Origin of the sequence: Paenibacillus sp. FSL W7-1279 (assembly GCF_037969845.1) — a bacterium.
In the GTDB taxonomy this organism is placed as follows: Bacteria; Bacillota; Bacilli; order Paenibacillales; family Paenibacillaceae; genus Paenibacillus_AQ.
Window position 1 is genome coordinate 6506922 of record NZ_CP150215.1, and the last position, 57671, is coordinate 6564592.

A 57671-nucleotide genomic window follows, 5' to 3' on the forward strand; every position below is an offset into this window, starting at 1 on the left:
AGACTGAACCCTTTATCGACCATGACGGTCGGAAGCCACAGGAACATGCCGTAATATGAAAATACGACCGTAAACCACAGCACCCAGAGCATAATGCTCGTACGCCGGTGTTCCACCGACCAGACCGAAGCCACTCGCTGCCCGAAGGTCAGCTTACGGGTAACCTTGGCTTTCTGCTCGATATACCTTGGCGAATCCTCGATGGCACGCCGTAGATAGAGCGCATAAAAAGCAGGCAGAGCTCCAATAACAAAGGCTGTCCGCCAGCCGTAATCCGGGATGACGAAGTAAGCAATGAGTGCGGATAGTATCCAGCCTGCCGCCCAGAAGCTTTCCAGCAGCACAACCGCTCTTCCCCGTTCATGAACCGGCATGCTTTCCGATACCAGCGTGGATGCAACCGGAAGCTCTCCTCCGAGTCCGAAGCCGGCAATAAAGCGCATCAGACACAGCATGATAAAACCGGTAGCCAACGCGGATAGACCACTCGCTATCGAGAATATGAGCAGCGTCCACAGCAGAACATTTTTCCGTCCATATTTATCGGCAAGGAATCCTGCCATAGCTGCGCCGAATACCATTCCGATCGATGTGGTGCTTGTCAGAATACCTACCTGCTGTGAGCTCAACGACCATTCCGCTGCCAGTGCCGCAACAACAAACGAAATCATGCCGACATCCATCGCATCGAACATCCAGCTGGCACCCGCACTGAACAGCAGCTTGCGCCGCTTCGGTTCTTTTAACAATTGCATATTGCCCATATTAGCCGCCCCCTCTCCTATATCTTTCTATAATGTAGAGCGAACCATACGTCTGGTCAAGCTAGATTATGCTGAGCGGCAGGATAACCTTTATGGTCGTTCCCTCCTGAAGCTTGCTGGACACGTGAACCTGCCCCTTGTGGTCCTCGATCATTTTTTTGCTGATCATGAATCCCAGGCCATTCCCTTTCTCCTTCGTCGTGAAGAACGGTTCCCCTAGACGGGAGAGGATCGCTTCCGGAATCCCGCAGCCATTATCCATGAAGTAGATGGCCACGGTGTGGTCATCGCCTCTCTCCAGCCGAATGGTCAATTCCCCGCCACCCGGCATGGATTCCACCGCGTTTTTGATAAAATTGATGAACACCTGCTTCAGATGATTCACATCACCCTCCACATTGGCCTCTCGCTCTCCGAAATCCGTTATAATCTCGACGTTATGTATGATGGCCTGCGTATTTAGTAGCGTAATCACTTGGTCCAGGAGCTGCCGGATATCGGCACGCTCGAATTTCACGCTTTGCGGTTTCGCCAAAAACAGAAGCTCACTGACGATCAGCTCGATCCGTTCGATCTCCGAGGAGATAATATCGAAATATTCATCCTTCCGGCCAGCGCCGGAGCGAATGAGCTGCACGAACCCTTTAATGGAAGTCATAGGGTTACGAATTTCATGGGCGATCCCTGCCGCAAGTTGACCGGCCATGGACAGCTTATCGGACTGGATCAGCCGCTCCTCTTCTTGATGGGCCGCCTTTTTCATGTCGGTAATATCCGTAAAATGCGCCACATAGCCGAGTGTAGTTCCTTCCCTGCTGCGAGCTGTGCTTAGCATACAAGATACCCACCTGATATCGCCTTGTTTATGTATCAGTCTCTTCTCCAATTGCAAAGAAGCGGTCTTACCCGACTTTAGCTTCTCCATTCTATCTTTGTCCTTATTCACATCCTCCGGATAAATCCAATTGTAATAGGGATGATGCAGACACTCTTCCGCCTCATACCCCAGCATGACGCAGGCAGCGGGATTAATTTTGAAAATGCTCCCCTCTGAATCGATGAATACCGTTCCAATCGGCGCTACTTCAATCGCTTGGACCATAAAATCATAGCTGAGACTTTCACTATTCATCATCGTTTGGAGATCCTCCTGTCTTTCATTGTTCCATCGTTTTACCTATTTCGAGATATCGGATTGCTTCTCCTTTCCTATCGCCTATTGAAAAATATAAATAAAGCAAACCAAAGGATAATTTGGACATGAAGCGAATATATTGTTATGAGGTTTCTAATTTTTGGTGGCAATCCCAGCGCTATTCTAGTGAAATTGAGAGAAAATGGTTTTTTTTGACTTGAACGCTATGGCTTTTTCGTTTATTGTGAAAGAAAGCAAGTCATTTACAATTGCTAGTCGTTAGGACCGTTAACAAAGGAGTTTGCGAGTATGTACACGGAACAAGATATTTGGATTGTGCTTACAGGCACGGGCACCTGGTTCAGCAGAATGATCCAATATTTCACGAAGGCCCCACTCAACCATGCATCCATCGCGTTTGATTCCGAATTACGCGAAGTGTACAGCTTTGGGCGAAAGAAGGCGAACAATCCGTTTGACGGCGGTTTAGTTCGCGAAAATCTGCGCGACCCCTTCTTCTACACTTCGGAATGCGCGGTTTATCACTTCCGCGTTAGTAAGGAAGACTATCAACGCATGCACAACCTTGTCAAAGAGATGATGCGTGATCAGGACCGCTACAAATATAATCTGCTAGGGCTGCTGGGTATATTGTTTCGGATTCATATTGATCGTGACGATGCTTTCTTCTGCTCCCACTTTGTTGCTACGGTGCTGGAGCAAGCAGGCCTGCGGCCTGTAAACAAGCCTTGTCATCTCGTAACGCCGGAGGATTTCTCCCATTCACCGCAGTTGAATGAAGTCTACCGTGGACCTCTCCACGGGTATCTTGCTCAAGACATGACATCCCCGCTATCCCCATCACCGACGTTTACTCCTGTGACAACGAAAGGCCGAGGCAAGTTCTTCAGATTCGGAAAAACGGGTTAATACCGAAATATTTAGCTATTATATAAATATGTTTCTCTGATACCTTGGAAAAAAGCAGCCGGGCTCTCACCCGGCTGCTTTTTTATATGATTCTCGCGGGAGGGTAGCCCCCACGTCAATGTTCAGCGTTAAGCCGATGGAGTCTGGTCCGACGTTTGCTCCAGTACCGTCTTTTCGACCACAACAGAACTAGGTTCACCAGCAGTTTCAGCGAGCTTTTCCTGCTCCATCTTCTTGCGCTTGCGTTTGCGGTTAAAGTACACACCGATCAACAGAAGCGGAACGGCAATAAGCGCAATATATAACGATACGTCCTTAACCATGCCTTCAGCGGCGTTACCGTACAGGTAAAACAAGGTACCTACAACGTAAAACTTGGTGGCTCTGCCTAAAGCGGCATAAGCCAGAAGTCTCCACAACGGGAAGTTCAAGCACCCCGATAGAATCGTGAACACCTTAAAGGGTACCGGCGTGAAGGAACCAATCAATATCGCGGCCTCGCCGTTTTTCTGAAACATGTTCGTTGCAGCGTCAATCCACTCTTTTTTCAAGATCTTGTATAGTACCGACTTCCCAAGCAGCTTTCCGATTAAATAACCCAGCGGCGTCCCCAGCAAGCACCCGATAAAACCGTACGTTGCGAGCCATAGCGCATCCTGCGGATGCATGATGCTAAGCGAAACCTGCAGAAAAAAAGCGGGAACCGGAAAAATTACAGCATCAGCAAACGAATGAATAAACAATCCCCATGGACCAAAATTTTTCAAAAATTCCAAAATGTCCTGAAACATGTCTCAACCCCTAAACATTTTCTTCCTTCTTCTATCAGACCCTTTATAAATTATAGCACATAATTATACTGGAAAGGACCTAAGCGGCTCTATCCCTGTGTAAAAACCGCGTAAAACGAAGCATGCCTTAGCTCCTATACACTATATGCAGCGAGTTCAACTAACAACAAAAAAACCTTTCTTCTTGGAAGAAAGGTTTTCGTTCACTCCCTGCAAGCCGAATTCGATGCATGAATAAGCTTGCAAAAAAGTGCATTTGGTTTAATTTGCAGATAAACTGCGGTGCGCGGAATGTCTTGTCGGACCTACGAATTCATTCAGCGGGAAGCCATTGGAGATGGCTTGGGTAATGAATGCCTTCGCTTGCTGTACCGACTCGCGGACGGTCAAGCCTTTGGCAAGATTAGCTGTAATGGAAGCGGATGACGTGCAGCCCGCACCATGGGTGTACTTCGTTACAATGGTGTCGGCCTCGAACCATTCAAAGCTGTTTCCGTCATAGAGCAGGTCCATCGCTTTGCCTTCGCGGATCTTGCCTCTGTCTTTAATCAGCACATTCTTCGCGCCGCGCTCGTGAATGATGGCCGCCGCCTCCTGCATTTGATCCAGGGTCGTGATCGGGCCGGACTTCGCCAGCTGGGACGCCTCGAACAGGTTTGGCGTTACCAGATCGGCGCGCGGGAGAAGGAACTCCAGCATCGCTTCCGTATTTTCCGGCTGCAGCACTTCATCCGTGCCTTTGCAGACCATCACCGGATCGATGACGATCCGCTCCAAATTATAGCGGTCGATATACTGGGACACGAGCTCGATGATCTCTACGGATCCGAGCATGCCGGTCTTCATGGCGTCGATGCCAATGCCCTCAAGCACGGTTTTCAACTGGGTTTCTACAATATCAAGCGCCACCGGGAAAACTTGATGATCCCATGTCTTTGGTTCCATGCAGACAATCGTGGTCAGTGCGGTCATACCGTATACGTCAAATTCCTGAAACGTCTTCAGATCAGCCTGGATGCCAGCGCCCCCGCTCGTGTCCGAGCCGGCTACGGTTAGTGCTTTTCGTATCGTCATGTTCCATGTTCCCTTCGCTTGTAAAATGATTACTCTATTATAAGAAAAACTCAGAGTGGCGTCTATTCATTGATCGTGTATTCGCAGATGTCAAATCGTAGTCTATTCAAAAATCTGCATGATAACGCATCACTCCGCATGTGGATTATTCTTCCGATCGCTGTTGCCCCCAGATTTCCTGGGAATCACGATAATCTATCGTTGAAATCCGGGGACAAAGGCGAACGCTTCGCTTCTACAGAACAATTCCGCCTGCTCCGTTGGAGTTTTTCTTGCAAACCCTTAAAGAGACAAATTCAATTAGGCGTTGATTCGCTGATGCCGAAATCTGCATGATAACGCATCACTACGCATGCGGTTTGTTCTTCCGATCGCTGTTGCCCCCAGATTTCCCTTGAATCACGATATATATCGTTGAAATCCGGGGGCAGCTTATGCTTTCGATGCCAGCTTTCCTCAGGAAAGCTTTCAGGCGAACGCTGCGCTTCTCCAGAACAATTCCGCCTGCTCCGTTGGAGCATTTCTTTTAAGCCATGAGCTTTATAGCTTGTACCGTCCGACGGCTCCAATAGGAGCAACGCCCCTACGGAGTCGCATCTTATTGTTCTGTCAAGATCACCGGGCCATCCTTGGTAATGGCAAGCGTATGCTCATACTGCGCGGACCATTTGCCGTCCACCGTTCTTGCGGTCCATCCGTCCGAATCGATCTTGCATTGATACGTGCCAAGATTCAGCATCGGTTCAATGGTAATGACCATGCCTTCTTTAAGACGCGTCCCGCGGTGGGGCGGGCCGTAATGCGGCACTTGGGGCTCCTCATGCATATTTTCGCCGATGGCATGCCCTACGAAGTGGCGGACGACCGATAAATTTTGGGATTCCGCATAGGTTTGAATTGCGTGGGAGATGTCTCCGATTCGATTGCCGATCACCGCTTGCTCAATGCCAAGATACAGGGATTTCTTCGTTACGTCCAGCAAATGCTGCGCTTCCTCGGACACGTTTCCGACCGGATAAGACCACGCGGAATCAGCGAGCCAGCCATCATACTTCACCACCATATCAATGGTAACGATATCCCCGTCCTTCAATGGCTCCTTGCTCGGAAAACCATGGCAAATCACATCATTAACCGACGCGCAAGTGGCATATGGATATCCGTGATACCCCTTCTGCTCCGGTGTAGCGCCGTGCTCTGCCAGAAACCGCTCGACAAATTGATCAATCTCCAATGTCGTCACGCCCGGTTTAATCATCTTGGCAATCTGCCGGTGGCATTCGGCGAGAATGTCCCCTGCCTTATTCATCTTGGCGATTTGTTCTGGTGTTTTAAGGATTATCAATCCTGCTCACTCCTTCTCATATGGCTGTTATCTCCTATTCAAATCAAAAAGCCTTAGCTGACCGAAGATTCTGAAGGACAGGCATCTGCCTCTCCCCACTCCCCGGCCAATAAGGCTGATTCACAATCACAAGGTGTATCTGCTTTCTTCTGGTCTGTATCCAAAAAAAGAAAAGCGAAAAGCGCCCTACCTCATCTTATTCTACTCCTAAGCCAAAGGAACCTCAATCATTTCCATTAGGAATGTCTGCCTTTCGGTTTTACACGCGGGCAGGCGCGGAAATGGAGGCGTATGCTTGTTGCATCCTCGGAGGCAGCTTCAACTCGGCTGTAACCCAGAAAGTCATATGACTCTCAATGACCATGAACAGAATCAGGGCACGCAGCATTTTATCTAACTTCGAACTTCATTTATCCAATGACAATCGTTTCTCCTCAAATCATAGATATAATGTAAGGTTGCGCAGAAACGATAATTTTACACGCGAGATCACAATTCCTTTCTTTTTTCCTATGTTCATTATATCAAACGGGCCGTTTCTGTAGCTTTCCACTTGTTTCCGGCAGCGTCAGCGTAGGGCAACGGCAGCCAAAACCACATCAACTGCAAATGTAATATTGCAAGCTCTACCTTTAATACGAATCCAAAGGCAGAAGGAAACAAAAAAAAACCTTTACCCCGTTTATCGGCGATAAAGGTTCTATCTTATCAGAAATAGCCGAAAGACATGTTCGTGCGACGAAATGACGACTGTGCTGCATCTGCTGCTCCCCCTCACTTGAATTACAAGAGTTCCAGCATAGCTGTTTAGCTGCGCCAATAGACTCGCAGAAATTTTTACATTCCCTATATATTTCTCTTATTCTTCCTCCAAAAATAGAGCCATCCCCCCGCTGCCAGCAGCACTGCTGCCGCTATCCACAAGACGGGCTTCAGTAAGAATGAAGATTGACCTGCACCCTGACCTGCACCTGGAGGGCCACCCTCAGCGAGTTGATCGGGCCCTGATTCACTCTGAGCAGATGTATCTTCTGGAGGATATCCATCTCCAAGCTCAGTTAGCTCTTGGCCTGCGGTGGAGAGGAGCTTCGTGCCATCGCACATCCCTGTTCTCAGCTGACCCGATTCGGCAGACGCGAACACCAGGAATTCGCTTCCTACGGCAAACTGATCATAACCGCAGCTGGCTGATGACACCGCCGTTGTAAGCTGCGTCATTCCAGCTAATTCGCCCTTCCATACTTCCGTTACCTCTAACGTAACATGAACCGGATCTGCGGATGACATCACCAGCTTCGCCTTCGGGCCAACCAGCTTGGTCACTTTGCCTGCAAATACCGCTGCACTCCGTTCCAAGCCCTCCTCAACCGTAGGCGGCCCCGCACAGGAGCAAGCAAATACGTTGGCTGGTTTGACCGTGTACAGGCTCATGAGCAGAAACAAGCAGCTTAGTATGATAGCCATGGATTTTCTCATCAATGAATCACCTCAACCCTTAGACGGCCCCCTCCCCCAAAATGTTCCAGCTGGCTACCATAAATACACCCAATCTGCGATCTACCTCCGCAGATCACGGTGAGTGGCGGCGCTGGACGGCAAGATCTAAAGGGGAGAGGGCATCCAGCAAAGGGCTCCATCGTCATTGGCTATTTACTGGCAATGATCAAATAATGACGCTCCGTAGGATACTCGATGCCTTGCACATGCAGCCCTGCTTGCTCCAACAAAGCCTTCATCACATATGGATCAACCCGGTTCGGACGGGGAACCCGCTTCTCGGCTGGGTCCTCCTGCCACTCCAGACACAAGCATCGTCCTCCTGGCCGCAGCACCCTTGCCATCTGGCGGATGGATTGCTCCAGCTGATCGGTGATATGAAGGATCAGGGAGGCAATGACTCGATCCACAGCTTCATGCTCGAAAGGAAGGTTTTCCAGCATCCCTTCCATCACCTTAATATTCGTAAGTCCCTGTTCCAGTGCACGCCCCCGCATCATGTCCAGCATGGCTGGCTCGGTATCCAGCGCGTAAACCGTCCCTGTCGTTAACGAGGCTGCCGGTATGGAAAAATAACCGGTACCTGCCCCGATGTCAAGGACATCCACCTCGCCGCTCACTTGGAGCTTCTCCAGCAGCGAAGATGCCGGTAACTCCTTCTTCCTTTCCGGACTTTCCAATCGGTCTATGAGTGACGGATCAAAGCTCTCTTTCATGGTATCGCTCTCCTCCTCGCATGATTGCATGTTGCTCATATGTACGTTTATGAACCCTGTGAGGGGAAATATCCCCCTGTCGATCTACCATACCGTTGATAGGAAACGATGTAAACCGGTTTGTCGCCTTACACGGTATTGATACAATTTTAAAGTGGTTTCGGAATCAATATACACAATTAATGATCGTAACCCGTAATAAACACACTCAGATATGAACGACGAAATAAAAAAAGGCAATGCCCACGATCATCATGACCATGAGATTGCCCAGGTTTGGACAAATGTTTATGCCTCCTCCGCTATGGCAGTGCCAGCTTCCCCATAACGGTCGGTCTGTTCGCTCCGGTAGCTGCCGGCAAATTGTTAGGAACGCCTAGCATGAAGTCATTGCCCAGCAGCGCAAAAATCACGGCTTCCTTGGCATCGTCATCGAAGCCCAGCGCCTTGGAGGTCAGGACCTTCTGCTCCGGCAGCAGTTCCCCTATCATCGAAAGCAGCGTCTTGTTATGGGCCCCTCCGCCGGTTACGATCACTTCATCGATTGTGTGTCGTGGAAACACGTATTTCACATAGCTATCCGCAATGGAATATGCCGTAAACGCCGTGGCCGTGGCCATCGTATCCTCATCCGAGAGGTTCCTGAGCCTGGCTTGCTCCAGAAACGAAACCGCATAGTTGTGACCGAACCGTTCCCTGCCCGTTGATTTCGGCGGCTCTGCATGAAAATAGGGATGCGTCATCATCTCCTTTAACAAAGCCTGATCCGGGTTGCCTCGGGCAGCCCATTGTCCGCTGTCGTCATACGAAAGCTGCCCTCCGGACAGCATATGAGCTACGGCATCCATGATCATATTGCCGGGTCCGGTATCAAAGGCCAGCACATCCGAAGGATCCGCCCCTGCGGGCAGCGCCGTGCAATTACCGATCCCGCCGATGTTCTGCAGCAGTCTTCCCCGCTCCGGGTGCCGGAACAGGATCAAATCTCCGTAAGGCGCAAACGGGGCCCCTTGCCCCCCAACCGCCATATCCGCCGGCCGGAAGTCTCCTGCCGTAAGTTTGCCGGTATGCTTGGCGATAACGGAAATATCGCCGATCTGCAGAGTGGAAGCGACAGCATAAGGATCCCCTTCTTCGGGTATAGGCTGATGCCAAATCGTCTGTCCATGAGAGCTTACCAAATCCACCTCATCGATTCGCATGCCGGCATCGGCAACCGCTTCCAGGACTGTCGCTCCAAACTGATACCCCAAGTATGCATTCATACTGCAAACAGCAGCGCTGTTGGAACACTCCTCACTGCACAAATCGCGCAGCCGCTGACGGAGTTCCGGTTCGTAAGGCTTGTTATAGTAATGCAGCAGCTCAACCGATGCTTCGAAACCGCTGCCGTGTATGCGGACGATGGCCGCATCGATGCCGTCAAGCGAAGTGCCCGACATCAAGCCGACCACAACGGTAGGCCTTCCATCCTTCCATGGCGAGAACAGCATGTTTTACGCCTCCCCGTACAGCAGATAAGGAGCCCGCATCGTTCTCCACTGCTCCGCATCCTTGCCCCACTCGGCAATCATGCGCTGAAGTCCAGCTTCTTCGTGGATATGCCGTCGAACTTCCTCGCTGCCCGTCAGCAAATCAATAAAGTACCGATTACGTCCTTCCGGTGGGCTAAGCCACTGGAACTGATCCGGGTACATCCGGCTGACCAGGTGCAGCAGCACAAGTCCTGTGCGCACAGCCTCCACTTCTGCCGGATGAGTGACAAAGAGCATCACCCCGCCGCAGCCTTCGCCCTGATGCTTCGAGAAGGTAGGCGTCATGTACATGGAATGGGCATGAACGCCTGTCAGTCCGTACGCGTTGAACGCCTTCGCCAGCTCTTCGCCATTGACCCATGGAGCGCCGATCCATTCAAACGGCCGGGTCGTCCCCCTGCCTTCCGAAAGATTGGTCCCTTCGAAGAAGCAGGTCCCGCTGTACAGTCGTACCGTATCCATCGTGGGGATGTTCGGCGACGGCAGTACCCACGGCAGGCCCGTGTCGGTATATTCCATACCGCGCGTCCAGCCTTCGAGCCCAATAACATCCAGATCGCAGCCTGTTCCCCGCATGTCATTGGCCATGCACGCGAATTCGCCGATGGTCATCCCGGTGCTAATCGGAATCTGCCATCCGCCCACCATGGATTCATATCCCTGCTTAAGGAAACCTCCTTCAACTCGCTTGCCGCCCAGCGGATTCGGCCGATCCAGGACAAGCAGGCTCTTCCCATGCTCGGCGCAGGCCTCCATGACGTACAGCAGCGTTGTCATATACGTATAAAAACGCACCCCAAGGTCTTGTATATCGAAGATGACCGTATCCACGTCCTTCAGCATGTCGGCGTCCGGTTTACGCCGTGAGCCATACAGGCTGTACACCGGCACGCCGAATACCGGGTCCACTTCATCATCGACGTGCTTGCCTGCCTGCAGCTGGCCGCGCAGCCCATGCTCGCAAGCGAATAAAGCCGTCAATTCCGATTCGGGCAAACCTGCAATCACCTCGATAGATGAACGAAAATCCGACGTGAGCCCCGTCGGATTCGTAATGACGCCAAGGCGACGACCCGTGATTTTCTCATGCTTGATGTCCGGCAGCACATCAATTCCGCTTCGTACGTTACCTCTTGTCATATGCTTACACCTCCTGCTTTCGAGGCTACGACACCGTCCTCCGCCGGTTTGGCCTCTTCCGGATTCAGTACATTATACGTAACCTTATGCTGGTATATGGCCCACATGCCGTTAAACAAAAATCCGAAGCCAACGACCGTAACCATCAGAGGAATCGCAACGCAGAAGGCTTGAAAGCAAGCGCCCAGCGTATATGCCGGAAACTTCAGGAACAGCTTCACGCTGTGGGCCATGGCCTTGAAGATGCCCATCCCTTCCTGAATGACAAGCTGAAAGGTGTAGAATTGGGAGATGAGCGCCATGACAACAAAATAGGTCTGGAACACGCCAATCGCAAGATAGCCGATTCCCTCTTTGCCCCCGTAGTACCACCAGGTGGACCACAAGATGAGCACCATCACCACGAAGAAGAAACCCATGACTACCGCAGGTCCAAATCCCTTAAGCGCACCTTGAAACACATCCTTGAGTCTCGACTTGCCCTGTTCCGTTCTGCGGTGATATGCATAACAAACCCCGTAAAACAACGGCATGTACAGAACCGGCAGCAGCACCAGCGCCGTCCATAGCGGAACGAACATAACCACCGTAACGAGCACCAGCGAGGTAATCATGCTGTATAAGGCCACCGCCGTAATCTCACGGTAAATCTCAACCCCGGTCTTCTTCAACACATCATTCAGCTTGCGCATAGCTTTCCTCTCCTCTTCGTGGTTGTTTACCAATCGATACGCTGCTCCGTCTCAGGATCGAAGAAATGCACTTTATCGAAATTGAAAATGAAGGTTTTGTCCATGCCCGGATACCCCGTCGTTTCCGGGTGAACCTTCGCCGTAACCGTCCGGTTCCCTACGCGGAAGTACACCAGATTCTCCGAACCCAAATGTTCGACGACCTGGACCTTCGTGGAGTACTTGTAATCCAGATTGGTTGTGCCCGGCATATCCTCACCCGTAATATGCTCAGGGCGGATCCCCAGGATAAGGTGCCCGTTATCGTATTTGCTCAGCGCACCCGCCATCGAATCCGGGATGGCAAATGTGCCGCCTTCCATACGGAGCACGTTCCCTTCCTTCTGCACATCGATGAAGTTCATCGGCGGGGAGCCGATAAAGCCAGCTACGAACATGTTTTGCGGATTCGCATACAGCTCGGTAGGAGATGCGATCTGCTGGATAATTCCGTTGTTCATCACGACGATCCGCTCACCGAGCGTCATCGCTTCAACCTGATCATGCGTGACGTATACAATGGTGGCTTCCAGGCGCTTGTGCAGCTCGGACAGTTCCACCCGCATCTGCACGCGAAGCTTCGCATCCAGGTTCGACAGCGGCTCGTCAAACAGGAACACCTGCGGATCGCGCACGATGGCCCGCCCTACCGCAACGCGCTGACGCTGTCCGCCGGACAGCTCGCGCGGCTTTCGATCAATCATCGACTCCAGGCCGAGAATGGCGGCTGCCTGCGATACCTTTTGCTCAATATAAGCCTTTGGCTTCTTCAGGTTTTTTAAGCCGAAGGAGAGATTCTCGCGAATGGTCATATGGGGATACAGCGCATAGTCCTGAAACACCATCGCGATATCACGATCTTTCGGGTGAAGATTGTTTACCACTCTGTCGCCGATGATGATATCCCCGGACGTTTGGCGCTCCAGCCCGGCAATCATGCGCAGGGAAGTGGTTTTGCCGCAGCCGGAAGGACCGACGAAAACAACGAACTCTTTATCATGGATCACAAAGTCCGACCCCGCTACAGCGGTAAACGTCCCTTTGTTGTCGTCTACAAATTCTTTTCGTATATTACGGAATTCTACGCGTGCCATAACTTTGCCTCCTTCTAGCCTTTAACGGCTCCAATGGTGATGCCTTGCAGGAAATAGCGCTGAAGCGAGAAGAACAGGATCATCATCGGCAGTGCCGCGACGGTTGCTCCAGCCATAAGTGCGCCGAAATCGGTCGTGTCCGCATAGACGAAGGAAGCAAGACCGACCTGAATCGTCCTCATCTCCGTCGAGTTAGTCACGAGGAAGGGCCAGAAGAAATCATTCCAGGATGCAACAAACGTGAAAATCGCCAGCACGGCGAGACCCGGTTTCGCCATCGGAAGAATAACCTTCCAGAAGATGCCGAATTCGCCGCAAGCGTCGATACGCGCTGCATGAATCAGAGAGGTAGGCAGTGATGACATGTACTGCTTCATCAAGAAGATGTTGCCCACGCTTACAATGCCGGGAAGAAGAATAGCCGTATATGTATTCCCGAGATCAAACACGTCAATCATCAAAATATAGAGCGGAATCAGCGTCACCTGCGCCGGGATCATCATCGTACTGAGCAAAATCCAGAATACCGCTTTGTTCCCCGGAAACTTCAGCTTCGCAAAAGCATAACCTGCGAGCGAAGCCAAGAATACGTTGGTCACCGTCAGGATGGATGAGATCAATAAGGAGTTAAAGAGCCACCTCATGACGTCGGTTTTGCCAAAAAAACGCTCGTACGGGGCTATGGAGAATACCTCCGGTATCATTTTCGGGATAAACGATGCCGCTGACTTGGTGTCCTGCACAGAACCGATCAGCATCCAGTACATCGGAATGATCGTCAGAACGCTCCATACCACCAGGATGACCGAAGCCACAATCAGCATGATCACTTTTGATCTTGATTTCATAGGTGCACCCCCTTTTAGCTTCAGAAATAAACGTTAGTACTCCACGTCGGACGAGAAGTACTTGAACTGAATGATGGAAATGACAATAATCAATGCAGCGAGTACAAAAGATTGCGCTGCCGCGAGTCCAAACTCGTAGAAGTTGAACGCCGTGCTGTAAATCAGATAGGCGATCGTTGTCGTCGCGAAGTTCGGTCCGCCCTGGGTCATCAGGTACACCGAGATAAACACCTGGAAGGATGTTATGACGCCCGTCACCAGCAGGTATAATGTGGTTGGTTTCATCAGCGGCCACGTAATGCGCCAGAATTTGGACCAGCCGCTGGCATGGTCGATGTCCGCGGCTTCATAGAGCGATTTGGGAATCCCGCCCATGGCGGCCAGATAGAGAATAATACCTGCACCATGCGAACCGAGCCAGTTCATCAAAATGAGCGAGAAGAGCGCGGTGTTCGATTTACCGAGCCATATGACCGGGTCCAATCCGAACAAACCGATAAAACGATTCAACAGCCCGGCATGCGTCGGGTCGTAAATCGCGAGCCACACGACCGAAATGGTGACGCCGGAAGCAACGGCCGGCAGGTACATTGTAGCCTTGAAGAACGTTTGCCATTTGTTCTTCATCTGAAAAATAAAAAAGGATAACGCATACGTAATGACAATGTTGACCGGAACCGTGCCGATCGTGAATATGACTGTATTCTTCATGGATTTCCAGAACACTTCATCCTGTACCATCCGTGTGTAGTTATCCGTTCCAATCCATTCGGAGCCCATTACGCTGTATTCCTGGAAGCTCATCAGAAAAGCCGAGGCGACAGGGTAAAGCGTAAATATCAAGAACAACAAGACTGGGGCCAGAATGAATAAATACGCCCATCCATATTCGCGTAGGTACCCCTTCATGGGGGGACGTGATGGCCGGGCTTGCGCCGGGGCAGTCTGCATTTGATTTCCTCCTTTGCGCACAGGTGAAGTATTTTCATGAAGCCCTTATAGAGCCTTTAGTGATTGGTTTAAAAAGGGAGTGCCCCAATCGTTCCTGCTAAGGACAACGGGACACCCCCTTATAACTTCAATTACTGTCCTAAAATTTGTTTGCCTTTGTCCTTGAAGTCTTGTGCGATCTGCTCCGGCGTCTTCTCACCCGAGAACAGCGCTTGGATATTCGGCTTCACCACTTGCTCCTTGAACTTCTTCTGATTACCTGAAGCTTCTGCATCGAGATTCAGAGTCACCGGAATTTCCTTGAAGTTAGCGAAAATTTCCGCTGCCTTAATTGTGGATTCCGTACCGAGTCCTTTACCTTCATAAAACTCCGCCTGGGATTTACGTACGAAAGGCAATACCAATTCGTTGGCGGAATTACCGGCTTTCGCCCCGCTCAATCCTTCCATGATCAGGAATGTGTTCTTTGCATGCTCTTCGCCTTTATCCTTCTTCTGCTTGAACGCTACGTAACCTTCACCAAACATGGATGTCTTCCGCTCAGCCCCGTCATTATGCGGAACCGGCAGCAGAACGAAGTCGATTTTCGCGCCTTGGACCGTACCGCTGTCGATATCCTTCGCACGGTTCTGCAGCATCACGTCATAGTAAGGGATCGCCTTGGACACGATCGCGGCTTCCTCGGCGTAGAACAGGTCCATCCGTTTTGCCGGCGTAATCGCGGCAGTCTCGGCAGGCAGATGACCGGCTTTCATCAGATCCGACACGAAGGTCATCGTATCCAGAATCCGTTCGTCGTTCCATTGGAACTCGCCTTTATCGTTCAATACGTCCGGCATGCCGTTGCTGCGCGTCAGCATTTCCATGAAGTCCAGCGAAGTGCCGTCCGTTACGAGCGCATATTGCGTATTGCCATTAGGAAGCTTCTTGGTCAACTTCTCGGCAGCTGCCTTGAACTCGGTCCAGGTCCAGCCGTTCTCTTGAATGGCCTTCCAGTCGATTCCCGCTTCTTCGAGGATCTTCTTGTTGCCGCCCCAAGCCCAAAGGGATTGGTACAGCGGAAGCCCATACTGCTTGCCCTGGATTTGACCCAGCTCAAGCGTTCCCGGCAGGTAGTCGTTTTTGATCTCGTCCGTAATATAAGGGGTCAGTTCCAGTGCCAGGCCTGTATCTACATAAGCGCCATCCACCGCGTGGAAGTAAAGATCAGGCGGGTTACCGGCATTCAGGGCCACGTCGAACTTCTTCGGACCTTCAGCCCAGGAGAGCACTTCGGTTTGGACCGTAATATGCGGATATTTTTCTTTCAGATCCGCTACATGCTCTTTCAACTCATCTTCGTATTTACCATGTACCGGATAAGTCCAGACGACAACCGTATCCTGCTTCGGTGCGGCTTCACCATTCCCTTCCGAAGTGGTTCCTGTTCCGCCTTCCGGAGTCTTCGCCCCGCCGGAACCGCCGCAAGCTGCGGTAAACACGAGCATTAAAGAAGCCAACAATGTAAGCCAACCTTTTTTCTTCATGTACTACTCCCCTTATCATTTATATATTTGTGGTTTTCGCTATGAACTACAACCGCTTGATCGCTTGCCGGCTCTCATCCAGGTATTTCACTGAATTCTCGTAATTCCGGCTGGCGACGCCAAGATATAAAATATCGATAAGATTAAGCTGCGTAATACGAGAGGACATCGCGCCACTGCGAATCTCGTTCTCCGTGGAGGAAGTGTACAAGGGAATGTCCACCGATCGGCTCAGGGTAGAATCGCCGTATTTGGTAATGCCAATCGTCTTGCATCCCTTCTCCTTCGCAATCGCTGCTGCGCGGATTACTTCATCCGTTTCACCGGAGTAGGAAATGCATACGGCCGCATCATCTGGAGTCAGCAGCACCGCCGAGGTGAGCTGAACATGAGGGTCCGGAAAAGATATGCATACCTTATTAATCCGCAAAAATTTCTGTTGGGCATCCATCCCGATCAGATTTGAAGCCCCTACCCCGAACATAAAAATGCGCTTCGACTGATCGAGGGCCAGAACGGCCTCTTCCACCTTCCCTTCCTCCATAATCTTCATCGTATCCCGAATCGACTGAATGTTGTTGTTCGAGACGTTCTGTATAATTGCAGAAATGCTGTCATTGGGCCGGATATCCTGATACCCGGTGGCTAATGGCTCCTGCAAGTCTCCGGCTACCTTCAGCTTCAGATCCTGATAGCCTTTGAAACCCATCGTTTTGCACAGGCGTACAATGGCAGCCTGACTGGAACCGCTTCGGACTGCAAGATCCGCGACCGACATCTGTATCATCTCTGCCGGTTCCTGCAAAATGAAGGCTGCAACTTTGCGCTCGGACGGATTTAATGAATCATACACCTCACGCAATCGAACCAATCCGCCGTTCATTTCTTGCCCCCCTTTACAAATCATCCTCTGACGGTCACTACTATGTAATATTACTTTACACATCTTGAATGAAAGCATGACTGGTATCGCTTTCAACATCAGTGGATTGAGTTCATTATAAATTGTATGAAATTATATTTCAATACTTAATTAATGATTTAAAATTTTATTTTACAACACTTCGGTTTTCTCCTATACTGGATATAGAAAGCGAAGTGGTTCAATATGGAAATTTTTATCGGTGTTGATGGTGGCGGTACCAAGACTGAAGCAACCGTTATCAATAGCGCTGGAGAAGTGTTGTCCCGGTATACCGGAGGTTCCACCAATCCTTATATTGTAACCTTTAATAAAGCGATGGAGGAACTCCGAACGGTGTTGGATGGGCTTCTGGCACCTCTTTTTGATAAGTCATTATTATTCACATCAATATGTCTTGGAATGTCAGGTGTGAGCTCTGCAGATGAACGACGCCAAGTTCAGTCTTTCCTTCATTCCTATCTCCAGCAGCGGCAGCTCTCGATGCATATTTACATGCGCTCGGAAGCCGAAATTTCATTAATGGCCGTACTGGAACGACAGTATGGAATCCTTGCGATCTCGGGAACCGGATCCAATACCTACGCTATAACCAAATCGGGAGACATTCACCGCGTCGGTGGCTGGGGACATCTTCTTGGAGACGAAGGCAGCGGTTATCAGATCGGACTTCAAACTCTGAAAACCGTCATTAAGAGCCATGAGGGCATTTTGCCACCCACCATCATGAGCAGCCTGATTGTTGCAGCCTATCCTCTCCAGCATATTACCGATCTCAAATCTTACATTTACCAGCCCGCTATAACGAAACAGGATATCGCTTCCTTCGCCCGCTGCTGCATAGAAGCAGCCGAAGCCGGTGATGAAGCGGCAGACCGTATCCTCCGGCAGCAGGCAGCAGAACTGGCCGATACAACAAGCGCTCTCATCAGGCAGCAAGCTGAATTCGCTGAGAGTGAACTCGTACGGATCGGCTCGATCTTCAAACATTCGCCATTGTTTCGGGAAACGTACGCCGGCATTCTGCTATCGCGTTATCCCCGCCTCCGGTTCCCTGAAGGAAATCGTGAACGTACACCCGCCCATGGTGCGGCTCTGTTAGCCTGCAAGCTATTTACAGACGGCGTCTCTGACTTGCTGTAGCTTTACATCAGTGCCCGTCCATATTCCAAGGCAAAAAAGGAGACCTGTCTCATGACGAATATTCTAAGTCAATTGACAACCGAACAGCCTCATGAAAATACGCAGAACATTGATCAGTTGAGCTCAGAACAAATTATGATCCTCATCAATAGCGAGGATAGCCTGATCACTGATGCGATCCGCGAGCTTATTCCTCTTATAGCCAGAGCTGCAGATCTCGTCGTGGAAGCTTTCCAGAAGGGCGGCAGATTGTTCTATATAGGTGCCGGAACCAGCGGTCGAATCGGGATTCTGGACGCCTCCGAGTGTCCGCCTACCTACGGAACAGACCCTTCCATGGTGCAGGGATTGATCGCAGGTGGTTTCAGAGCCGTGAAGGAAGCTATCGAAGGTGCCGAGGATAGCGAAGAGTTAGGTGAACAGGATATCAATGAAAACGGTATCAACGAAAAGGATGTTGTCATCGGCATCGCTGCAAGCGGCCGAACACCCTACGTTCTTGGGGCGATGAGACGCGCCAAAGAGCGTGGAGCCGTTGTCATCGGACTCTGTAATAACTACGAATCGCCGATGCATCAGTACGCGGATTTTGTAATTGAAGCTGTTGTCGGACCCGAAGTAATTATGGGCTCCACGCGCATGAAGGCCGGTACTTCGCAAAAGCTGATTCTGAACATGCTGACAACGACCGCCATGATTCGAATCGGCAAGGTGTACAAAAACCTGATGGTCGACCTCAACCCGTCCAATAACAAGCTTGTGCACCGCGCCAAACGAATCATTACCCTGGCAACCGGAGCATCAGAGGATGCTGTGGAGAAGGCGTACCATGAAGCCGGCGCCCACGTCAAAACCGCTATCGTGATGCTGCTGGCTAATGTCAGTGCCTCGGAAGCGTCCAAACTGCTTGACGGCACCAGCGGATTTGTGCGCAGCGCGATCGATATGAAAACGACGAAGTAACATAACGTGTGCGCTTCTACGGCCTATGATGAACATCTAACGTAAAATGAAACGGGATATCCTCAGATCATGTTGATCTGGAGATATCCCGTTTATTCGTTCGCCACTATACTTGTGGTCGTCACCATCCTGTAGGCCGGTTGGTCTCGTCGTTCCTCATTGTCCGTTCATGCCCTTATCGGATCATTTCAGTTATAACCTCACTCGTGGAGCCGGGCCTTTTGGAACGCGTAAATTCATCGACCCTGGTCCGACTTCCATCCTACCTGTTGTTCACTCCACTCCCACAGACGAGCGGCCAGCTTCGGATCCCTTGCCTTCTCGGTGATTTTGGCCGGTTTGCATTTGACGTAGTATTCCCCCGTCACATGCTCCACTTCAGGACTTGAAGCCAAGTATATCGTTGTCCGAGCTCCTTCAAGGGGCGTTAAGAAGAACGGGCGAAGCATCTTGTGAACCGCATTGCCAAAGCCTGTATCCCTGTTTACGCCAATGCTGGTGCTGACGGCGCCAGGATGGAGCGTATTGACCGTGACCCTTGTCGGCTGCAGCCGACGCGCCAGCTCCTTCGTGAATAGAATATTCGCCAATTTGGACTGCGCGTACCCTTTGGCCACATTAAATCCCTTATCGAGATTAGGGTCATCAAAATGGATGCTGCCCACTTTATGCGCGCCAGAGGATACGTTCACGATCCTCCCCTGCCGGGCATGCTGAAGAGGCTCCAGCAGTTCGTTCGTCAGCAAAAAATGCCCCAGATGATTGACCCCCATCATGGCCTCATATCCGTCCTGCGTCAATTCCCGCTTGATGGTGACCACACCCGCGTTGTTCACCAATACATCGAGTCTGTCATATTTGGCCTTAAAGTCGGAAGCAAACGCTCTGATGCTATCAAAAGACCCCAAATCCAGCGTCATCAGCTCGATGTTCGAGCTGCTGCTCTCCTGCAACGCTTGCCGAAGAGCCGCTTCGCCCCTCGATTGACTACGACAAGCCATGATCACATGCGCTCCGCTTTTTGCCAGCTCCACTGTCGCAGCCAAACCCATGCCGGAGTTCGCCCCTGTTATCATGACGATTTTGCCTGTCATATCATTCATGCGCAACCTCCTGTTCGTACCCTTCTACCATTGTAATAAGAAAAACGACTATCGACGTACTTTCTCAGGAGACAGACCGCTTTTAGCGGAATTTTTTCTTGCGATATCAGGAAGGTCCATGCTTCGAAGTTTATACTTTCTGATATCTAAAGAAAAACGAATATCGACGTACTTTCTCAGGAGACAGACCGCATTTAGCGGAAGTTTTTCTTGCGATATCAGGAAGGTCCATGCTTCGAAGTTTATACTTTCTGATATCTAAAGAAAAACGAATATCGACGTACTTTCTCAGGAGACAGACCGCATTTAGCGGAAGTCTTTCTTGCGATATCAGGAAGGTCCATGCTTCGAAGTTTATACTTTCTGATATCTAAAGAAAAACGACTATCGACGTACTTTCTCAGGAGACAGACCGCATTTAGCGGAAGTTTTTCTTGCGTATCAGGAAGGTCCATGCTTCGAAGTTTATACTTTCTGATATCTAAAGGAAAACGACTATCGACGTACTTTCTCAGAAGACAGACCACATTTAGCGGAAGTTTTTCTTGCGAGATAAGGAGGGTAAGCCTCTGAAGTTTATACTTTCTTATCTCTAAAAAAAAGCCCCGCCACCAACATCCATTTGGAGACGAGACTTCAATAACGCACCGGAAAAAGCTTATGTCAGGCTTATACGCCTCAGGCGGCGCCATTCATGGCAAGTATGATGGCAGCCAGACCGAAACAGAGATTCAGCAAGCACAGAAATACCAATGTCTGCTTCTGATTGAGCCCTGTTGCCAGCAAACGATAATGCGCCTGCGATGCATCGGCCTGATAGATCGGCTTGGACTGAAGCATTCTTCGGATGACCACAATGATATTATCGAAGATCGGTACGCCCAGTGCGAAGATCGGAACGAATAAGGACGCCAGAGTTGCACCTTTAAACGCACCATCCAGGGCAATGATCCCGAGTATGAACCCGAGGAAGGTTGCACCGGCATCCCCCATAAACACTCGGGCCGGCGGCTTATTATATCGTAAATATCCCAGCGCAGCACCTACGAGAATGACGGCCAGCAGCGCGGATTCGCCTCTGCCCAGCGTAATCGCCACAACAAACAGCGTGCCTCCGGATATGGCGGAGAGCCCTCCAGCAAGACCGTCGATGCCATCCGAGAAATTAATAACTGTCGTTACACCAAAAATCCACAAAATCGTTAAGATGAGCTGCAGCCATTCCGGCAGGTTAATATACTGACCCGTAAACGGATTGTTGAATCCTTCAAACGCGATGCCATAGCTGTATACGACAACGGCTGCGCTGACCTGTACAATGAGCTTCGGCAGCGAAGCCAGCTCCTTGCCTTGGGACTTATACCAATCATCTACAAGTCCGATGCCAAGAATAAGAGCACTACCGATAAAGATGCCTACCGCTTCCCTTGAAATGGCGCCGGTAAGCGCAAAATAAGTGATGAAAAATCCGATAAATATGGCGACCCCCGCTGTCAGCGGTATCGGCTCGCGGTGTATTTTCCGCTCGCTGTCCGGTCTTGGCTTGTCCACAAAATCAAGCTTGATCGCAAGTTTACGAAATGGCGGAATCAGTACCAATACCAGCACCATGGATATGACAAACGCTGCAAAATAGAGCATGGTTTCCTCCCAATAAATGATGAATAATGGAGAACATTGCATTCTAAGTATATGACTTATATCGAACTCTATCAACCTATCAAAAGAAAAAGACTGCTGCATCAGTAGAATTTCTACTTAGCAGCAGCCCTCCCGGACTCACAGGTTAAGACTCCTTCTTCACCGCAAGTCCAATGATCATAACGATAAGTGCCAGCAAAGCAATCAACTGATCGATGGTCATGGCCAAAAGCCTCCTTCAAGCAGGATGGCTCTTGCCCGGGCTACACATCTCCCTCTCCCGTTAAATGCCTTACGTTTTCCCCACTACCATCTTATGAGGGCCCCTACCCGTTTTATGACGGGACCGCCAAAAAAACCTGCTCCCGTTCATAAAACACGGGAGGGCAGGTTGTATCGGCATAGCTTGGAAAATGAGCTGTTCCGAATATGACTCGCTACGGATTAGGCTTCCCTTACTCCGTCACGATGTCATAAATCAATACAGGCGCATCCGCATGATCTGCAATCCGAATGCTTTCATACAGCTTCTGCTTCACGTCATCCACGTTCTCGCGGTTAGCATGAATGGTTACAAGGGAATCACCCTTCTTCACGGCATCGCCGACCTTCTTGTTCAGCATCAGGCCTACAGCCAGATCAATCTCGGATTCCTTCGTCGCGCGGCCGGCTCCAAGCAGCATCGCTGCGGTACCGATCTCATCCGCTACCAGCTCGGCGACAACGCCGTCCTGCTGTGCAGGAAGCTCAATCAAATATTGCGCCTGCGGCAAACGGTCCGGATGATCCACAACGGACGGGTCTCCGCCCTGGTTCTGAATGAATTCCTTGAACTTCTCCAGTGCCTTGCCGTTGCGGATTACCTCTCTTAACATCTCTTCGGCATCTTCAAGCGAATCTGCCTTCCGCGCAAGGTAAACCATCTGCCGGCCCAGAGCCAGACACAGCTCCTCCAGATCCTTCGGCCCCTCGCCGCGAAGCGCATCGATCGCTTCCTGCACCTCCAGCGAGTTGCCGATCGCGGCGCCAAGCGGCTGGCTCATATCGGAGATGACCGCCATCGTTTTGCGGCCTACGTTGTTGCCGATGCTGACCATGGCGTGTGCCAATTCCTTGGCATCCTCCACCGTTTTCATGAACGCGCCTGCGCCGGTTTTCACGTCCAGCACAATCGCATCCGAGCCGGCGGCGATCTTCTTGCTCATGATGGAGCTGGCAATCAGCGGAATGGAGTTGACGGTAGCCGTCACATCCCGGAGCGCGTACAGTTTTTTGTCCGCCGGGGTGAGGTTTCCGGTTTGGCCGATGACGGCGATTTTATGTTGATTCACAAGGTTCACAAATTCGTCTTTGCTGATCTCCACATGGAATCCTTCGATGGACTCCAGCTTGTCGATCGTTCCTCCGGTATGGCCGAGGCCGCGTCCGGACATCTTCGCTACCGGAATATCCAGAGCCGCTACGAGCGGAGCCAGTACCAGCGTCGTCGTGTCGCCTACGCCCCCGGTGGAATGCTTATCGACCTTGATCCCCTCAATTGCGGACAGATCAATCGTTTCGCCGGAGTTTACCATCGCCATCGTCAAGTCTGCCCGCTCCCGGTCGGACATGTCCTGGAAATATATCGCCATGTTCATGGCGCTCACCTGATAGTCGGGAATGTCTCCCTTGGTATATCCGTCGATAAAGAAATTGATCTCTTCTGTTGTCAGTTCCTTGCCGTCGCGTTTCTTCGCAATTAAATCAACCATTCTCATCGTACATTCTCCTCACTCTTTGCGATGATTGTATTCCTTCCACGGGCATCACTACCAAATGCGGATCCGATCGCTGTTGCTTTCAGATTCCTTATATTGTTAATATTGTTGGAATCCGTGGGCAAAGGTGACCGCTTCGCTTCTCCAAAACAAATCCGACTTCTTCGTCGGGGCAGTTTCCTTACAACGAAATCGCCGTATCCAGGGCCACTTCCATCATCTCGTTAAAGGTCGTTTGCCGCTCCTCGGAAGAAGTCTCTTCCCCTGTGAGCAAATGATCGCTTACGGTCAGGATCGTCAGGGCGTTCACGCCGAAACGTGCGGCAATCGTGTAGAGCGCCGTTGTCTCCATTTCCACGCCGAGCACGCCATGCTGCATCAGCTTCTCCACCACGGATTTGTCCTCGCGGTAGAACACATCGGACGTGAACACGTTGCCGACATGCATCTTCAGGCCTTTCTCCTTGCCGCGCTCATACGCGCCCAGCAGCAGCGGGAAGCTGGCGATCGGGGAGAAATCATAACCGTTAAAGTGGTGACGGTTCATGCCGGAATCCGAGCACGCCGCCTGGGCCAGAATGACGTCGCGTACATGAACATGCTCCTGCATCGCGCCGCAGGTTCCGACACGGAACAAGTTTTTCACGCCATAATCCCGAATGAGTTCATTGACATAAATCCCGATGGAAGGCACGCCCATGCCCGAACCTTGCACGGAGATGCGTTTTCCTTTGTAGGTTCCCGTAAATCCGAGCATGCCCCGCACTTCGTTGTAGCAGGTCACATCCTCCAAATACGTCTCGGCAATAAATTTAGCCCGCAGCGGGTCGCCTGGCAGCAGAATCGACTCGGCGATATCTCCCGGTTTCGCTCCAATATGTGTACTCATGTCCCATTCCTCCACTTATTCGATTATTTCAAATCATTCAAAAAGCTGGTTCCGTGCTCCGGCAGCTTCACGCCGAAGTTGTCGGCAACCGTGGCGCCAATGTCGGCAAAGGTTTTGCGAAGCGGCAGCTCCTTGCCTTCCGTAAAGCGAGGAGAATATACGAGCAGCGGCACATATTCACGCGTATGGTCCGTGCCCTTGTAGGTAGGATCATTCCCGTGGTCGGCCGTGATGATCAGAAGATCATTCTCCGTCATTTTCTCAAATACCTCAGGGAGGCGCCGATCGTAATCCTCCAACGCTTGGCCATATCCTTGCGGATCGCGCCGATGTCCGTACACGGCATCGAAATCCACGAGGTTCAGGAAGCTCAGACCCTTGAAGGGTTCACCCAGGGTTTGCACCATTTTATCCATGCCGTCCATATTCGATACGGTTCTGACCGCCTTCGTAATGCCTTCGCCATCATAAATGTCGGAGATTTTTCCGAGGGCGATGACGTCAAGACCAGCATCTTTCATCTCGTTCATCGTGGTACGTCCGAAAGGCTTCAAAGCATAGTCATGCCGATTCGCCGTACGCTTGAAGCTCCCCACCTCGCCAATGAAAGGACGGGCGATGATCCGGCCAAGCATATAAGGATCCTCCAGCGTGATTTCGCGGCAGAACTCGCAGATTTCGTACAGCTCTTTCAGTGGAACGATATCCTCATGCGCAGCGATTTGAAGCACGGAATCCGCCGAGGTATAAATGATCAGCGCTCCCGTTTTTACATGCTCTTCGCCAAGCTCTTCGATAATCTCCGTTCCGCTGGCCGGCTTGTTGCCGATGACCTTGCGTCCGGTCTTCTCTTCAATGCGCTGGATCAGCTCGTCCGGAAACCCGTCCGGGAATACGCGGAATGGCGTATCAATATACAAGCCCATGATCTCCCAGTGGCCTGTCATGGTGTCTTTGCCATTCGAAGCTTCCTGCATCTTCGTATAGTAAGCCCGAGGTTGATCCGCAGCAGGGATTCCCTCGATTTCCCGAATGTTGGACAGACCGAGCGCAGCCATATTCGGCATGTTGAGCCCGCCGCATTCGCGGGCAATATGACCCAGCGTGTCGGATCCGATATCGTCAAAATCAGCCGCATCCGGTGCTTCGCCGATACCTACAGAGTCCAATACAATTAAATGAATTCGATCAAAACGTTCCATATCCAAGTGATCCCCCTCATATAATGAGTTTTTACATCAAAACTATCCATAAGGCTCGCTTGTTGTTATCCTTCCATGCCTTGCTTACAGGAACAGTCCCGCAATCGTTGCCGACAGCACGCTCACCAGCGTTGCGCCGTACAGCAGCTTGAGGCCGAAACGGGCAACCACGTTCCCCTGCTTCTCGTTCAGGCCTTTGACCGCTCCAGCAATGATGCCGATTGAGGAGAAGTTGGCAAAGGATACCAGGAATACCGATACGATTCCCACAGTGCGTTCGGACATATCCGTGAAGTTGGCCAGGTCGAGCATCGCGACGAACTCGTTCGATACCAGCTTCGTAGCCATGATGCTGCCTGCATCCACTGCCTCTTTCCAAGGTACGCCCATGACAAAAGCAAATGGGGCAAAAATGAATCCTAACAGCTCTTGGAAGGTAATCCCGAAAATGATATCAAAGATGCCGTTAATCATCGCAATCAACGCAACGAAACCGAGGAGCATCGCAGCAACGGTAATCGCTACCTTGAAGCCGTCCATGATGTATTCACCCAGCATCTCGAAGAAGGATTGCTTCTCTTCCTCCTGCACCTCCAGGATATCCTCTTCCTTCTCTACCTTGTAAGGGTTGACGATGGAAGCGATGATAAATCCGCCAAACAGGTTAAGCACAAGCGCGGTCACCACATACCGCGGCTCGATCATGGTCATGTATGCCCCGACGATCGACATCGATACGGTGGACATGGCGGAAGCACACAATGTATACATCCGATGCTTCGGAATGAGGGCAATCTGTTTTTTTACCGAAATAAACACCTCGGATTGCCCCAGAATCGCGGAAGCTACCGCATTGTAAGACTCCAGCTTGCCCATGCCGTTGACTTTACTCAAGACGAGACCGATATATCTTACGATAAACGGCAGTACCTTAATATATTGAAGTATACCAATCAATGCGGAAATAAACACGATCGGCAGCAAGACGTTCAGGAAGAACGGACCCGCACCTTCATTGGCAATGCCGCCAAACACAAACTCGATCCCGGCTCCGGCATAGCTCAGCAGCGCTTCAAACGTATTCGCTATCCCTTTAACAAGATACTCGCCGAAATTCGTGTTCAGCAGAAAAAATCCAAGGATCAGCTGCAGCACAATCATGACAGCCAGCGGACGGTAACGGATGTGGCGCTTATCATTGCTGATAAGGAACGCAAGACCGAATACGACCAGCAAACCTAGTATGGCGATTATATATTTCATCGTCGTTGTTCCCCCATAGGTGTTTTTTTGATATGACACGTCTACCGAATCATCGAAAACCGGATATTTGCAACTTCATTTAGTAGGAAGAGCTGGATTGACCGCCCTCCATAATTTTCACGCCGGAGCTGGCACCGATACGCGTTGCGCCCGCTTCGATCATTCGGTCCATATCTTCCTTGCTGCGCACGCCGCCGGAAGCCTTCACGCCGGTGTTCTCGCCAACGGTTTTGCGCATTAAGGCTACGTCTTCCGGTGTGGCTCCGCCCGTGGAGAACCCTGTTGACGTCTTCACAAAATCCGCTCCCGCTTTCACGGACAGCTGGCACGCACGTACCTTCTCTTCTTCTGTCAGAAGGCTTGTCTCAATAATAACCTTGACCAGGGCTTTGCCCTTTGCTGCATCCACTACAGCCTGAATATCGTTCAGCACAAGCTCATCGTTACGATCTTTGAGCGCACCGATGTTAATGACCATATCAACCTCCGTTGCCCCGTTAGCGATGGCATCCTTCGCTTCAAAAGCCTTTACTGCGGATGTCGTAGCTCCCAGAGGGAAACCGATGACCGTGCATACTTTGACGTTGGTGTCCGCTAGCTGCTCAGCACAGTAGGATACCCAAGTCGGGTTCACGCAAACCGAAGCAAATCCGTACTTTTTGGCCTCTTCCGTAATTTTCGCAATCTCGGCTTGGGTTGCATCCGCCTTCAAGAGCGTGTGGTCGATCATTCCTGCTATATTCATCTGGTTAAAACACTCCTTAATCTGTTTTTTAGTGATTTGTAAAAGCGCTATCATAACACTTAATCCTTTAGACGGGACCATCATATCACAGCCTTGAACATATGTAAAACACATATTGAAAATATGTTCATTCCGATTTATGGCAATGATATTTATCATTGTTAACTAAAACGACAAGCCCTCATTCAGGAATAATCTAACAATTCCCTCCGTTTACTATGCTCTATACCCGATCAGGGTAAACAGAAACAAAGAATCGGCCTCCTATTAAGCAAGGGTCATCAATTATCTGCGCACAAAAAACACCCCGTCCAGGTAAGTTTGAAGCCGTAACCGGTTCGAATCTCCCTGAACGAGGTGCTGTAAATTTTGACAATATGTCAAAATTTTTATGATAACAAAGCTTGCGCCGTAAACTGGTCCGTCACCAGGATGTTTGCATATTTGCCGATTAGCGCGGCTCGAATGGCATCTACCTTACGCTGCCCGCCTGCCACGAGAATGGATTGCTCCTTGTGGCGCAAATCTTCCAAATCGATGCCCACTGTACGGTTGTTAATATCCTCGCTGCACACCGTGCCCTCCGCATCAAAAAACCGGGAGCAAATATCGCCCGCGCCGATCCGCTGCAGCAGCTTCTGTTCCTCCTTGCTAAGATAGCCAAGTCTGAACAGGAGCGCATCCTCATGAACGGTACCCACCGTGAACATGGCGATGTTCGCTTGTTTGCCTAATTGGATAATCCGCTGGATATGCCGGTCCCTCTCCACCATCTCTTTCAGCTCGGTGGTGTCAAAGATGACGGGCAGCGGCAAATATCTCGCCATCGTGTGGTACGCCTCGGCAAACAGATTGACGATCTCTGCGGCATACGTGTTCACATGCGAATGACTGACGCCGCCCTTCAACTGCACGACCTCGACGCCCCGAACGGGCTTCTGCTGCAGCTGAAGCGCAACGGCATGCATGGTCGTTCCCCAGGTCACGCCGATGATGTCGGCATCCTGGACCGTTTCATGCAGGTAATCGGCTGCCCTTTTGCTGATATGCTTCTGGATTTCACGGTATTCATTAATGGGAGAATAACTCACCAGCACCTGTTCAAGGCCGTACTTCTTCTTCACTCCTTCGCCCAAAGCGTCCAGATCCTCGAGAGGGTCCACGATGCTGATCTGCACGTAGCCCTGCTCCTTGGCGTGCTGAAGAAGCCTGGAGACCGTAGGCCGTGAAACGCCGAGCCTTGTCGCGATATCCTGCTGGCTGTAATCCGACATATAATACAATCTTGCCGCCTCAATGCTAAGGCGCTGTTTATCCTGATCCATGATCCAACCCACTTTTATTATGTCGTAATCGAATTGGGTTCATTATACATCGTTATGCTGATGATTTCGATAGCGGACGTCGTTATGAACAAACAAGCGCCCGATCAACGATTGTATTCCTGACGTTTCAGGGATACACCGTTGACATGGACGCTTGCAAAGGATCAGCCTATACCGGCTGAACGTATTCGAGTGGAGATACCCGGCCATAGGAGGTCTTCGCGCCTTGGATCGGCGCCGCCCAGGCCACGGCGTTGGCAATTACCTGTTGAATTTCAGGTTGATGGTAAGTAGGGAATGCTTCATGACCCGGTCTGAAATAGAACAACTTGCCGCGTCCGCGCTTGTAGCAGCAGCCGCTGCGGAACACCTCGCCGCCTTCGAACCAGGAGACAAACACCAGTTCATCCGGTGCCGGGATTTCAAAGCGCTCACCGTACATTTCCTCCTGCGGAACCTCGATATATTCTCCAAGTCCGCTTACGATCGGATGGCTGGGATCGATGACCCACAACCGTTCCTTCTCGCCGTCATCGCGCCATTTCAGGGCGCCTGTGTTCGTGCCGAGGAGGCGCTGAAAAATCTTCGAGCCGTGACCGGAATGCAGGACGATGATTCCCATGCCGTCCAATACGCGCTGACGCACTTTTTCCACGATATCATCCCGTACTTCACCGTGAGCCACATGCCCCCACCAGATCAGAACATCCGTTGAAGCGAGCACCTCATCCGTCAAGCCGTGTTCCGGATCATCCAATACGGCGGTGCGTACGACGAACTGTGCATCCTTTCCCAGAAAATCGGCAATCGTACGGTGGATGCCTTCAGGGTAAATCTTAGCGATCTGTTCATTATGTCTCTCGTGCCGGTATTCATTCCATACCGTTACATTGATATTAGCCAAGGGTAGTGGCCTCCTTTAATATTGAAATCCAGCGACCTCTTATACATTCATCCTAAGTATAGGCTGTGTTACAATGAACGGGAATGTGTGAAAGTTACTCTTTTTGTACAAAAACGACTTCGCGTTTTTTTGGGAGAGAGGGTGGAATGCGTGCTATCGATGAACGCTGACTATGTGCCGAGAATCAAACTGATGGGATTTGTCTCCTACAAGAACCCCTGGATTCATTTTAAGCGGAACACACACGAGTATATTCTGTATTTCGTGAAGAGCGGCGAGCTTCATATGCGGGAGAACGGCGTTTCCCATGTGCTCAAAAAAGGCGACTTACTGGTCCTTGAACCGCATTTGGACCACGAGGGAACCCAAAAGCATTCCTGCGACTACTACTATATTCATTTTGAACACCCCGATATTCGTCAAGCGCCCGAGCGTCCCTTACCCTTGCTGGCCAAGCAGTGGATCATGGGCGAGAACGAGACGGCAGGCAAGAACGACAGCAGGCAGCTATATTTCCCCAAGACCTGCACGCTAACCCAGAAAAAAAGCCTTCATCATATGTACCATGTCCTCGGCGAAATGCTGCAGCTATATAGGCGGAAGCACTTTAACCGCAGTTTGACCGCGCTCAAATTCATGGAAATGCTGATCGAGCTGTCCCGGGAGAGCCTGTTCGATGAGCTGGAGAAGAGCAGCCCGCATACCAAGTCCTATATGAAGGTGCATGCACTGCTCGACTACATCCATGAACATTACGCCGAGAAAATCATCAGCTCGGATATCGAACAGCGCTTCGAATGCAATTATGATTACATCAATCGGGTATTCGCCAAGCTTACCGGTCATACGATCATGCGATATGTGAATCAGGTACGAATCAATCATGCAAAGGAATTAATCGAGGCCACGCACCTTAGCTTCGGTGAGATCGGGTATCTGACCGGCCTGGAGGATCCATTCTATTTCAGCAAGATCTTCAAAAAATACGTCGGCATGTCCCCGAATCAATACTATAAGCAGGTCCGCGAGAAGGAATAAGCTTGGCTTACCCGTTGCTGCTCCCTGCGTTATGGTCGTCGTATCGTCGTGGATAGAACAAGGAAGCGTTTAACGGTTGACCTTCGGCGTTGGGGATAACCCGCCACCCCTCCAAGTTAATAGGGAGTTATCCTTGCACTTCTCCACATTTGTTCACAAACGCTGGATAACTTCCTTGAAATAAAAAATCGGAAGTTCAGTTTGTGTGGAACGAACGGGGATAATGTTCATAACTCTGTGTATAACGAACTTATTCAAGATGTTATGCACAGTTCTTCCGATGTGAGGTAAGTCTTTTGTGTTAATTATCCACATGCGTTGATTTGGATTTTTCCGCATGAACCCGGAATCATGGCATATAAAAAAAAAGCGAGAACAGGGAAGCCTCCTCCCTGTCTTCGCTTTTTAATAGTAAGGTGCCCGTCCGCTCATAAAGACGTCGATATCTAAAACCACCCTTTACATAGCTTCGAACGGCTCCCTTCTGCTCTCCCTCGTTACTTGCGCCCGTAATCGGCCTTAATCTCGCCCCAGCTCTTCGTTTGCCATTTCAGCACCTTGTTCTCATATGTATTGGTTCGAAGCCAGTGCTCTGCCCGGTCCACCAGATCCCAGATCTCTTGGGTTGACTCATCGCGCGGAAGCGTGGAGACCACCTTCTTCTGCTTCAGCCATTTGATAGCATTCATGGAATCGCTGTACACCGTCTTGGTGCTGCCGATTTTCTTCAAATAAGCCAGTGCGTGGACGATGGCCAGAAACTCGCCGAGATTGTTCGTTCCCTTCGAAATCGGTCCGCACGAGAACAGAATATCTCCCGTCTGCGTATCCACGCCTTTGTACTCGACGGGTCCCGGGTTTCCTCGCGTCCCCACATCTACGGAAATGCTGTCATAATCGATCTCACCCGGTTCTTCGGCAGCAGATGCGCTGCTTCGCTTGTAGTTTTTGGAGTCTGAGCTGCTCGATTTGCCTCCGGACTGCTGCCCCCAGTAATTTTTATAACCGGCCGCATAGGCCTGTTCCGCTTCGCTCCGGGATTCAAACGCCTTGAACTTCGCACCTGTAAACTGATTGACCTGCTGCTGGCAGTCGCCCCAGCTTGTATAAATTCCGGGCACTTTACCTACCCAGACTACATAATATTTTTGCTTCGCCATCCTAAACCTCCATCCTGAACTAACCTCTCTAGCGTACTATATCACATCCTCCGAAACCAACAAAAAAAGCGCCATCGTCTCCGATCCGCTTTCTGTGTTTGATCTTATTCAATTGTTCCTGTTTCGTCGGCTTTACTCTCACATGCTGTGACAGCGCACTGTAATCTTCGTTGGTCTTTCTCATTGAGACGGCTGACCATGTTCCGGCACGTTCCGCTTTGCGGAGCGCTTTTTGCGTTTTGGTACGGGCCATAAGGCTCACACTCCTTGTATTATAGAATTCCCTTATATTGTACGGCAAAGTGGATGGGAATGGAACAAAAGGCAGTCTGGGATTTCCTCTCCTTCTTCAGAAAACCTATGATATAATACGGAATCATTGGAGAATAGGTCCAATTAAGATAAGAGGGGTTGAAGCGATATGAAACTAGAGCGGCTCATATCCATGATTTACATGCTGCTGAACAACGAGATCCTGTCCGCGTCTGCCCTGGCAGAGAAATATAACGTGTCCCAGCGAACCATATACCGCGACATTGATGCAATCTGCGCAGCCGGCATTCCCGTTGTATCGTATCAGGGAGTGAACGGCGGTTATGGCATTATGGAGCAATACAAGATGGACAAAAGCTTGCTTGGCTCCTACGATGTCAGCGCCTTGATCACCATCCTGCACAGCATGTCCACGGTGTTTGAGGATGAACGGGCCATGGATACCATTCAGCGTTTGCAGACCATTGATCGTTCCGCCAATTCGGCATCGCAGGGATTGTCCATGGATATCGGGAGCTGGCGCTCTTACAACGAAAGCCTCCGACTTCTTCGCCGCGCCATTACCGACAAGCATGTGATCTCCTTTCAATACATAAGCGCCAAGAATGAACGCATTCACCGTAAAGTCGAGCCCCTGCGACTCATGTATAAATTCGGCTCCTGGTATTTGTACGGTTTCTGCAGAACAAGGGCCGATTACCGCGAATTTCGAATTTCGAGAATATCAGAGCTGTCTCCCTCCGCCGAGCCCTTTCAGCACCAGCATTCGGAGGAGCACACGCACGGTCCTCATCTTCAAGAGCAAAATCCGCACGACCGAGTGGAGCAGCATCCCTGGGAGCCTTCATCCGATGCGATGGAAGTCATCCTTCACGTATCCCCCCGGGCCTTGGCCAGAGCGATGGATCAATTCTATGATGTACAGCGGGAATTTTTTGAAGACGGCTCGCTCCGTCTCACGTTCAAGGTCCAAGATCCGGATTCCTGGTGGTTCTGGTCGACCCTGCTAAGCTTTGGTGAGGATATCGAGATCATTGAGCCGGCTGGCTTAAGGACGCTCATGCAATCCAAATTAGAAAAAATGCTGCAGGTATACACAAAAGTATGACAGTCCGCTGTCATACTTTTTTATTTACAATATTCCCAAGAAAGCAAAAACGAAGAAGCCAAAGGGGACGATCACGGTGAATTATCCTGTAAAAATGTATGAGTACCATGTATGGGCCAACCAAGCGATATTCAACCGTCTGCTGGAGCTGCCGGGGGAATTGCACAATCAGAAAATAACGAGCATTTTCCCAACCGTATCCGAGGCGTTGATTCACATTTACACGGCGGATCTTGGATGGATCAACATTTTGTCCGGGATGGATATGCAGCAGGCTTTAACAAAGGCCTTCCAGCTTCGGGAAGAGCTTGAGTCCATTTCACTGGAGGACCTAAACCTCCGGTTTATCGAACTATCCGAACGATTCACGGCCTTTCTGGGCCAAAATCCTGACCTGGAACGGATGATCCGATTGGATAATCCTTATGCCGGGATCCGGGACACCCGCCTCTCCGAGATCATGCTTCATGTCGTGAACCACGGCACCTACCATCGTGGAAATATTGCTGCCATGATGCGCCAGCTCGGAAGCTCCTCCGCGATGACCGACTACGCTTTTTTTTGGTACCAGAGTGAACCGGAGTTGGTGCTTGCCTAAATAACTCGCAGCAATATCGGCAATCCCCTTATCCGAATTCCATACCGGTTCAGGCCGGCAAAAGCCGCAGCCAAAAAGCCTGCTCCGAACGGGTCCGAAGCAGGCTTTCCTGTTTCTAGTTAAAAGCGTGCTACAATTTGCGCCCCTCCGTCAATCGTACCCAGAAGCCGCCTTTAAAGCTCTTCGGTTCATGAGAGATAATGAACGCCTGCGGCGACATTTTGGATAGTGACTCCATCAACCGCCGCTCATTCTTCCGTTTCACGAGAACTTGAAGCACGAGCCGTTTGCCATCCTTACCGTCCGCTTCCCAGGCAGTCACGCCATACCCCTTCTCCCGCAGGTTCATCGCCAGGTTCGTCTCAACGGAATTCACGATAACCTGTACCACGATGTACCCGAGTGCCAGATACTCTTCGATCCGACTGCCGGCATATACGCCAAGGCCGAAGCCCAGGCAATAGGCCGCCATATTAAAGGGATTGTCCAGATTTTGCAGGACGAGATTAAGGCCGAGCAAGTAAACGAATACCTCCAGCATGGCCAGGAGAGAGGCGATCCCTCTCCTGCCTTTGATCATCAGAATCAGACGCAGCGAAAAGATCGAGACATAAACCACGTTGATGCCGATGATGGAGCCGATAAGTGACAGCGAGATCATAAAGAATCGCGGGTGGCGATGTACTCTGGTCTTGGCTTCTGGCCCGAATACGGCTGCTTGACCTTATTCTCCACGCTGTTGTAAACCATAAAGATATTGCTGCGCGGCATCGGCGTAATATTGCTGTTCGAACCGTGCATAATATTGCAGTCAAAAATCACGATTGAACCGGCTTTACCGACAGGCGTGTCGATACCGCTTTTCTGCACCATGCGTGTCAGGCTGTCATGATCCGGAACGCCGTATTCCTGTTTGCGCAGGGAATCCTTGAAGTGATTCTCCGGCGTTTGGCCGATGCAGGCCACGAATTCCTTATGCGATCCAGGCACAACCATAAGCGGTCCGTTATAAGAGTAGTTATCCTCCAGAGCAATGGAGCAGCTCAAAGCTCTCATACGAGGCATGCCATCCTCAACATGCCATGTTTCGAAATCAGAGTGCCAATAGAACTCTTTGCCCGTAAAGCCCGGCTTGTAATTAATCCGCGATTGATGGATATACGTCTCGCTTCCCAAGAGATACTCCATGATCGCCAAGAGTCTCGGATGCCGGGACAGCTTCTTGAACACTTCATGGCTCTCGTGCACCGCAAAGACCGATCGAACTTCGTTCCCACCCGGCTCCCGGATCACTTCATCCTTATCCAGCTCTCTTGCCGATACCTGCAAACTGCGGGCTTCCGCCTGATATACCGACAGCTCCTCTCGACCAAAGAAGTCTTCCAGGAATAAATATCCGTTGCGCTCATAGAAGTCGGATTGCTCCTGCGTTAACGCAGCATCCGGCGTCCATTCCGAATGAACGACAGGATCCTGTCTCTTTAGGATCCGGGGTTCCGAATGCACTCTTGAAGGATAAACGTCCAGTTCTTTTTCCTGAAGGGCCGACACATGATTATTACTCATCGCATATCATCTCCTTAGTCCAAAATTGGGGCAAGCAGCGGGTAGGTTCCTTCCTCGTCATGAACTTCCGCGCCGGTAAGCGGCGGATTGAATACGCAAACCATCCGCATCTGCGAACGAGCTCTCAAATAATGCTTCTCGTGACCGTCCAGCGCATACATCATGCCTGGGCAAATAGGGTACGTTTCACCCCCGACAATCTCGATTTCCCCCTCGCCTTCGATGCAGTACACGGCTTCGACGTGGTTTTTGTACCAGATCAGCGTCTCCGTTCCCGCCTTGATGAGGGTATCATTGAGCGAGAAGCCCATGCCGTCTTTTGTAAGCAGAAGCCTCCTCGAGTTCCATGTCTGGGTATCGATATCGTCTTTGGTATCCACGATCTCTTCCAAATGTTTAACAATCATGACAACCTCTCCTCTGCTGCTAATTGTTTCATACTGTTCTCAAATATCCCCAATCCCTCTGCCAATGTGTTCATTTCAATCGTAAGCGGCGGCATTAGCTTTGCCACTTCGCTATACGGACCGGACGTTTCCATAATCAGTCCATGCTCGAAGGCCATCTCGGACAGCCTGCCTGCGAGCTCCGGCTTATCGAAAGCAACCCCCTGAATCATGCCTCTGCCGCGGATTTCGCCGCCGAGCTGAGGATAATCCTTCACAACGCCTTCCAATGATTGGCGAATCCGATTTTCCCTGATGCCGATATCAAGCTGAAAATCTTTCGTTTTCCAATAATTCAGCGCTTCGGCTGCGGCAACGAATCCGAGATTATTGCCCCGGAAGGTACCGTTATGCTCCCCCGGCTCCCAAATATCAATCTCCGGTTTGATCAGCGTAATCGCCATCGGCAAGCCAAAGCCGCCAATCGATTTCGAGAGGCATATGATATCCGGTTCAATACCGGCATCATCAAAACTAAAGAACGGACCGGTTCGGCCGCAGCCCATCTGGATATCATCCAAAATCAGCAGCATTCCCTTATCCTTGCAGATGCGCGCAAGCTTCTGCAGCCATTCCCGGCTGGCGGCGTTCAATCCGCCTTCCCCCTGCACCGCCTCGACGATCACTGCGGCCGGAAGCGGAATTCCGCTTCCCGGATCATCCAGAAGTTTCTCCATATATGCCATCGTATCCACGTCGTCACCAAAGTAACCGTCATACGGCATAAACACGGAGTGACTTAGATCCACGCCGGCACCCTGGCGCTTGAAGGAGTTGCCGGTTACCGCCAGCGATCCGAGCGACATGCCATGAAAGGCATTCGTGAAGCACAGAACGGTGCTGCGCCCTGTCACTTTACGGGCGATTTTGAGCGCGGCTTCTACGGCATTCGTTCCGGTCGGACCGGGGAACATCACTTTGTGATCCCACCCGCGCGGCTTCAGGATGATCTCCTGAAATCGGGTCAGAAACGTTTCCTTCGCACCCGTAGCCATATCCAGGCTATGCGTGACGCCATCCTTCAGGATGTAGTCGACTACCTTCTCGCGAATCTTCTCATTGTTATGTCCGTAATTCAAAGCCCCTGCTCCCGCAAAAAAATCAATGTATTCATTCCCCTGCGTATCCCACAGCTTCGCATTTCGGGCCTTGTCAAAAACCGTCTGAAAGCTCCGGCAATAACTTCTTACTTCCGATTCCAGCTTGTTAAACACAGTAAGCTTCGGTTTCTCCATGACTTGGTTGTCCATAGTTCCCTCCATTTGTTTAAATGTCATTGAAAAAGGGGCCAATCACGAATAACGGCTCATCTTCATGGGACGTTCCATCGGGGAACATCTCTGCTCCATAACCTACGGTTACGGTGCTGGGAATGGATTTCTCCTCGGCATAACCGAGAAACAAACGACGGGACGCCATGTTACTCGGCGATACCGTAGCTTCAATGTAACGGACGCCATGGCATGCCTTCTGATTCATCAGATTTGTCAGCATTGCCTTTGCAACGCCTTGCCTCCGATGCGAATTAGCAACGGCCACTTGCCATACGAACAGCGTCTCCGGATTGCGAGGAGAACGGAAGGCGGAAATAAAACCGATGATATCTCCTTCATGCTCGGCAATCATGCAGGTATCATGGAAGTAATCTCCAAGCAGCATGTAGCAATAGGGAGAGTTCAGATCAAGCGATCCGGTGTCGCGTATAAGCTCCCACACCCGGGTACCATCCCGGGCTTTCGGTCTTCGGTAAACAATTTCGGTATCGGTATCCACAGCCATTCTATACAATCACCTCTTTCCAGAACTAATTTCCGTTGGAACGGAATCGCTGCAGGAAGCTCTGCAGCCGCTCGCTCTGGGGATTATCGAATATCTCCTCCGGCGTGCCCTGCTCAACGATCCTTCCCTCGGCTCCGAAGATGACGCGGTCGGCGATTTCCTTCGCAAAATCCATCTCATGCGTAATCAGCATCATGGCCATTTCGCCTTCCTCCGCGATTTCCCGGATGACCTCCAGCACTTCGCCGACCAGCTCCGGATCAAGCGCAGAGGTCACCTCGTCAAACACCATAACCTTTGGCCGCATGACCAGCGCTCTGGCGATGGCAACCCGCTGCTTCTGGCCCCCGGACAGATTGGACGGGTACATCTTCAATTTGTCGGCCAAACCGACCTTACTGAGCATGGAGACGGCCCGCTCCTCCGCCTCCTCCTTGGATAAACCCAGCACTTTGCGCGGGGCCTCCGTCACATTCCGAAGCACGTTCATGTGCGGGAACAGATTGAAATGCTGAAAGACCATGCCGACATTGCAGCGCATCCGGTGCAAATGCTTTTCATTGGCCCGAACCAGCTTGCCCTTCTCTTCCATATGCCAGAGCAGCTCACCATCAACCTCGATGGTTCCCTCGGTGGGTTCTTCCAGCGTCATCAGCATCCGGCCCATCGTTGTTTTGCCTGATCCGCTCGGACCGATCACAGCCACCTTTTCTCCAGGCTGCATCTCCAGATCGATGCCTTTAAGCACCTGTAGATCACCAAACGACTTGGTCACGCCGGTATATTTCACAATCGGCTTTGTACCCGTAGCGGTAACGGGATTTCCCTCCTGCTGCGGCACCTTCGACGCTTCCGCCTGCTCATCGATCACAACGGCATTCAATTGATTCCCTCCTTTTATTTTCCACGCTGCAGATTCATGCGTTTTTCCAGCCTTTGCACAAGCAATGAGGCGATATAACTGATGACCAGGAACAGAATCCCGACCATCGTATACGGTTCAAATGCACGGAACGACTGCGACACGATATTTTTAGCCGTCAGCATCATCTCCACAAGCGTTATGGCGCATAGAATCGGCGTCTCTTTAAACATAACAATCAAATAATTACCCAGTACCGGAATGATCGGCGGCACCGCTTGCGGCAGGATAATACTTCGCCAGGTTTGGGCTTTCGTGTAATTCAGTGCTGTGGCAGCCTCCCATTGTCCCTTCGGCACTCCCTCGATTCCGGATCGGTACACCTCGGACAGATATGTGCTGTAATGCAGCCCGAGACCGATCACCCCGGCATAGAAGGCCGGAATGGAGATTCCGGTAAGAAGCGGCAGGCTGTAATACAGGAAGAAGACCTGCACCAGCAGCGGTGTATTGCGAATGAATTCGATCATTCCTTTGGTTATTAGTGACAGCACCTTAAACCGACTCCGCGCTGCAAAAGCAAGCAGCAATCCGATGATCAATGCCACCGCGAAAGCGCAGATCGTCACCCATACCGTCATTTTTAATGCACTCAAGAGCTGGGGCAGGATATCCCATACATAGTTCCAATCCCACATGACTATAACCTCCCCGCTGTCCATTTACGCTCCAGCAGTCGAACTGCCAGCGAAACGAGCGTAGCAATGACAAAATACATGAGGAGCAGCAGCACCAGAATCTCGGTCGTCCAGGAGATGTAATTATTGCGGAGCACCATCGCCTGATACGTTAAATCCGCCATCGTGATGAAATAAACCAGTGAGGTGGATTTGATGAGCTCCACAAGCTGATTCCCGAAAGGGGGAAGCATTCGCAGGGACGCTTGAGGCAATATGACATTCCACAGTCTTTGCCAAGGCTTCAGATTAAGCGCTACAGCGGCTTCCCATTGTCCTTTCGGAACGGCCAACACGGCGCTGCGAACGATTTCCGAGCCGTATGCGCCGAAGTTCAGCCCGATCGCGAGGATCGCAGCCAGCATTTTCGGAAGCTCGACGCCGATGAACGGAAGGGCGAAATACAACCAGAACAGCTGCACCAGCAAGGAGGTCCCCCGAAAGACTTCCACGTACCCGGCTGTCAACGTGCGAATGATCCACAGCTTCGACAGTCGGCATAACCCGGCTGCAAAGGACATCACGACCGCAAGAATGGCTGAAAAGAAAGCAACTACAATCGTGATCTCCGCCCCTTTCAACAGCGTAGGGAGAAAATCAATCCACGAATTCGGCATGCTATTCCCCGCAAAGGGCAGCGGCCGTCATCTCGCCCGGGAGCTCTTCTTCTGTGAACCCGAACTTCTGCAAAATTTCCAGCAGCTCGCCCGACTCCTTCATTTTTTGAAGCTCCGCATTATAAGCCTCCTGGAACTCGGTATCCGCTTGGCGGAAAGCCGTAGCTCCATAACCGCGAACGCTTTCGCCGTCGATGACCGGCTGCTCGAAATCAGCCACGCGTTCGATGCTGTCGTCGCTGGCCGAATCCAGCATCGCCTGCAGGGACGGCCCCGTCATGGTAATTGCATGCACCCGGTCTGCCTGAAGGGCGCTAATGGCCGAGGCTTGATCGGGGACCTGCACAATCCGGTCCGTAGGAATACCGGACTTTTCCATGTAGCCGATTTCGACCGCACCGGTCATAACGGCGACTTTAGCTTGGTCATGATTGGCAATATCCTCATAACTTCCGAGTCCCAGCGGATTCCCTTGCTTCACCGCAATGGCTTCCCCGATGCTGTACTCCGGATTAGCAAACAATACGGCAGAGCAGCGATCCGGATTAATGAACATGCCTGCGGTAATTAGATCAAACCGCTCGGCCTGCAGTCCGGCAACCAGCGATCCGAATTCCGTAAGCTCTCCCCTCATTTCCTTGATGCCAAGCCGCTCCAAAATAACCCTCGCAATCTCAACCGCTTCTCCTGTCAGCTCCCCGTTGGCCTCTTTATAGGCATAAGGCTTCTCATTCGCAAATCCCACGGTGATATACCCCTGCTCAATGGCTTGCTCCAATGTACTCCCTTTGTCGCCGCAAGCCGCAAGCGACACCCCCATAATCAATGACAACATCAGTACAACCACTCTCTTCAAAACTTCCCACAACCTTTCATTATGACTTTGGTATTCTTAAAAATGGCATGTTGAAATTATCCATGTTAACACATATGTTAACTAGGATTTAAGCATATTCAGATACCTTGCATGGGTCGGACCTTCAGGGAAGATGATTCATCCATCTCCTTCCACGCTTAAACCCAATGCCATCTGACCGATTTAATTGGTTTTGGTTAAACATTTGCAGGCCTTGCCCCTCCTCTTTAGCAGAATACAAAAAGACCACCAAACAGGGGATCTAGACATAGCTCCGCCAGCAGGGGGTCAAAAAATAGAGAAAAGGCCCCTAAAGAGAATTAAGGGCCTTTGTTATGAACATCCATTATGTATGCAAGACCCATCCACTGCTGACGAGGTTAGCTGACGGACTCGGGTAAGATGGTACCCTACACTCGTGATTCCAAGTGACTCGCCCCTGATGAAACTGGTTCCCCCGCTTTCCGGAAAATGTATGCCGGAAACTAAGCGTGTGTCCATGATAAAGGGAACTTCAGGAAAAGTCAAACCCCTTTAACCGCTTTTTCTGGAAATTCAGAGGCGGAAGTTCCGCTCTTCCAGGGCCTATGACAAGCATGAAAAATGCCTCATTCAAGCCTCTCCCCCAACGATGCAGTAATTTTATTCCAGTCTCATTTTTCGCTATATAGCAGGCATTTGCCATGCCTCCCTTACTCATTCATGTGGTGGATCGTTTATGCCATGAATTACATTCGGATTGTGAAAGCTTTCCCCACACATTTACGGCGTAAATACGGCGCAAATTTTTTTTTTTGAACCGCTGCGTACCGAGCCTATGAATATCGTAGGGAAATCCGAAATTCATCCTATAGTTTTGCTATTCGTCAATAGATGAATGCCTCCGAGGCTAGCGTACATTCTGGAAATTATAGGTGTTTATCTATCATTTATGCGCTATTAACCCATGCCGTACCGAGAGTATTTGCGTAGTATAGAACAAATCTAAAGGAGGTGCTTCATTTGGAACGTTCTTCTAGAAAGAGAAAATTGTGTGCTCTTAAAAAAATAGAGAAAAAAGTCATTCATGCGAAGAAAAAGCATTGCCCGTCTCATGGTCATGGTGATCATAAAGGCCACGGAGGTCGTAAAGACCATGCTTGTATTGTTAAAAAGCGTCGATGCCCAAGAGCTATCCGTGGACCTGTAGGTCCTCAGGGTCCTATCGGACCGGTTGGACCGGTCGGACCTATCGGGCCTGTGGGACCTGCCGGACCGACAACTGGTATTGCAGGACCTGCTGGACCTGCTGGACCTGTCGGGCCTGTTGGACCTGTCGGACCTGCGGGACCTACTGGAGCTACTGGAGCTACTGGGGCAACAGGGGCTACAGGAGCAGCCGCCGGAGGAGCCATCATCCCATTCGCATCCGGCATACCGCTTGCTCTGACCACCGTTTTAGGCGGATTAGTCGGATCCGTTGGTCTCGTAGGATTTGGTAACTCGGCCAATACGTTTACGCTGGCTGGCGGTACGATTGACCTCACTGGAGCCGCTGGAACTCTGCTTAACATGGCGTTTAACACGCCACGAGCCGGTACCATCACTGGCATCTCCGCTACCTTTAGCACTACTGTGGCGCTTTCCCTGCTGGGAACTACCGTTACAATTACAGCACAACTGTACAGTGCGCCGGCTACAAGCAACATTTTCGCACCGGTACCAGGCGCTCTTGTTACGCTGGCTCCGCCTCTTACGGGCGTTCTCGCTCTCGGTACGGTAAGCAACGGCTTCGTAGAAGGCCTGGCTATTCCGGTGCCGGCCAATACACGCCTGTTAATGGTATTCTCGGCAACCGCAGCTGGCGCAACACTTGTCACTGCAGTGGCAGGTTACGGCAGCGCTGGTGTCAGCATTATATAAGTTTCGTTTTCCACCTGCAACAAAAAGCCCCGATTTTATATCGGGGCTTTGCTTTATTTACACGGCTGTATATCCGCCATCCACCAGCAAGCTCGTGCCTGTAATGAAGGACGCATCTTCACTGGCGAGGAACAACACGGCTTTGGCTACTTCTTCCGGCTGTCCCAAGCGGCCCATCGGATGAAGGCCGACCAGGTGCTGGGTGATCGCTTCCGTTCTTCCCTGAATAAGAGGAGTATCGATATATCCCGGACATACGGCATTAACCCGGATCCCTTTAGGAGCATAATCTGCGCTCATCGACTGGGTTAACAGCTTAACGCCTCCCTTAGCGGAAGCATAGGCGGTAACGCCCGCTTTTCCGACATGGCTATGGATTGAGCCGCAGTTTACGATCGCCCCTCCGGTTCCTTGGGATAACATTTGCTGGATTACATATTTATCGCACAGGAACACTCCTGTCAGATTAATATCAATCGTTCTTTGCCAGTTGTCCATCGACAACTGATCGGCAGGAGCATCATGAGCAATGCCTGCATTGGCGAACAATACATCGACACGGCCAAAATGCTCAACCGTCTGCTTCACCATATTTGCAACTTCCTGTTCTTGGGTTACATCCGTTTTAACGAACAGCGTTTCAAAGCCTGCCCCTCTTAATTCATCGGAAACTGCTTGTCCCCGGTCCGAATAATCAGCGATAACAACCTTGGCTCCCTCTTCCACAAAAAGCCTTACCGCTGCTTCGCCGATCCCGCTGGCGCCTCCCGTCACAATGACAACCTTGGATTCAAACTTCATTTGTCGACCACTCCTATTTTGTGAATTCATCATATCAGCTCCACATTCATGTAGAGTTTGCATACTTCAGGCATGATATTCCACAAGCCCCTTTTCTTTCTTAAACCTACGTAGTATCGAATGACGGCATATGAATTCATAACTTGATATTCGCTGCGTCCTAACCTTTTTATCCGCCCGTCCGTTGTTATACCGGCCGCTCGATCGTAAACATCTCTCCCAGTGCAGAATAGATGTTTCCCGCCATACGGCTGACAGGCTTCAACTTGGCAGCGTCAATCCGGCCTTGCTCGTATAGCTCCTCCGAAACATGAAAGCGGACTACGCGGGCAATCAGCAGATCGGCAGCAGGCAGCTGATCCGCGCCATTCAACGTGACCACCTGCTCCAGCACGCATTCCATGCGAATCTTGGATTCCAGAACGCCGGGAACCTTAACAACCTCGCTTACGACGGGGGTTAGTTTGGTTCGGTCAAGCTCACTCTCGTCCGGAGGCAGGTTCGCCGCCGTTTCATTCACGGCCTCAACGTTGTCTTCGTCCACGATGTGGATGACAAGCTCGCCGCTTTGCATGGCATTTCTCGCTGTATCCTTCGCCGTGCCGTTCTTCCGTTGAACGGAAACGGACAGCATGGGCGGATTGCTCGTCAGAATGGAGAAATAACTGAACGGCGCGGCATTCAGCACACCTTCCTCCGATAATGTCGTAACAAAAGCGATCGGCCGCGGAACAACGCTCCCGATCAGCAGCTTGTAGATGTCCCGTTCGCTTTGAGTATTCGGGTCTATGGATATCACTTGAGTTGCCCCTCTCCTGTATTTTTGACTTCTATAGGCTCCAGACCTTCCTCAATACGGGATCGCTCCGGTTCAAACCAGGCAGGAAGTTTCAATTGCTCCCCCAGCGAGTCCAGATCTTCATCCACCGTAAAACCGGGCGGATCGGTTGCGATCTCAAACAAGATTCCCCCTCGTTCCCTGAAATATAACGATCTGAAATAGTTGCGATTCTTAATTTCTGTTGGCAAAAAGCCATGTTGTTTCACCCATTCAAGCCAATTGCCGTGCTCCGCATCATCTTGAGCACGCCATGCAATATGATGGGTCGTTCCAGCGCCTCCGGCTCCCAAAGGGATATCCCGCATCGGCAAATCAATCACGTTGCCGAAGGGCCCGGCTGACTGAAACCGTGCATAATTAACGTCCTCTCCCATGAAGGTCAGTCCCATGACCTGCTCCAGCGCCTTCTTCGTTTCCTCCCATTTGCTGCTGAACAGGACCGCGCCGCCAAACCCTTTGATCGCCGTATCCGGAGTAATACCGTCCACAGACCAGCCGTTATTCGGTCCTTCCTCCCGCTCAACCAGCTCAAGAGAAAGTCCATCGCGATCGGAGAACTGAAGATAATGCTCGTTAAACCGAAATGCTTTCATGACAGAAACACCAAAGCTCCGCAGCCGCTGTTCCCAATAAGGCAGGGCACCTTCAGGGACAACAAATGTTGTATACCCAACCTGCCCTCCTCCACGTATCCCTCTTCGTGAAGCAGAAGACGGAAAGAAGGTGATAATGGTCCCCGGATGCCCCTCCTCATCCCCGAAATACAAATGGTAAACCTCAGGCGCATCGAAATTGACCGTCTTCTTGACCATTCTGAGTCCAAGCACACCCGTATAAAAATCAACATTTTTCTGCGGATCCTGCGCATAAGCGGTAATATGATGAATGCCTGCCGTTTGTAATGCCATATCCATCAACTCCTCATCGTTTCGTGTCCATACCGAGGCTTCCCTACATGATTTTCGGTTCGTATGATATACACAATCTTTAATTTTAATATCTTTAATTAAAGATTATATTTTTTTCATACCATTGTCAAGCGGCCCTTCACAGCCAGGACAGACAAAAAGCCGCCAAGAACGATTCCACGCTCTTAGGCGGCTCCTGTATGCAGCTTCGGCCACATGTCTATCCCGCGTTTATGCTTTTTGCCATTTTTCCTTAAAGAACAGCTGATACACTCTGGTTACGATAATCTTAATGATCATGTAAATCGGTACCACCAGCAGAATCCCTATAATTCCGCCAAGATCCTGTCCCACCAGAACCAGGATAATGATTGTAACGGGGTGGATTGCCAGCTGTTTGCCGAAGATATACGGACCAATCAGGTTATCCTGAATCTGCTGGGCGGCCAGAATGACAACAAGCGACCAGATCGCCGTCCCCGGGGACTGGATGAACCCGATGATCACAATCGGGATCGAGGAAAGAATAGCTCCGATAAACGGTATGAAATTCGCAATGACCGCGACAACCGTCAACAGCAGCGCATAAGGCAGGCCAATGATCAGGAAGCCGAGATACATCAAGACGCCCAGCGCCAGATTGATGAGGACCCGGCCCACGATAAACCCTTTGAGCGCGTTATTGATTTCATCCAGCACCGAGCCTCCTACTTCCTTGAATCGGTCAGGCAAAAAGCTGACAATCATCTCCCCGAACTTTCCGCCTTCCTTCAGCATGTAGTACAGCATGATCGGGAACGTAAATAAAACGATGGCAAAACTCGAAACAAACGAAAACAGGTTCATAATATAATTCGTGAGGAACGTGAAGCCTTGGTTCAAATAATCGGTTAGCTGTGTAAGCGGATTGGAGTTCTCCGGGAATATATCCTTGAAGAAGCCGTTATTCTCCCATTCCTGCAGCTGCTCGCCAAGCTTTGCAAACAAAGCGGGGGCATTCTGTACAAGGGCCACGATCTGATCCCGCAGGGATGGCCATACTCCAATAATAAAACCTGTAAGGATACCTGCAAACACGACATATAAGAGCAGAATGGCCAGCGAGCGATTTAGCTTGCGCTTTTCGAGATAATCAACCAGCGGCCTGAGCAGGTAATAGAAGAATCCGGACAGCATCAGCGGCACGAGGATGATCGAGAAGAACGAAAGTACCGGTCTGAATATAAAATCCACCAGCGACCCCAAATAAATAATAATGAGGACCAGGATCACGGCAAGACATAATTTGAAAAACTTGTTCATTTTCAGCAAAAAGCATGCCCCTTCTCCTATTTTTTCACCATCGTATCATGACCATGTATCCATATACAAATCGCTCCCATCTGCACTGTTCAGAGTGTCGGATCCTAAGGTGCTATCGCTTTTATAACCATTCCGTTCACTTCATCCTGGAGATATATACTTCTTCTAACGCCTCACGTATAATATGTAGGATTGCAAGGGTAAGGCTATAGTGTAGGAGGATATTATAAAACATGCATGTTACATCCATCATTCTTGGTCTGATCATCGTACTGAATATCGTGTTCTCCATGTTCGTCGTGTTCAGGGAACGGCGGGATGCCGGCTCCACCTGGGCATGGCTGCTGGTGCTGTCCTTTATCCCGATTCTGGGCTTTGCGCTGTACCTGTTGTTCGCCCAAAATTTAAGAAGAATCCGTCTCTTTCATTGGGATGATCTGCAGAAAACCGGAATCGAGAAGGTATTGCTGTCTCAAATGGAAGGAATGAATAAGGGAGAATACCCGTTCAGCAATCAAGCGGCTGCGGATAGCAGCGATTTGATCCATATGCATATCAACGAGAATCAAGCGATCCTTACGGACGACAACCACGTTGAAATTTTCACGGATGGACGCAAGAAATTTGAACGGTTGTTTCAGGATATTGAGGAAGCCAAAGTCTACATACATATTCAATACTACATCATCCGTCGCGACGAGCTGGGCAAGAAGCTGATATCCCTGTTGACCAAAAAAGCAAAAGAAGGCGTGAAAGTCCGGGTTCTGTACGACGAGCTGGGCTCGCGTCAATTAACCAAGGGCTTCTTCAAAGCATTTCGCGAAGCCGGCGGAGAAGCCGAGGCCTTCTTCCCGTCCAAGCTGCGCTTCATTAATTTGCGTTTGAATTACCGGAATCACCGGAAGCTGGCTATCATTGATGGCGATATCGGGTATGTCGGCGGTTTTAACGTAGGGGATGAGTACCTGGGTCTCAACTCCAGGTTCGGGTATTGGCGGGACACCCATCTGCGCATTCAAGGTGAAGCGGTCTATGCGATGCAGGTTCGCTTCATTCTCGATTGGAATCAGGCTTCGCACCATCACGATATTTATTATGAATCGAATCTGTTCCCCAAGATCGATTCGCCTGGCAATGTCGGGATTCAGATTGTGACCAGCGGTCCGGATTCCAGGTATGAGCACATCAAGAATGGTTATATCAAGATGATTTCGTCCGCCAAGAAATCCATTCATATTCAGACGCCGTATTTTATCCCTGATGCCAGCCTTCTGGATGCGCTCCGCATTGCTGCGCTGTCCGGCGTCAAGGTTCATCTGATGATTCCCGATAAACCGGATCATCCCTTTGTCTACTGGGCGACCTTATCCTATATCGGGGAAATGCTGAGAACCGGGGCTAACGTGTATCTCTACAATAATGGCTTCATTCATGCCAAGACGATTATCATTGACGAGAAGATTTCTTCCGTCGGCACGGCGAATATCGATGTTCGAAGCTTCAAGCTGAATTTTGAAGTGAATGCGTTCCTGTACGATGAGCATTTATCACAACAGTTGACTCACATCTTCCACCAGGATCTGCAGGTATCCAGCCAGCTTACGATGAAGCAGTATCTGGAGCGATCAAGGTGGATCAAGTTCAAGGAATCCATCTCGCGCTTGCTGTCCCCTATTCTGTAAAAACAAACCTTTAGCGCTGCCTCAACATTTAGCAATCCAGAAGAAATACGGGAGACTCGGACCGTTTATACTAAAGCCAAGGAAAACAAATCCATCATTTTAAAACTGGGAAGGATGTTGAACGTGGCTAAACTGACACCGTATATTTTCTCTGAGGATGCAAAAGCGCAGGCTGAGTTTTATACCCAAGCACTAGGCGGGGAGATCCTGTCCGTGCAAACGCATGGCGAGATTCCCGGAACCAAGGAAGAGCTTAAAGACAAGGTCATGCATCTTAGTCTGGTAGCCGGAGGCATTCCAATCTTTATGTCGGACTCCATATTCCAAACCCTGGAGCGCGGGAACGGGATTCACCTGAGCCTGTCGTTTGAGAGCGATGCTGAAGCGCATGAAGCTTTTGACCGCTTGGCCCAGGGCGGTAAGGTGCTTGATCCGCTGAAGACTCAATTCTGGGGAGCGCTGTTCGGGTTGCTGGAAGACAAGTTCGGCGTATTGTGGCAGGTAACGACCGAAGTCCAAGGCAATTAATGTTAGAAGGCCCTTCAAGTTTCACTTGGAGGGCCTTTTTTGCGTTATTTATTCGGAACTCCAACGATCCACGACTTCCGCAGCGGCCAATCGGCTTGTGTACAGAATATTTTTAACATCCAGCGTGGCGCGGCCTTGTGCACGAATGATCTCATAATCCGTAATACCGAGGAATTCGAACATGGATTTCAAATACTTGTGCGAATATTCAATCTCACGGTACCCATCATTCTCTGTATATATGCCGTCGCTGCCCTGTATGACCACAACGCTTCTTCTGTCGGTAAGGAGTCCTTCGGACCCGCTTTCCGTATATCTGAACGTTTCCTTCGGGATGATGATATTGTCCATATAATCTTTCAACTTGGAAGGGATGTTAAAATTGTGAAGCGGCATGGCGATTACATACTTGGATGCCCCCTTGAACTGCTGCAGGATCTCAGCCATCCGCCCCATCATTTTCCCTTCATCCTCGGATAACGGCTCCCCGCTCTCAAGCTTTTCCCACCCGTTCAGCAGATTCGTGTCAATGGCGGGAATGAATTCCCGATATAGGTCGATCTGTTCGATAAGGCTGGCCGGATTCTGCGCTGCATACTTGCTTACGAAAAACTCAAGCACCTGCAAGCTCAAGGACTTCTCGCTTCTTACCCTCGGATGTGCATTAATTACGAGTAGGCGTTCCATATAGGCAACACTCCTTTTATTTTGTGGTCAACCAAAATCACCAGCTAGCTTGCAGTCTGACTCACCTCCCGATTAGAATGAACGCTTAACACGCATCATCTCAAGTGATCTTCCTATATAAATTTGTTTGTACATACAATTATAATTCCGCGAAGATAAAGACCTCAGTCCTTATTCTCCAATTGATCACTCACCTCGTATAGATGCAATGATAATTCATCACCTTCGGCATGACCTAAAATAGCGCCATAACGACTGCGCAAATTCATCCAGCACTCGTGAATCACTTTCTCCAAAGCCTTTCCTTTATCGGTTGTATAGATCAATGACATCCTTCCTTCTACCCGATTATAAACCAGCCCTTTAACGGCCAGTTTCTCAACCAGACGGGTTACGGTAGAAGGCTGAAGGTGAAGAATTTCGCCTAATTCCTTCTGCGAGATCCCTTCCTTCTCATATACAGCCATAAGCAAATAAGCATATGTGGGTGACAATCCGCTTGCTGCAAACTCGTCTTCGGCCATCTTGGTAATGACCCGGCTAAGACGATTGGCTGTGAAGTAAAGGCATTCCTTAATATACGTATTTAGCATAACGGTTACCTCTTTCGCTGAGTTCATCCTGTTGAATCACCCTTTATTGTTTGCACATACAAATATAACGGATTTCCAAATAAAAGTAAAGAGGCAGATTTCCCCCATAACCTCGGAGACCTCTGCCGCTTCATTTTACGGGATGTATGCTGCTTCATGTTGAAGATACACCTGCTTGCTGCAATGCTTCTATTCGACCTGGCTCTGATCCATATACATGACTTCCCACAGGTGGCCGTCCGGATCCTGGAAGCTCCATCCGTACATAAAGCCATGATCCACCGGATCATTGGAAGGCGACCCTCCTGCGGAAAGTGCGGCATTAACGATTTCGTCCACCTGCTCCCGGCTTTCGGCGGATAGTGCCAGAATTACTTCCGTTGTGTTCGCGGCATTCGACAGATCTTTCTTGGTGAACGTCTTGAAATAATCCTCGGTGAGCAGCATGGCAAAGATGTTATCGCCGATGACCAGGCAAGCCGCGTTTTTGTCCGTAAATTGCGCGTTAAATTCAAAACCGATTTTCGAGAAAAAGTCCTTCGTTTTCTCCAAGTCCTTCACGGGTAGGTTTACAAAAATATTATCGCTTTTCAATGCCATTTCGAATCACCTCGTCGATTTGATAGATTCATCATAGCATGAGCAGCAGAGCGGCATTTCTCTTCAATTGCTATATTCAATAAACACAGCAGCGATTCAGCCAGGCTATAGCTTAATACTCCTTTCGAAAAAAAGGATGCCTCCAGGCAGCGTTAAAACTCGCCTGCGAGACATCCCATTTGTATTACGAATCCATGTTAGTTAGATAAACCCACTGCCCGCAGCAATCTCATGACGGTTACCACCGTCTGAGCTCTGGTTACATGGGATTGCGGATCCAGCTTGGAGCCGGATACGCCTTGCATAATCTTTTGCTCCACAACGAAGACGACGGACGACTTCGCATAGGATGAAACCTTGGAGTGGTCTTTAAATTTGTTTAACAATCCTTGGTTCGCTTCGTTCTTCTTGCCGGCATAATTCAGCACATTACTTAGCATAACGGCCAATTCCTCACGCGTAATCAAGCTGTTTGGATCAAAGATATCGCCTGAGCGTCCTTTCACTAACCCTGCCGCTTTCGCAGCTGCAATCTCTCTGGCATATCCGGATTTCGGATCTACATCCTTGAAGTTGGAGTAACTGTCGTCAGGCAGAATACCCAGCGCTTTCACCACAATGGATATAATTTCGGCACGGGTAATGGGTTGATTACCGCCAAAAGATCCGTTACTTTCACCAGATACGATCAGCTTGGCAGCAGCCTGCGCAACGTCTTCTCGTGCCCATGAAGGGATCGCGTCACTAAACCGGATATCTTGCTGAAGCAGGGCATAAACACCGCTGCCGGTTTTCTTGATTTCAACCGTTACCGTACGATCGGCGTTAACTTTAAATAAAGTCGGAACGGATCGAAGCTCATGGGTACCTGGTATATAAACCACTCCGGCGGCACGTTTTATATTTATCTTTTTCGCATCTACAGTAACAAATTGGCTGACATGGGTTTTGCCGAAATGCTTCAGTTCGGTCGTTGTCTTATCCGCGTTGATTTGCTCAAGCTTGAACAACAGCGGGTCGGCTAGTACTTCTCTTCCCTTCATCAGTTTCTCAACGCCCGTTGCATCGGCAGCCTCAGGAGAAATAATCGAGACTTTCACAGGACCTGGAACCGTAATCAGCGAAGCCGGAATCCGGTATTCTGTCCCGTTCACGATAATGGAGAGACTGGCCTTGGCTCCTTTTTTCGCAACGGCAGCGATGACTTCTTGCGGAATCTCAACCTCAGCCTGCTTCGCACCTGCACCCGCATGGATCTGGAAGTTGGAGGAATCCGAAAGGTTAATGCTGTTAACAGCTGCAGCCGTAGGTAGGGTCACCATAGCCTTATCGCCATGAAGCGTGACTTTTGCCTCTAGCTGATCTTTGGCTTTAGGAGGTTGTGGCGTCGAAGGCGTTGGTGAACCAGATCCTCCAGCGCCTCCTGATCCGCCGGAACCGTCAGATCCACCGGAACCGCTGCTTGAAGTTGTTACGCTAAGCAGATTCGAAGCGCTGGAGACGCGGTTCATCTCATCCCCCGTTCGATCTACCGCTAGCACATGAATCTTGTAGTTTGTCAGAGAACTAAGGCCATTCACGGTGTAACTATTCTCTATAGCCGAGCCTGACAAAGCATTATTCACATATACTTCGTATCCCGTTGCATCTGCCACAGCATCCCATTTCACCTGAATGGAGCTTGCGCCGACACTTACCTTTGAGAGATTCGCCGGAGCCGGAAGTGCTGAAGCATTGATTTTGCCGTCGATCGGCAAGTCGGTAATGAGTTGAGTCGTCAGCGTCTTATTGCGGTCGCCACTGATATCCCAGCTCATGACGCCGGCAATATCCAGCGACTTCACGATAGAAGCGGTGTACTTCATGGTGTTCTTATCGTTGTAGGTGATGAACACTTTATTTTGATCGTTGTACAGGTAAGGTACCTTGGCGGATTCGTTCCAATATCTTTTATAGCCGTTCTTGTCGATGTAGTTATTCTCGAGGTCGCTGAAGTCGAAAATGGCAGGCTCCCACGATTTCAAAGCAGTCCCGCCTTTATTGCAAGTCTGATACTGACCTAGCGGACCACAGCCATCCCAGCCCTTACCGTAGTAAGGAACGCCCGCAATCAACTTATGTGTCGGCACCCCGCCGTTCAAATGGCCTAACAAACCGCCAAGCACATGATTTCTTGGAGCGGAGGACCTCAAAAGAGCTTTATCATAGAACAATGGTGAATTATGATGACCGAACGGGTCATCTTTACCACTGTAGTCATAAGTCATAATATTAATGAAATCCAGATACTGGACAGAATTCGCAAAGTCTGCGTTAACAGTAAAATTGTCTCCCTGCCCTGAAGCAATCGTCAGGAGATAATACTTCCCGTCCTCTGATCCGGCAGCATCCAACGCCTCGCGAACATTTTTCATTAACAATGTGAAATTTTCTTTATCCTCCGGTGCCCTGGAGTTCGACTCTTCCCCTTCTTCAACAGGATATTCCCAGTCAACATCCAGACCATCAAACTTATAATCTCGTAGGAACTTCACAGCAGAATTTGCAAAAGTACGGCGTGTTTCTTCCGTCATGGCTACGTTAGAAAAATTATCAGACCATGACCAGCCGCCTACTGAAACTATAAGTTTCAAATGAGGGTTCGATGCCTTGATGGATTCGAAAGCTGCGAAATTCTGAAAATCAAATGTCGGATCTCCAATTACAATTTCTCCGTCATGGACGTATCGATCCTGTGCAGGAATATTAGGATCTTCACAGGCTCTCGACCCGCTCCCGTATTTTTTCCAGCATATATCGGCGAAGGCATAGTTAATGTGGGTGATCTGTGATACATCTACGTCACCAGGATGAAAATTACGTGCTTCGGTACTAGCTGACCAAGAAGTGTAGTACGTAATATTGTTATAATTGCTGCCAGGCACTACCGAAACGGATTCGCTTTCTGGCGAAGTCCATAGGCGGTTATGGCCCACGACCTTATACGAATAGGTCTTTCCTTCTTCCAGTCCAGCAGCTACATACCGGCTCCCGCTACTCGAGCCAACCTTTACCCCATCCTGATAAATATCATAGCTTGTGGCCCCGGGCACCGGTGCCCAGCCCAGTGAAACCGTAGATCGTGTAGCCGTCACGACCTGCAACCCTTGAGGTTGAGCCAGTTCCCCCCATTTAAGGGTAACGGCATTACTATTGGCGGATGCTTCCAAAGCTCCATTTACGCTTCTCTGTGCACCTACTTTAAAAGTATAAGTTTCTCCTGCTTCCAAAGGTCCATAAGTAGCCGTGGTAACGGAGTTTTCCCAAGTGCCGCCTTTCCATGCTCCATTAATATAAATGTCATAAGCTTCGGCTCCGGGACTCGAACCCCAACTCAGCGTAACCGTATCTTCCGTTACATCGTCAATTATAAGATGGCTTGGAGGGGTCAACGGTGCATCTTTATACTCAGCTTCGTCTTTGGTCGTGGTGAATTCCAATACATTGCTTTTGTGTTCTTTTTTCACGTCGCCATCCCAAGTAATATAGATCCTGTAGGTCGTTTCAGGTGTCAATCCGGTCACGGCACGGGTCCAATAATTGCCCCATGCCAGCCAATTGCCTGAATCCGCGTCCCACACCTGTATATTGTTTTCACCTTCGACGGGTTTGAAATCCCATTGAAATATCGCCATATTATGAGAGACACTTTCAATACGAAGATTCTGCGGTGCCAGCGGATCCTGAGCATTGCTCAAGACTTTATACGTTGAGTTGGTTACTGTCGCAGGCTCTAGGCCGGAGTTACCTGTGGAAATGTCAGTAGAAATGTCTATAGGAGGAGTGCTTTCTGCCGCATAAGACGCAGGCGCGCTAAATAGTGGCGTAATGATAAGAATAGGAGTTAATAACCACATCACCCATTTCGGGTGCTTTTTCGTTAGAAAGGGTGTCACCGTTTTCACCTCTGTTGATTAAATTTCGATTGCAAATGATACAGCATTTCGATGAATGTCTGTCCCTCGGTGTCATCGGGTGGTTCTTTGATGACTTGCCTAATTTCGCAGATCGCTCAAATCAAACTTCTATTGAAAGCGGTTACTAATTTTTCCAGCTCAACTATGTAGAGTTCAGTCCCCCCCCTTTCTACTCATGATGGAATCACGGTCCGAGCGCTCTACTACAGCCTCCTTTCATGAATTCATTCGAGTTCAATAAATATTCATATATTTGTATCATGGAACCTACACTATCGATTGAGAAGGGATACATTTCCATAACCATGGGATAAATTCTTTTAATTTTATATTCTATTAATAAATTCAACCTGGATTGGATCTGTCAGGGCCTGCAATCTTTACAAATGGAAAAAGAGCCCTCCAAGGACTCTTTTCTTTTATTTATGCAATGATATCCAACCGATTCATCGAATCGAACTTAAATGCTCGTGCTTTAATTTCCATATACTATCGGCATTACGAACGAACACATTCGTTGCTCTCCCGCTTCCGGACGTAAATGTCCCCTGATGATAACCCTCGAAGTGGTAGGTATAGACGCATACCGCCGTATGAGTATCACTCGCGATCCACTCTACATCCTCCGCCCGGTACACCTCATCCTGAATAACATGCCAAGCATGTTCGAAATAGGCCCGAATCTCATCCAACGTATGACAGCTCCGGTCCGAAAACCAATAGATCGCTTCTCCGTCGAGCAGCCGGGCTACATTGTCAAAATCATGCGTATTCGTGGCCGCTATGTATGCCTCAAGTGCCTTTTGATATGACATTGTTCAACACCTCCCATCTCTCAACTATTACATGCCCAACAATCCAGTTCCATTGTTATCACAATTCCACTCATTCACATCCAGAATACCTTATTGTGAAGCCTGCATTCCATAAAAATTCTCCATTCTATGGTGTGACTCTACTTCTCACTTTATTTCAATTCTCATGTTGTATCTTCCTTACAAAATTACATTAACACCGATCTCGCCTTTGTTTATGATATTATATGGAGCAGCAGAATCTGGTACATTCAATATGCCAGTGCTCTTTTGGAACTAATTTAAAAATAGTAGGTGAACGCCAATGATGAGTATCGCGCAATTCGCTGCACGCACGGGCATGGTTCCCAGTGCGCTTCGCTTCTATGAGTCCAAAGGCATTCTAGTTCCGGCTGAACGGCACGATAACGGTTACCGGTTCTATGGATACCATCAAATTCAGACCGCCAAACTGGTAAACAGTCTCCGTCAATCGGGAATCAGTCTAGGGGATATTCGCTGTTTCCTGGAGGCCGAGGAAAGTACGCGTTTCCAGCTTCTTGAACGCTGGCGGCGGGAGGCTGAAGCACGTCTACTTTCGGTTCAGATTGCGAGTCAATATCTAAATGGAATGGAATCGGATCATGGCAGTCTGCATCTCATCAATTGGGAAGAACCCTTAACCGTGATATGGCAGCCGTTTTTGGTAGACAAGCCAGTGAGCTCCTACTCTCGAGAAATGAAACAAGCGGCTGCCAAACTCCGTGACCTCAACATTCGCACCCAAGGCTCCAGCTTGATCAAGGTGATAGATTCCCTCACGCACGCGGTCCAGATTGAAGTCGGATATCAAGTCATAACGGAGTCCTCTCGGAAGCCAACCCCTCTCCCGACTTCTTCGGAAGCCTATCTGGAGACCATCCCTCCTACCTTGTTCATATCGGTGGATAGTTCATGGGAGGATACCTTCATCTGCATGCGAACGATCCGCTTTCTCCAGAAATTCGGTTTCGAACCTGCGGGCAAGCGGCTGGAACGGCATTTTCTCGATTCTCCTATATTCGAAATCATGATTCCTGTAATGCAAACTCGCTTCACTTGACCTTCAAGTTACTTGAAGGTTTATACTAGGATTGTTCCATTTCCAAAACTTTCTTGTAGGAGGATCAAGCGAATGGTTGGATTAAGGCTGGATGATTTTGATGGAGGTTTTATCGTGGCCCCCTGGGATCGATTCAAGGAACTCATCGATTGGTATAGCACACATTTGGATCTGAAAGTGACATACGAAGAGGATTACCCGGTCGAAAAAATGGCCACCCTTACTTTCCCGGCACTGGGATGCATACATATCAAGTCGGTGGAACATGATCACCCGCATTTTGCAGTAGACTGGGGACAGAACGGGAATGTTCGCTTCTGCTTCACCACAACGAATCTTGAAGCTGCACACGCCTATTTTCGCGAACAGAATATTCAAGTAACCGATGTGACCCAAGGCGCCTTTGACCGTTCCTTCGATTTCTTCGATCCGGTTGGCAACCGCTTAACGGCAATCGAACCGGAACCAGGTACGGAGGCATTGGTTGCTAAAGCACCGGACGCACGCTTTCCATTCCAAGCGATCCCCCGCTTTGGCGTAGACCGATTAGATGAAGCCATCGCTTGGTACGAGACTAATCTGGGCGGCAGGGTCGAACGGATCAGCGAGGACGGAACCTCCGCAACCGTTATCATCACTAACGAAGGCGCACCAGTCTATCTGGAAACCGTTCGGATGGACCGAACGAAGAGCGCGCTCACTGTAGCTGCAAGGCCTTATTGGGTAATCCGGAAGAAGGCCGACTTTTTCGAGACCCATAAACGTTTGCAGGAACAAGGATGGAAGGTAACCGATTTTGCCGGAAATCCCAAGTTTCTTGTCATGTTCCATACCTATGATCCATACGGCAACCAGATCAATGTCTGGTGTTACGAGGACTGTTAGTCATAAAATTTGACATATCCACGGGAATTCCTCATTAATGACCATGACAGTTGAATGATCCAACAAGTTCTGACCGATCTTCATAATCGGATCCATTCATGAAAGGGCTGCGAGCA

Annotated in this window: 55 protein-coding genes and 1 riboswitch (1 of these 56 only partly in view); of the genes, 11 read left to right on the plus strand and 44 right to left on the minus strand. The window is 50.0% G+C overall.

All coding sequences use genetic code 11. The features are described from left to right. Together MKY82_RS29590 and MKY82_RS29595 are read right to left on the minus strand one after the other, a co-directional pair. A protein-coding gene (locus MKY82_RS29590) for an MFS transporter (protein ID WP_194544638.1) crosses the window boundary here: on the minus strand, positions 1-764 show its 5' portion. Its footprint begins 460 nt before the window's first position; the window shows 764 of its 1224 coding nt (coding positions 1-764); it begins with the start codon at positions 762-764; its stop codon lies beyond the left edge, outside the window. Positions 765-825: 61 nt separating this feature from the next. After that, positions 826-1899: an ATP-binding protein gene (locus MKY82_RS29595; protein ID WP_339294931.1), complete on the minus strand. Its 1074-nt coding sequence runs from the start codon at positions 1897-1899 to the stop codon at positions 826-828. Positions 1900-2208: 309 nt separating this feature from the next. Between MKY82_RS29595 and MKY82_RS29600 the strand changes: the two genes are divergently transcribed. After that, positions 2209-2829, plus strand: a complete 621-nt coding sequence (locus MKY82_RS29600) for a hypothetical protein (RefSeq protein ID WP_071219685.1) — start codon at positions 2209-2211, stop codon at positions 2827-2829. A 128-nt stretch (positions 2830-2957) separates the two neighbouring features. On the opposite strand, the gene MKY82_RS29605 is transcribed toward MKY82_RS29600, so the two are convergent. The 13 genes from MKY82_RS29605 to MKY82_RS29665 all read right to left on the minus strand — a co-directional run bounded on the left by MKY82_RS29605 (position 2958) and on the right by MKY82_RS29665 (position 16960). Beyond that, positions 2958-3620, minus strand: a complete 663-nt coding sequence (locus tag MKY82_RS29605) for a VTT domain-containing protein (protein ID WP_194544640.1) — start codon at positions 3618-3620, stop codon at positions 2958-2960. Between the two features lie 261 nt (positions 3621-3881). Beyond that, positions 3882-4694: a pyridoxine/pyridoxal/pyridoxamine kinase gene (pdxK, locus tag MKY82_RS29610; RefSeq protein ID WP_076325345.1), complete on the minus strand. Its 813-nt coding sequence runs from the start codon at positions 4692-4694 to the stop codon at positions 3882-3884. Between the two features lie 598 nt (positions 4695-5292). Then, positions 5293-6039 carry a type I methionyl aminopeptidase gene (gene map, locus MKY82_RS29615; RefSeq protein WP_339294932.1) on the minus strand — a complete coding sequence of 249 codons (747 nt, stop codon included), beginning with the start codon at positions 6037-6039 and terminating at the stop codon, positions 5293-5295. 846 nt (positions 6040-6885) lie between these two features. Next, positions 6886-7515 (minus strand): hypothetical protein, encoded by a 630-nt coding sequence (locus tag MKY82_RS29620; protein ID WP_339294933.1) that lies wholly within the window; start codon positions 7513-7515, stop codon positions 6886-6888. A 170-nt stretch (positions 7516-7685) separates the two neighbouring features. Further along, a complete protein-coding gene (locus MKY82_RS29625; protein ID WP_194544643.1) occupies positions 7686-8252 on the minus strand; it encodes a class I SAM-dependent methyltransferase in 567 nt (188 codons plus the stop codon). A gap of 302 nt (positions 8253-8554) precedes the next feature. Next, entirely contained in the window at positions 8555-9745 is a 1191-nt protein-coding gene (locus tag MKY82_RS29630) for an anhydro-N-acetylmuramic acid kinase (RefSeq protein ID WP_339294934.1), read from the minus strand. A 3-nt stretch (positions 9746-9748) separates the two neighbouring features. Then, positions 9749-10927: a DUF1343 domain-containing protein gene (locus tag MKY82_RS29635; RefSeq protein WP_339294935.1), complete on the minus strand. Its 1179-nt coding sequence runs from the start codon at positions 10925-10927 to the stop codon at positions 9749-9751. After that, complete coding sequence (locus MKY82_RS29640; RefSeq protein WP_339294936.1) at positions 10924-11619, minus strand: hypothetical protein; 696 nt, start codon at positions 11617-11619, stop codon at positions 10924-10926. Before MKY82_RS29640 ends, MKY82_RS29635 begins: the two co-directional genes overlap by 4 nt. Before the next feature lie 26 nt (positions 11620-11645). Then, positions 11646-12752 (minus strand): sn-glycerol-3-phosphate ABC transporter ATP-binding protein UgpC, encoded by a 1107-nt coding sequence (gene ugpC / locus MKY82_RS29645; protein WP_339219976.1) that lies wholly within the window; start codon positions 12750-12752, stop codon positions 11646-11648. 14 nt (positions 12753-12766) lie between these two features. Continuing rightward, positions 12767-13600, minus strand: coding sequence for a carbohydrate ABC transporter permease (locus MKY82_RS29650; RefSeq protein ID WP_339294937.1), 834 nt, complete (start codon positions 13598-13600; stop codon positions 12767-12769). 33 nt (positions 13601-13633) lie between these two features. Then, positions 13634-14551: a sugar ABC transporter permease gene (locus tag MKY82_RS29655; protein ID WP_071219698.1), complete on the minus strand. Its 918-nt coding sequence runs from the start codon at positions 14549-14551 to the stop codon at positions 13634-13636. Between the two features lie 131 nt (positions 14552-14682). Next, on the minus strand, positions 14683-16077 hold the full coding sequence (locus MKY82_RS29660; protein WP_100541423.1) for an extracellular solute-binding protein: 1395 nt from the start codon (positions 16075-16077) through the stop codon (positions 14683-14685). A gap of 46 nt (positions 16078-16123) precedes the next feature. Then, complete coding sequence (locus MKY82_RS29665) at positions 16124-16960, minus strand: MurR/RpiR family transcriptional regulator (protein ID WP_036643553.1); 837 nt, start codon at positions 16958-16960, stop codon at positions 16124-16126. Between the two features lie 225 nt (positions 16961-17185). On the opposite strand from MKY82_RS29665, the gene MKY82_RS29670 reads away from it, so the two are divergent. Both MKY82_RS29670 and murQ read left to right on the plus strand, forming a co-directional pair. Next, positions 17186-18142: a BadF/BadG/BcrA/BcrD ATPase family protein gene (locus MKY82_RS29670; protein ID WP_194544648.1), complete on the plus strand. Its 957-nt coding sequence runs from the start codon at positions 17186-17188 to the stop codon at positions 18140-18142. 51 nt (positions 18143-18193) lie between these two features. Beyond that, entirely contained in the window at positions 18194-19105 is a 912-nt protein-coding gene (gene murQ, locus MKY82_RS29675) for an N-acetylmuramic acid 6-phosphate etherase (protein WP_194544649.1), read from the plus strand. Between the two features lie 236 nt (positions 19106-19341). Here the strand turns inward: murQ and MKY82_RS29680 are convergent, their stop codons facing one another. The 9 genes from MKY82_RS29680 to MKY82_RS29720 all read right to left on the minus strand — a co-directional run bounded on the left by MKY82_RS29680 (position 19342) and on the right by MKY82_RS29720 (position 29934). Next, a complete protein-coding gene (locus MKY82_RS29680) occupies positions 19342-20208 on the minus strand; it encodes an SDR family oxidoreductase (RefSeq protein WP_339294938.1) in 867 nt (288 codons plus the stop codon). Positions 20209-20886: 678 nt separating this feature from the next. Next, a complete protein-coding gene (locus MKY82_RS29685; protein ID WP_071219702.1) occupies positions 20887-21849 on the minus strand; it encodes an MraY family glycosyltransferase in 963 nt (320 codons plus the stop codon). A 455-nt stretch (positions 21850-22304) separates the two neighbouring features. Then, on the minus strand, positions 22305-23606 hold the full coding sequence (locus MKY82_RS29690) for a pyrimidine-nucleoside phosphorylase (RefSeq protein ID WP_339294939.1): 1302 nt from the start codon (positions 23604-23606) through the stop codon (positions 22305-22307). 181 nt (positions 23607-23787) lie between these two features. Beyond that, positions 23788-24495, minus strand: a complete 708-nt coding sequence (gene deoD / locus MKY82_RS29695; protein WP_194544652.1) for a purine-nucleoside phosphorylase — start codon at positions 24493-24495, stop codon at positions 23788-23790. Between the two features lie 23 nt (positions 24496-24518). Further along, complete coding sequence (deoB, locus tag MKY82_RS29700; RefSeq protein ID WP_339294940.1) at positions 24519-25697, minus strand: phosphopentomutase; 1179 nt, start codon at positions 25695-25697, stop codon at positions 24519-24521. 84 nt (positions 25698-25781) lie between these two features. Then, on the minus strand, positions 25782-26960 hold the full coding sequence (locus MKY82_RS29705; RefSeq protein WP_220683843.1) for a NupC/NupG family nucleoside CNT transporter: 1179 nt from the start codon (positions 26958-26960) through the stop codon (positions 25782-25784). A gap of 79 nt (positions 26961-27039) precedes the next feature. Next, positions 27040-27705 carry a deoxyribose-phosphate aldolase gene (gene deoC, locus MKY82_RS29710; RefSeq protein WP_071219707.1) on the minus strand — a complete coding sequence of 222 codons (666 nt, stop codon included), beginning with the start codon at positions 27703-27705 and terminating at the stop codon, positions 27040-27042. 389 nt (positions 27706-28094) lie between these two features. Then, positions 28095-29030, minus strand: a complete 936-nt coding sequence (locus tag MKY82_RS29715; RefSeq protein ID WP_113059480.1) for a sugar-binding transcriptional regulator — start codon at positions 29028-29030, stop codon at positions 28095-28097. Between the two features lie 169 nt (positions 29031-29199). Then, positions 29200-29934 carry a ThuA domain-containing protein gene (locus MKY82_RS29720; RefSeq protein WP_071219709.1) on the minus strand — a complete coding sequence of 245 codons (735 nt, stop codon included), beginning with the start codon at positions 29932-29934 and terminating at the stop codon, positions 29200-29202. Positions 29935-30093: 159 nt separating this feature from the next. Between MKY82_RS29720 and MKY82_RS29725 the strand changes: the two genes are divergently transcribed. Continuing rightward, entirely contained in the window at positions 30094-30972 is an 879-nt protein-coding gene (locus MKY82_RS29725; RefSeq protein ID WP_339220013.1) for an AraC family transcriptional regulator, read from the plus strand. A gap of 497 nt (positions 30973-31469) precedes the next feature. Here MKY82_RS29725 and MKY82_RS29730 read toward each other — a convergent pair whose 3' ends face one another. After that, complete coding sequence (locus MKY82_RS29730; protein ID WP_339294941.1) at positions 31470-32132, minus strand: ribonuclease H family protein; 663 nt, start codon at positions 32130-32132, stop codon at positions 31470-31472. Positions 32133-32160: 28 nt separating this feature from the next. After that, positions 32161-32385: a hypothetical protein gene (locus MKY82_RS29735; RefSeq protein WP_054404324.1), complete on the minus strand. Its 225-nt coding sequence runs from the start codon at positions 32383-32385 to the stop codon at positions 32161-32163. A gap of 168 nt (positions 32386-32553) precedes the next feature. Here MKY82_RS29735 and MKY82_RS29740 point away from each other — a divergent pair, with 168 nt between their 5' ends. Both MKY82_RS29740 and MKY82_RS29745 read left to right on the plus strand, forming a co-directional pair. Further along, positions 32554-33513 (plus strand): YafY family protein, encoded by a 960-nt coding sequence (locus MKY82_RS29740; protein WP_339294942.1) that lies wholly within the window; start codon positions 32554-32556, stop codon positions 33511-33513. 76 nt (positions 33514-33589) lie between these two features. Then, entirely contained in the window at positions 33590-34111 is a 522-nt protein-coding gene (locus MKY82_RS29745; RefSeq protein WP_339294943.1) for a DinB family protein, read from the plus strand. A gap of 130 nt (positions 34112-34241) precedes the next feature. Here the strand turns inward: MKY82_RS29745 and MKY82_RS29750 are convergent, their stop codons facing one another. The 9 genes from MKY82_RS29750 to ehuB are packed head-to-tail and all read right to left on the minus strand — an operon-like array spanning position 34242 to position 40953. Then, positions 34242-34772 carry a DUF2179 domain-containing protein gene (locus MKY82_RS29750; RefSeq protein WP_015737571.1) on the minus strand — a complete coding sequence of 177 codons (531 nt, stop codon included), beginning with the start codon at positions 34770-34772 and terminating at the stop codon, positions 34242-34244. After that, entirely contained in the window at positions 34769-35677 is a 909-nt protein-coding gene (gene thpD / locus MKY82_RS29755; RefSeq protein WP_194544659.1) for an ectoine hydroxylase, read from the minus strand. Before thpD ends, MKY82_RS29750 begins: the two co-directional genes overlap by 4 nt. Before the next feature lie 14 nt (positions 35678-35691). Continuing rightward, positions 35692-36084 (minus strand): ectoine synthase, encoded by a 393-nt coding sequence (locus tag MKY82_RS29760; RefSeq protein ID WP_339294944.1) that lies wholly within the window; start codon positions 36082-36084, stop codon positions 35692-35694. Continuing rightward, positions 36081-37373: a diaminobutyrate--2-oxoglutarate transaminase gene (ectB, locus tag MKY82_RS29765; protein ID WP_194544661.1), complete on the minus strand. Its 1293-nt coding sequence runs from the start codon at positions 37371-37373 to the stop codon at positions 36081-36083. The genes MKY82_RS29760 and ectB overlap by 4 nt, the downstream gene beginning before the upstream one ends. Positions 37374-37389: 16 nt before the next feature. Further along, a complete protein-coding gene (ectA, locus tag MKY82_RS29770; RefSeq protein WP_071219716.1) occupies positions 37390-37902 on the minus strand; it encodes a diaminobutyrate acetyltransferase in 513 nt (170 codons plus the stop codon). A gap of 25 nt (positions 37903-37927) precedes the next feature. After that, positions 37928-38785 (minus strand): ectoine/hydroxyectoine ABC transporter ATP-binding protein EhuA, encoded by an 858-nt coding sequence (gene ehuA, locus MKY82_RS29775; protein ID WP_269468916.1) that lies wholly within the window; start codon positions 38783-38785, stop codon positions 37928-37930. A 14-nt stretch (positions 38786-38799) separates the two neighbouring features. Beyond that, on the minus strand, positions 38800-39462 hold the full coding sequence (gene ehuD / locus MKY82_RS29780) for an ectoine/hydroxyectoine ABC transporter permease subunit EhuD (protein ID WP_220683839.1): 663 nt from the start codon (positions 39460-39462) through the stop codon (positions 38800-38802). 2 nt (positions 39463-39464) lie between these two features. Next, positions 39465-40118, minus strand: coding sequence for an ectoine/hydroxyectoine ABC transporter permease subunit EhuC (gene ehuC, locus MKY82_RS29785; protein ID WP_339220028.1), 654 nt, complete (start codon positions 40116-40118; stop codon positions 39465-39467). A 1-nt stretch (position 40119) separates the two neighbouring features. After that, a complete protein-coding gene (ehuB, locus tag MKY82_RS29790) occupies positions 40120-40953 on the minus strand; it encodes an ectoine/hydroxyectoine ABC transporter substrate-binding protein EhuB (protein ID WP_194544665.1) in 834 nt (277 codons plus the stop codon). 377 nt (positions 40954-41330) lie between these two features. Further along, a riboswitch (cyclic di-AMP (ydaO/yuaA leader) is annotated at positions 41331-41476 on the minus strand. Positions 41477-41976: 500 nt separating this feature from the next. On the opposite strand from ehuB, the gene MKY82_RS29795 reads away from it, so the two are divergent. Continuing rightward, positions 41977-42876 (plus strand): exosporium glycoprotein BclB-related protein, encoded by a 900-nt coding sequence (locus MKY82_RS29795; protein WP_339294945.1) that lies wholly within the window; start codon positions 41977-41979, stop codon positions 42874-42876. Between the two features lie 57 nt (positions 42877-42933). Here MKY82_RS29795 and MKY82_RS29800 read toward each other — a convergent pair whose 3' ends face one another. The 4 genes from MKY82_RS29800 to MKY82_RS29815 all read right to left on the minus strand — a co-directional run bounded on the left by MKY82_RS29800 (position 42934) and on the right by MKY82_RS29815 (position 46737). After that, a complete protein-coding gene (locus MKY82_RS29800) occupies positions 42934-43677 on the minus strand; it encodes an SDR family NAD(P)-dependent oxidoreductase (protein WP_127593874.1) in 744 nt (247 codons plus the stop codon). Positions 43678-43864: 187 nt separating this feature from the next. Further along, positions 43865-44476, minus strand: coding sequence for a flavin reductase family protein (locus MKY82_RS29805; RefSeq protein WP_194544667.1), 612 nt, complete (start codon positions 44474-44476; stop codon positions 43865-43867). Then, positions 44473-45426: a ring-cleaving dioxygenase gene (locus MKY82_RS29810; RefSeq protein ID WP_339294946.1), complete on the minus strand. Its 954-nt coding sequence runs from the start codon at positions 45424-45426 to the stop codon at positions 44473-44475. Before MKY82_RS29810 ends, MKY82_RS29805 begins: the two co-directional genes overlap by 4 nt. A gap of 231 nt (positions 45427-45657) precedes the next feature. Beyond that, complete coding sequence (locus MKY82_RS29815) at positions 45658-46737, minus strand: AI-2E family transporter (protein WP_339294947.1); 1080 nt, start codon at positions 46735-46737, stop codon at positions 45658-45660. A 224-nt stretch (positions 46738-46961) separates the two neighbouring features. On the opposite strand from MKY82_RS29815, the gene cls reads away from it, so the two are divergent. Both cls and MKY82_RS29825 read left to right on the plus strand, forming a co-directional pair. After that, positions 46962-48410: a cardiolipin synthase gene (gene cls, locus MKY82_RS29820; RefSeq protein ID WP_339294948.1), complete on the plus strand. Its 1449-nt coding sequence runs from the start codon at positions 46962-46964 to the stop codon at positions 48408-48410. Between the two features lie 123 nt (positions 48411-48533). Next, on the plus strand, positions 48534-48938 hold the full coding sequence (locus tag MKY82_RS29825) for a VOC family protein (RefSeq protein WP_194544671.1): 405 nt from the start codon (positions 48534-48536) through the stop codon (positions 48936-48938). 48 nt (positions 48939-48986) lie between these two features. Here MKY82_RS29825 and MKY82_RS29830 read toward each other — a convergent pair whose 3' ends face one another. The 5 genes from MKY82_RS29830 to MKY82_RS29850 form a co-directional block, all read right to left on the minus strand. After that, a complete protein-coding gene (locus MKY82_RS29830) occupies positions 48987-49625 on the minus strand; it encodes an NAD(P)H-dependent oxidoreductase (RefSeq protein WP_339294949.1) in 639 nt (212 codons plus the stop codon). Between the two features lie 164 nt (positions 49626-49789). Beyond that, complete coding sequence (locus MKY82_RS29835; RefSeq protein WP_194544956.1) at positions 49790-50218, minus strand: MarR family transcriptional regulator; 429 nt, start codon at positions 50216-50218, stop codon at positions 49790-49792. A gap of 189 nt (positions 50219-50407) precedes the next feature. Beyond that, complete coding sequence (locus MKY82_RS29840) at positions 50408-50818, minus strand: VOC family protein (protein WP_071220907.1); 411 nt, start codon at positions 50816-50818, stop codon at positions 50408-50410. A 197-nt stretch (positions 50819-51015) separates the two neighbouring features. After that, positions 51016-54492 (minus strand): glycosyl hydrolase family 18 protein, encoded by a 3477-nt coding sequence (locus tag MKY82_RS29845; protein WP_339294950.1) that lies wholly within the window; start codon positions 54490-54492, stop codon positions 51016-51018. 728 nt (positions 54493-55220) lie between these two features. Next, complete coding sequence (locus MKY82_RS29850) at positions 55221-55589, minus strand: nuclear transport factor 2 family protein (protein ID WP_339294951.1); 369 nt, start codon at positions 55587-55589, stop codon at positions 55221-55223. A gap of 304 nt (positions 55590-55893) precedes the next feature. Between MKY82_RS29850 and MKY82_RS29855 the strand changes: the two genes are divergently transcribed. Together MKY82_RS29855 and MKY82_RS29860 are read left to right on the plus strand one after the other, a co-directional pair. Continuing rightward, positions 55894-56670, plus strand: a complete 777-nt coding sequence (locus MKY82_RS29855) for a MerR family transcriptional regulator (RefSeq protein WP_339294952.1) — start codon at positions 55894-55896, stop codon at positions 56668-56670. A 72-nt stretch (positions 56671-56742) separates the two neighbouring features. Continuing rightward, positions 56743-57555, plus strand: a complete 813-nt coding sequence (locus MKY82_RS29860) for a VOC family protein (protein ID WP_194544675.1) — start codon at positions 56743-56745, stop codon at positions 57553-57555. Positions 57556-57671: the final 116 nt, after the last annotated feature.

Excerpts from the sequence above, each read along its gene's own strand:
- MKY82_RS29595 (WP_339294931.1), bottom strand. The coding sequence starts at position 1,899 with ATGATGAATAGTGAAAGTCTCAGCTATGATTTTATGGTCCAAGCGATT.
- MKY82_RS29600 (WP_071219685.1), top strand. The coding sequence starts at position 2,209 with ATGTACACGGAACAAGATATTTGGATTGTGCTTACAGGCACGGGCACC.
- MKY82_RS29605 (WP_194544640.1), bottom strand. The coding sequence starts at position 3,620 with ATGTTTCAGGACATTTTGGAATTTTTGAAAAATTTTGGTCCATGGGGA.
- pdxK (WP_076325345.1), bottom strand. The coding sequence starts at position 4,694 with ATGACGATACGAAAAGCACTAACCGTAGCCGGCTCGGACACGAGCGGG.
- MKY82_RS29620 (WP_339294933.1), bottom strand. The coding sequence starts at position 7,515 with ATGAGAAAATCCATGGCTATCATACTAAGCTGCTTGTTTCTGCTCATG.
- MKY82_RS29625 (WP_194544643.1), bottom strand. The coding sequence starts at position 8,252 with ATGAAAGAGAGCTTTGATCCGTCACTCATAGACCGATTGGAAAGTCCG.
- MKY82_RS29630 (WP_339294934.1), bottom strand. The coding sequence starts at position 9,745 with ATGCTGTTCTCGCCATGGAAGGATGGAAGGCCTACCGTTGTGGTCGGC.
- MKY82_RS29635 (WP_339294935.1), bottom strand. The coding sequence starts at position 10,927 with ATGACAAGAGGTAACGTACGAAGCGGAATTGATGTGCTGCCGGACATC.
- MKY82_RS29640 (WP_339294936.1), bottom strand. The coding sequence starts at position 11,619 with ATGCGCAAGCTGAATGATGTGTTGAAGAAGACCGGGGTTGAGATTTAC.
- ugpC (WP_339219976.1), bottom strand. The coding sequence starts at position 12,752 with ATGGCACGCGTAGAATTCCGTAATATACGAAAAGAATTTGTAGACGAC.
- MKY82_RS29650 (WP_339294937.1), bottom strand. The coding sequence starts at position 13,600 with ATGAAATCAAGATCAAAAGTGATCATGCTGATTGTGGCTTCGGTCATC.
- MKY82_RS29655 (WP_071219698.1), bottom strand. The coding sequence starts at position 14,551 with ATGCAGACTGCCCCGGCGCAAGCCCGGCCATCACGTCCCCCCATGAAG.
- MKY82_RS29660 (WP_100541423.1), bottom strand. The coding sequence starts at position 16,077 with ATGAAGAAAAAAGGTTGGCTTACATTGTTGGCTTCTTTAATGCTCGTG.
- MKY82_RS29665 (WP_036643553.1), bottom strand. The coding sequence starts at position 16,960 with ATGAACGGCGGATTGGTTCGATTGCGTGAGGTGTATGATTCATTAAAT.
- MKY82_RS29670 (WP_194544648.1), top strand. The coding sequence starts at position 17,186 with ATGGAAATTTTTATCGGTGTTGATGGTGGCGGTACCAAGACTGAAGCA.
- murQ (WP_194544649.1), top strand. The coding sequence starts at position 18,194 with ATGACGAATATTCTAAGTCAATTGACAACCGAACAGCCTCATGAAAAT.
- MKY82_RS29680 (WP_339294938.1), bottom strand. The coding sequence starts at position 20,208 with ATGAATGATATGACAGGCAAAATCGTCATGATAACAGGGGCGAACTCC.
- MKY82_RS29685 (WP_071219702.1), bottom strand. The coding sequence starts at position 21,849 with ATGCTCTATTTTGCAGCGTTTGTCATATCCATGGTGCTGGTATTGGTA.
- MKY82_RS29690 (WP_339294939.1), bottom strand. The coding sequence starts at position 23,606 with ATGAGAATGGTTGATTTAATTGCGAAGAAACGCGACGGCAAGGAACTG.
- deoD (WP_194544652.1), bottom strand. The coding sequence starts at position 24,495 with ATGAGTACACATATTGGAGCGAAACCGGGAGATATCGCCGAGTCGATT.
- deoB (WP_339294940.1), bottom strand. The coding sequence starts at position 25,697 with ATGGAACGTTTTGATCGAATTCATTTAATTGTATTGGACTCTGTAGGT.
- MKY82_RS29705 (WP_220683843.1), bottom strand. The coding sequence starts at position 26,960 with ATGAAATATATAATCGCCATACTAGGTTTGCTGGTCGTATTCGGTCTT.
- deoC (WP_071219707.1), bottom strand. The coding sequence starts at position 27,705 with ATGAATATAGCAGGAATGATCGACCACACGCTCTTGAAGGCGGATGCA.
- MKY82_RS29715 (WP_113059480.1), bottom strand. The coding sequence starts at position 29,030 with ATGGATCAGGATAAACAGCGCCTTAGCATTGAGGCGGCAAGATTGTAT.
- MKY82_RS29725 (WP_339220013.1), top strand. The coding sequence starts at position 30,094 with ATGAACGCTGACTATGTGCCGAGAATCAAACTGATGGGATTTGTCTCC.
- MKY82_RS29730 (WP_339294941.1), bottom strand. The coding sequence starts at position 32,132 with ATGGCGAAGCAAAAATATTATGTAGTCTGGGTAGGTAAAGTGCCCGGA.
- MKY82_RS29735 (WP_054404324.1), bottom strand. The coding sequence starts at position 32,385 with ATGGCCCGTACCAAAACGCAAAAAGCGCTCCGCAAAGCGGAACGTGCC.
- MKY82_RS29740 (WP_339294942.1), top strand. The coding sequence starts at position 32,554 with ATGAAACTAGAGCGGCTCATATCCATGATTTACATGCTGCTGAACAAC.
- MKY82_RS29750 (WP_015737571.1), bottom strand. The coding sequence starts at position 34,772 with ATGATCTCGCTGTCACTTATCGGCTCCATCATCGGCATCAACGTGGTT.
- thpD (WP_194544659.1), bottom strand. The coding sequence starts at position 35,677 with ATGAGTAATAATCATGTGTCGGCCCTTCAGGAAAAAGAACTGGACGTT.
- MKY82_RS29760 (WP_339294944.1), bottom strand. The coding sequence starts at position 36,084 with ATGATTGTTAAACATTTGGAAGAGATCGTGGATACCAAAGACGATATC.
- ectB (WP_194544661.1), bottom strand. The coding sequence starts at position 37,373 with ATGGACAACCAAGTCATGGAGAAACCGAAGCTTACTGTGTTTAACAAG.
- ectA (WP_071219716.1), bottom strand. The coding sequence starts at position 37,902 with ATGGCTGTGGATACCGATACCGAAATTGTTTACCGAAGACCGAAAGCC.
- ehuD (WP_220683839.1), bottom strand. The coding sequence starts at position 39,462 with ATGTGGGATTGGAACTATGTATGGGATATCCTGCCCCAGCTCTTGAGT.
- ehuC (WP_339220028.1), bottom strand. The coding sequence starts at position 40,118 with ATGCCGAATTCGTGGATTGATTTTCTCCCTACGCTGTTGAAAGGGGCG.
- ehuB (WP_194544665.1), bottom strand. The coding sequence starts at position 40,953 with ATGTTGTCATTGATTATGGGGGTGTCGCTTGCGGCTTGCGGCGACAAA.
- MKY82_RS29800 (WP_127593874.1), bottom strand. The coding sequence starts at position 43,677 with ATGAAGTTTGAATCCAAGGTTGTCATTGTGACGGGAGGCGCCAGCGGG.
- MKY82_RS29810 (WP_339294946.1), bottom strand. The coding sequence starts at position 45,426 with ATGGCATTACAAACGGCAGGCATTCATCATATTACCGCTTATGCGCAG.
- cls (WP_339294948.1), top strand. The coding sequence starts at position 46,962 with ATGCATGTTACATCCATCATTCTTGGTCTGATCATCGTACTGAATATC.
- MKY82_RS29830 (WP_339294949.1), bottom strand. The coding sequence starts at position 49,625 with ATGGAACGCCTACTCGTAATTAATGCACATCCGAGGGTAAGAAGCGAG.
- MKY82_RS29835 (WP_194544956.1), bottom strand. The coding sequence starts at position 50,218 with ATGCTAAATACGTATATTAAGGAATGCCTTTACTTCACAGCCAATCGT.
- MKY82_RS29840 (WP_071220907.1), bottom strand. The coding sequence starts at position 50,818 with ATGGCATTGAAAAGCGATAATATTTTTGTAAACCTACCCGTGAAGGAC.
- MKY82_RS29845 (WP_339294950.1), bottom strand. The coding sequence starts at position 54,492 with ATGGCGATATTTCAATGGGATTTCAAACCCGTCGAAGGTGAAAACAAT.
- MKY82_RS29850 (WP_339294951.1), bottom strand. The coding sequence starts at position 55,589 with ATGTCATATCAAAAGGCACTTGAGGCATACATAGCGGCCACGAATACG.
- MKY82_RS29855 (WP_339294952.1), top strand. The coding sequence starts at position 55,894 with ATGATGAGTATCGCGCAATTCGCTGCACGCACGGGCATGGTTCCCAGT.
- MKY82_RS29860 (WP_194544675.1), top strand. The coding sequence starts at position 56,743 with ATGGTTGGATTAAGGCTGGATGATTTTGATGGAGGTTTTATCGTGGCC.